Raw genomic sequence first — 57,671 nt, forward strand, 5'->3', positions numbered from 1 at the left:
ATTCGGGGCCGCCTATAATGGCCAACTCGCCGACAATCCGGATAACAAGGCATTGAGAGTCGGCGCCGATCTGCAGTTATCCGAGGCCGGACATCAAATATTGATGCACACGGCATTCACCCGCATGACTCAGGATCAGGCGCTGTTACCGGCCACCATCAATGGTCCTTCACCTCAGTTGCCCGCAATCGATGGCGACATGCAGGTCGATGTGCTGGAACTCAAACTCAAGTATGCCGCTCGCCTCAGCAGAGGCTTGTCTGTTCGCGGTGGTTATGACTATCGCGACCGGGAAAACAAGACACAACTTAAAGAGTGGCCGCAGGTGAGCAGTGACAGCTGGCACCAGGGCAGCGCCACGCCCGCGGCCTATGACCACACCCGCCAAAGAGCCGATATCGCCTTCAACTACCGTTTTACCCGCGCCCTGTCTCTTGACGCAGGTTACGGGTATGAGCACCACAGCTATAGCGATCTGGCGCGCGAATCCCTGTTCCAATCCAGCGTGTTTGCCAAGCTGAACCTGCGTGCCAGCCGCGATTGGCAGTTGTGGTTCAAAGGTGAACTCAGTGAGCGCAGTGGCGGCAGTTATCAGACATCCGAGCTGAGCCAAAGCCCCAATAATCCTTGGATGCGTCAGTATTGGCTGGCGGATAGAAAACAAACCCTGTTGCGACTGCAAAACGATTACCGCTTCAGCGATGCCCTGTCGTTCAGCCTGGCGCTGAATCATAAGCAGCAGGACTACGATGAGACGCTTATCGGCCTGGATGAAGTCAGCAGTTGGGGCTACGGCCTCAGTGGCAACTATCAATTCTCAGCCCAGTTTGGCCTCAATGCCTGGCTCAATCAGGACTGGCAGGATACAGATCAAACCGGCTCAGCCTCTTTTGGCCCCAGCGGTTGGTACAGCCGTGCCAGCGACAGCAGCACAGTCGCCGGGTTCGGCATCTACTATAACGAATTGCTGGATAAACAACTGGATCTGGGCTTCGACTGGCAATATTCAAAAGGCGAAAGCGAGACGGATGTCAGCCAGGGGCTCACTCTGGATTACGGCGATTACTATTCACGTCGCCATACCTTCAACGCCTTTGCCAAGTATCACTTCAGCGACAAGATGGCATTGAGGCTGGATTGGTTGTTTGAACACTATCAGGACAGTGACTGGCTCAATCAGGGATTAACCCCGGATAGCATCCCCAACGTACTCAGCTTTGGAGATCTTGGCCAGGACTATAACGCCCACTATCTGGGGCTGACACTGAGTTACTCCCTATAAGAGCAAGAGGCGAAGAGCGATGTCAAAGGAATACACCCCAAAAACTCCCCTGTTTTACCTAGGCGCGCCCCTGCTGACCGCCATGTTGGCTCTCTCAGGTTGCGGTGGTGATGATGGCAACCCGGGAACCCCCGGCGAACCGGGCGGCGAACCGGCAATGAATATCAGTAAGCTCAATATTGAGGTCAAGGAAACGGCCCTCGAAGAGGGCATTACCCGGGTAGATTACCGGGTCACCAATCAGGATGATGAGCCGGTAGTAGGTATCCCCTCAGGACGCTTCATTGCCGCGCAGTTGTTGCCGGAAGGCAGCAGTGGGGCCGGCAACAGCAGTGAGTGGCAGTATTTCACTTCAGAGACCTGCTCCAGCAGCTGTCCGGGCACCTATGTTGACCATAAAAATGGCAACTACTCCTACAGTTTCAGTGCCCCTTTCGACGGTATGAATGAGATAGCTGAAATCACCGGCGCCACTCACAGAGTAGTGATCAAACTCGGTGGTGATACGCTGGCAGATGGCACCGCATTGCCGGTAACCAATGACCATTACGACTGGCAGCCACCTGCGGGTGCTCCGGCCTACAGCCGCAACATTGTCTCCATCGACACCTGTAACAGCTGTCACAATGACCTGGCGTTTCACGGCGGTAACTATAACCAGGTGGAAACCTGTGTCACCTGCCACAATGCCACTCGGGTTAGCAATCCGGAAAACATCTTCCCGCAAATGATCCATGCCAAGCACCTGGCAGGATTCCCCAAACCCTTGTCTGACTGTCAGACCTGTCATAAAGAGGACGAAACCCTCAGCGAACAACACAACTGGTTCCGGGTGCCAACTATGGAGTCCTGTGGCAGCTGTCATAACGATATCGACTTCGTCAAAGGCGAAGGTCACCCGGCGCAAGCGGATAACAGCAATTGTGTCGCCTGCCACAATCCGGATTGGACCCGTGAAGTCCACGCCAATCAGGAGAACCTGGCGGCCCTTGGGCAATTCAAGGCCGAGGTCACCAACGCCAGTGTCAGCGGCACCAGTTTGAGCTTCTCGCTCAAGCTGAGTAACCCGCAGACAGGTGCAGCCTATAACGACAGCGCCGACAAACAGATGTTTGTCAGCGATCTCAGGGTCTACGCCAACTGGGGCACCAGCTTTGATTACGCCACCCGCTCTGCCCGTTCAATTAGGGTACATGAAGTGGCGCCGCTGTCCGGCAGTAATGGTGTCTATCAGTATCAGTTGGATGGACTGACCATTCCCGCTGGCAGTGAAGCCGATGCAGGTACCCTGGCGATTCAGGGTCGCGTCTGTGCCAGCCAAGGCATGCTGGTCGACTGCAGTGACAACGCCGCCAGTGTGCTGGTTATCAAGTCGAGCCACCAGTCATTCAACATGGCCGGGCTCACCACGGCCGGGAGACGCCAGGTGGTCAGCAACGAAACCTGTGGCAGCTGTCATGGCGATCAGCAATTGAACTTCCACGGTGCTCGCAACGACTTGGCCGGTCAGTGTCAGCTGTGCCACAACCCCAATATGCAAGCCGATGCCACTGCTGCCAATCCATCAGCGAGCAGCGCCGACTTCAAACAGCTGATCCATGCGTTGCACTCGGCACGCTACGAAGGATTCGAGACGCTGCAGTTCCCGGGGAACATAGGCAACTGTGCTCACTGCCACAGCAAAGATGAAAATGGCGTGTTGAGTATGGCGCTGCCGCTCAACTCGGCGGTGCAACCCTTGAGCCTGAATGACGGCAGCTTCACCAGCCCCACGGCGGCAATCTGCAGTAACTGCCACCAGAGCGATGGTGCCCGCAACCATATGACACAACAAGGGGCCGTGTTCCAAGGCGCTGAAGCCGATGCCAAGGCAGGAACGGAAAGCTGCGCCACCTGTCATGGGCAGGGTGGCCTGGCCGATGTCACCAAGGTGCATCCTATCGCTCAGTAACAACAATAAGCCGCCCTTTAAGGGCGGCAATAACAGGAAAGAGCCGGTATTTAAACACTGGCTCAGTCGTGCAATCAAAGCAATGCAGGGAAATAATGATGAAAAGCTCAAGACTGGTTAAAGGGCATACCCGCCTGGCATTGGCCACTCTGATGTCGCTGACGCTCATGGCATGTGGCAGTGACGGCAAGGATGGCGAAGACGGTAAGGACGGCGTGATCGGAGTGAATATCGATGCCACTCCGACACTCAAGGTCAAGTTTACCGACGCCAAAGTGGAAGCAGGTAAGGTCACGGTCGACTTTATGTTGACCAACGCCAATGGTGTGGCAGTGCTGGGTCTGAACAAAGACTATGACCTCAGATTTGGTATCGCTCAGCTGACACATGTGACCGAAACCATAGGTGAAGGCGAAGAAGCCAGAGAAGCCGACTGGGGATTCCAATGGCAAGCCTATATCAATAGCCTCAAACAACCATCATCGGTTCCCGATGGGGTGGACAACCTCAGTCCATCGCCTCAGTATCAGGCTGGAGTCGAAGCCGCCAGCGCCTGCGAGACCTGCCTGGTCGACAATGGTGACGGCAGTTATAGCTATAGTTATCAGGTCAATATTGCCGAAGTCACAGAGCCGCTGGCCATAGCTTATGATGCCGATGCCACTCAAAGGGCCACGCTGGAACTGAAACTGCCTCAAATTACCGCCAATGCCCATTATGATTGGCAACCGTCCAGCGGCAAGACAGAAGGCATTCAGACCCGCAATGTGGTCGCCATAGATGCCTGTTACACCTGTCACCAACCGGACAGCCTGGAGCTGCACGGCGGACGGCGCATAGCGCTGGAAAACTGCGCCTCCTGCCATACTGCGACCTCAGGAGATCCTGAGTCGGGTAACAGCGTGGAGTTCACCTATTTGATCCACGCCATTCACCGCGGCGCAGAGCGTCACACCTATGATGCCGACGGCAACGAAGTGCCGGCGCCATACAAGATTGTCGGTTATGGCGGCAGCGTCCACGACTATGGTGTGGTCGGCTTCCCCCGTAAACCGGCTTCAGACTGTAGCGTCTGTCACCAGGAAGGCAGTGGCGCTCCGGCCAATGCCGACCTATTCAAGGCCGAGAAAAGCAATACTGCCTGTGTCGCCTGTCACACAGAAAAACCTTCATCCCACCACTCCAGCACTGATTGTATGGCTTGCCACAACACTGACAATACCTATCACGGTACCGGCAGCGCAGCCAAACGCCACGGTGATGTGATGCAAGCTTACACTCTGGCGGCAGAGCTGAGCGTCAAGGTGTTGGAGGTCAGCAGCAACGCCGGCAAGATGACCTTTAAAGTGCAGGTGTTGGATAAAGACGGCAACGCCATGGATCAAAGCTTTATCGATCAGAGCAGCCGTATGATAGTCGGCTGGGATATAGACAAGGACTACCCTGCCTATAACGAAGCCTCCTACAGCCAGCGCCGTATTCGTCTCAGTGAAGGCAGCTTTGACGCCACCAGCAAGAGCTATACTCTGACTCCGGCGTTTGATATGCCGGCAAGCCCGGATGGCAAGAGCTTTGAAATCTGGTCGGCACTGGAAGCCTGCTTCAATAACGGCGGTTATGGTGTTGCCGATATTCAACTGACGGACTGCGCAACCGATGGAGTTCGCTCTGTGGCTATCCAGCAGGAGCCCTACCGCTTTGTCTGGGGTAACAATGGTGTCGACAGCAGTATGGATGCCATGGCCCGCCGCGCCATCATAGATCCGACCAAGTGTCAGAGTTGTCATGGCAAGGAGATCCATCACTATGACAATGGCGTCAACTGCCAGACCTGTCATACACCGGATAAGACACTGCGTAATGACGCCGATTATCCCGGCGGAAAAATCCCTTCAAGCTTCGCCTGGAAGGCACACGAGCGTGAGGGCCACTTCCTCAAGTATGCAGGGCTTAAGTCCGGCACTGTGCTGAAAACCGATTGTGCCACCTGTCATGCCGAGTCTTCCGGCAGCGTCACAGGTATCACTCTGGGGCGGTCACCGGATCGCGTCTGGCGTTATGGTGACATCAGCAATGGCGGCGCGGATATCTGGGTTTCCTCAGATGCCGGCTCCTGTTTGAGCTGCCACCAACAGTACCTGAGTGATGCCGCCAAATCGCATATTCAGGCCAACGGCGGTATTCTGGATGGCATGGATGAAGCCGATGTCCGTAACCGTGCCAAAGAGGCCTGTGCCACCTGTCACACCCCGGCTCAGCTGATGAACGCACACGGCAATTAAACTCAACATTGCTACCAAAGGGAGGCTTTTGCCTCCCTTTTTTATGCAGCAAAATTCGTTAAAAACTCTTTCAAAAAACACGTTTTTTTGATCAGGATTAACTTTTTTTGATCTAGCGGTATACCCCTAAAGAAATAGTCGGATCTTAATCACATAACCCATCTAAAGTGACTGATTAATCCCCACCACTTGGGTAGCCTTGGCCTTGGAAAAATAATTCCACACACTTTCCATGGTTGATGAGATTTATTCTTATTTAACCTCTGGTTAGTGATGATTAAAATCACTTGCAGGGAAATATCATGATGAAACGGTTTAATTTCAATGCCGCGACGAAAGCGATGTTGGGTGCCGGTTTGCTGTCTCTGATGCTGGCCGGTTGTGGCAGCGACGGGTCAGATGGCGAACCAGGTAAGCCAGGTCCTGTCGGCACACCTATAAGCAAAGTCAACACGCTGAAATCCAAGATTAATTCCGCGTCTGTAGACACTAACGGCTTCCTGACAATCAACTTCAGCTTGTCTGATGCCAACGGCGCCGCCGTCTTTGGTCTGAAAAACACTGACATAGGTGCAGTCTCCTTCGGCCGTGTCGGCAGCGAAGATGAGATTGAAGGTCTGACCGATAAAGAAGGCCAAGCGAGAGAAATCTGGCTGAGCTACTTTAACAAAGACAAAGGTGATGGCTTCTACACTGGCTCTTCCTACTTCCAGGGTAAAAACTGTGAAGATTGTCTGACCGACAATCAGGACGGCACCTACACACTGAAACTGAACAAAGCCATAGATACTCTGGGTAAATACGACTACAAGGCCGACATGGTCAACGGTATTTATCTTGGCATCAAGACAGCCAATGCAGCCAACGTTAACCTGGTTAACAACAGTTTCTTCTACTGGCAACCCTCTTCCGATACTACTCAGGCCAAACCCAAGCCGATTATCGCCGATGAAACCTGCCAAAGCTGTCACAGACCCGGTCATGATGGCGCACTGGCTATGCACGGCGGCAAACACGTCACTCTGGAAAGCTGTACCTTCTGTCACACCGACTACAACAGCTACATGAAGGATGACAAGGACGAAAATGGCCAAGTGATCGGCAGCCACAAACTCGATGGCTCCATCAAGGGCATGGCACACGAAGTGCACAGTCATGCCTTCTACAACGGTATTTTCCCGCAATCAGCCAGCAACTGTCAGACCTGCCACCAACCAGATGAAAACCTGGCGATGGCCGATGCCTGGAAAGCCGACAAGGATTCCGCAACCTGTCTGAACTGTCACAACAGCCCATATGCCGTACCTTCCTGGCACTGGGATGCGGAAAATAGCCAGATTAAAGAAGACAAACTGAACTGTGTCTCCTGCCACAATGATCCTGATGGTGCCCGTGGTGCCGAGCGCGCTCACTACAGCAACAACGACAGTGCCCAAGCTGCCAAGACCCGCGTCATTTTCAATAGCATGACCTATGATGAGGCCAGCAAAACAGTCACGGCCAATATGACGGTCAAACACGGCGACACCAATGTAACGCTGGCGCAGATAGACTCCAGCCCATATAAATATGGTGGTGACACCAGCGCCATCGTCTTCAACGGCGTGGTCAAAGACGACTTCCTGGTTAATTACCAAAAAGTTGGCTATCGCTATTTCAGTGCAGGCGCCGACGGCAGCATAGATGTCACCTTCAGCGATGGCGACTTTAAAGTAGCCGAAGTCATGGGTACACCTGAGGTCAAAGTGGCCTTGAGCAGCCAGCTGCATGTCTGCTTCGATGGCAAAGGCGCTGTAGCCGACTGCGAGCCAATCGCAGACGGTGTTATCCCTAACTCCGGCCCTTACGTGCCATCTGACACGGTTTACTTCAATCTGGATGGCAGCAAAGTCAACGATACCCCAAGGGTGCAACATGCCGAAATGACAGCTTGTCAGCAGTGTCACACTACTGCCATCAAGCACCGTTTCTCCAACGACATCGACGGTTGTGCCTCCTGCCATAACGGAACCCGCGACAAGAAGGGTGACGGCTCATCCAACCTGGCGTACATAGTGCACTCCAAGCACTACCTGTATGACAGCTCAGACAACGGCTTCTTCAAGAAGACAGACTGTCAGACCTGTCACGGTAAAGACGGCTTCTCACTGAAGAAAATTGCCGCCGATGCCGCTCCGGTTGCCTTCGGCAAGACTGACGATGGCACAGAACAGACTCTGGTATCACCACAGACTGCCGCCTGCGCCAGCTGTCACCAGCCGCCATACGGCCTGAGTGAAACCACTATCAACCACATAGTGACCAATGGTGGTGTGATAGGTACAGGCCACGGTGTAGCTGCAAGTGATTATGACGCCCAGAAAGGCCAAGAAGCCTGTTCTACCTGTCATACAGACTCCCAGCTGTTGGAAGCTCACTCCAACTGGGGCTTCAGCCACTAAAACTTAACCCTAAAGAGAGGCTGCGGCCTCTCTTTTTTTATCTGCCAAATTGTTAAAATCGAATTAAAAAACAGCGTTTTTTTGATCGAGATTAAGTTTTTCCTACCAGCTCAAATACCTCTTTATAAATAGAAAGATCCAAGTCACACATTAACACCAGTTATGCAGCTTTTCGGCCCTGCTTGAGTTAGCCTTTTCAAGGGGAAATCCTATTTCCGGTATCGGGTTAAGGGCCAATTACATAATCAATTTGGTTGACTCAAATCAACCACTCCCTAAACCAGATACTTCCACTATTGCAGGGAACAAGATGATGAACGCACAAAAAACCAGAATCGCACTGCTGCTGGCAGCCAGTGCAGCTACTCTGGCCTTAGGTGGCTGTGGTGGCGATGATGGCAACGATGGTAATCCAGGTAACCCAGGCGGCGAGCCGGCTGGCGAAATCAAAGCACTGCATTTCAGCTTTGAGCAGGCCGTTGTCAAAGACGGTATCCCAACGGTTGAATTTACCGTGACCAACGAAGACGATATGCCGGTAGTTGGCCTGCAGAAGTTCCGCTTCGCCGCCGCTCAGTTGCTGCCGGAAGGCGCAACCGGTGCCGGTAACGCCTCTCAGTGGCAGTATTTCGGCAACGAAGACTGCACTGTAAGCAGCAGCTGCGCAGGTACTTTCGTTGACCACAAAAACGGTAGCTACAGCTACACCTTCAGCAAGACACTCAATGAACTGAGTAAAGATAGCATCAGCTTCAACCCTGAGCTGGCCCAGCGGGTACTGCTGCGCGCTTACAACACACCACTGCCTGACGGCACTCTGATCCCCAACAGCAACGCCTTCGTCGACTTCAGTGCCAACTCAGGTGCTGCCGCATACAGCCGCATGCTGGTGAGTACTGATAGCTGTAATACCTGTCACGGTGACTTGGCCGACGTCAAACATAACGGTGGCTATCCTGACGTCAACTATTGCGCCACTTGCCACACTCCTGGTCGGGTTGGTGAAGGAAAAGAGTTCAATGCCCTTATTCACGCCAAGCACAAGGACCTGGGGCTGGATGCGCTTAACAGCTGCCAATCCTGTCACAACGACACCAATGTCGAGCTGACGCCCGATTGGGGCAACTGGTCCAAAGTGCCTACTGCTGCAAGTTGCGGTAGCTGCCACAGCAACATAGATTTTGCTGCAGGCCAAGGCCACAGCCAACAAACCGACAACTCCAACTGTATCGCCTGTCACAACAGCAAGTGGACAGAAGAGCTGCATACAGGTGTAACCGCTGATAAGCGCGCCGTTATCGCTCAGCGCGGTCTGGCCGCCGAACTGACCGGCAGCGCCGACAACAGTGCCACTCTGACTGTGACCCTGTTGGACAAGGCCGGCAATGCGCTGGATGCCAACAAGGAACTTGCCAAGATCAAGCGTCTGGAAACCATCACCAACGTGGGCCCTAACTTCCCTGTCATGGGCTACAACAAAAGCCCTGGAAGCGGTACAGCCAAGGTCGCCAAAGATCTGGTTAAAGACGGCCAGCTGCAAGATGCCGTGACCCTGGTTGACGGCAAGCTGCAATTCACCGTTCAGGACCTGCCTTTCGGTGCCGGTGATGCCGATACCGCCTTCAGCTTTATCGGTCTGGAAATGTGCAGCCAAGGCAGCGAGCTCATCGCCTGCGCCGATGGTGTTACCACTACCAGCATGAAAGCTCAACTGGCCTTCGGTACCAAGTCAGGTGATGCACCTAGTCACCGTCATATCGACTCAGTGGACTTCGCTACCTGTGAAGGCTGTCACAGTGACACCTTCGAACTGCACAAAGGCCACCACTCAGGCTTTGTAATGACAGAACAGCTGGGCCGCGAAGTAAACGGTAAGCTCACCGTCGGTGTTGATGGCTGTGTGGCCTGTCATACTCCTGATGGTACATACGCCAGCGGTGCCAACAAAGGCGCATTGGAGATGAAACTGCACAAGACCCACATTGAAAAGGCTCACGGCCTGATCGGTGGCAACTGTTCAGCCTGTCACAACGACCTGAATCTTGACGCCTTCAAGAACAAAGGCGCTCTGGCAACCGCAAAAGAAATGTACACCACGCCTATCACGGCCACTTGTACCTCCTGCCACGTTGTGGGTAGTGACTACATGGTACATACCAAGGAGCAACTGGAAGCCTACGGCGCTGTGGTAGATGGTGATTACACCGCTGCCAACCAGGCTGCGCAGCTGGAAACCTGTTTCTACTGCCACAAGCCAACCGCCGCAGATCACACTCAGGTGAAGATGTAATTTGCCCAGGCCGGGGGAGTCCCCTCCCCCGTCTTTCAAGGGTTTGGACAAATTAAGGATGCCTAATATGAGAATCAGCAAAAATATACCAACACTGCTAAGCGCCCTCCTGGCGACGGCAGTGTTATCTTTTGGTATCACCCAGGTGGCTCACGCCTCCAAGTGGGACGCCAAAATGAGCCCGGAAGAAGTGGAAGCTACCTTGGATCAGAAGTTTGCCGAAGGCAGCTACTCTCCCAAGGGTGCCGACTCCTGTCTGATGTGCCACAAGAAGTCAGAGAAAGTCATGGACCTGTTCAAAGGGGTTCACGGCGCCATCGACTCCAGCAAGAGTCCTATGGCCGGACTTCAGTGCGAAGCCTGTCACGGCCCTATGGGCAAACACAACCGTGGCGGTAACGAACCCATGATTACCTTCGGTAAGGGTTCAACCCTGGCGGCCGACAAGCAGAACAGCGTCTGTCTTTCCTGTCACCAGGATGACAAGCGTATGTCCTGGAACGGCGGTCACCATGACAATGCCGATGTCGCCTGTGCTTCTTGCCACAGCGTGCATACCGCCAAAGATCCAGTGCTCTCCAAAAACACTGAGATGGAAGTCTGTACCAGCTGTCACACCAAGCAAAAGGCTGATATGAACAAGCGTTCCAGCCATCCGCTGAAGTGGGCACAGATGGTGTGCAGCGACTGTCACAATCCTCACGGTAGCACCACAGACGCCGATCTGAACAAGGCATCAGTCAATGACACTTGTTACAGTTGCCATGCGGAGAAGCGCGGCCCAAAACTCTGGGAGCATGCACCCGTCACTGAGAATTGTGTCACTTGCCACAACCCACACGGCAGTGTTAACGATGGCATGCTGAAGACCCGTGCGCCGCAACTGTGTCAACAGTGTCACGCCAGCGATGGTCACGCCAGCCGTGCCTATCTGGGTAACACAGGCATGGGTTCTCAGGTCAACGACAACGCCTTTACCGGTGGTCGCAGTTGCCTGAACTGTCACAGCCAGATCCATGGTTCCAACCATCCATCCGGCAAGTTGTTCCAACGCTAAGGAGGCGGGAAGATGAAATTCAAACTTAATTTGATCACCCTGGCTCTGCTGGCTCCTGCCAGCCTGGCGATGGCCGCCGACGGTTATGACCTGGCCAATGCCAATACCGAGAAGGTTAAATTCTCGGCCTGGAGCTGTAAGGGTTGCGTCAGTGAAACCGGTGTATCCGGCACTATTGGCGCCGGAGTTGGCTATAACGACTCTGACGATATCCGTTCTGCCAACGCCTTTGCCGCCGAAGATGACTTTGCCGGCAAGGTGGACGCTGACCTGAGCTATCGCGGTGAAAACGGCTATCGAGCCAGTATCGAAGCCGATAACCTGGGGATGGAAAACGGCCGGGTCGATATCAATGCCGGTAAACTCGGGCAGTACAACATCAACCTGAACTACCGTCAGATCCACACCTATAAAACAGACTCAGCCATGAGCCCTTATCTGGGAGCAGGCAGCGGCAACCTAACACTGCCGGCTAACTGGCAGACAGCCGGTGGCAGCAGCGAAATGCCCATGCTGTATGACAGCCTGAGCCCACTGGAGCTGTCGCTCAAGCGCAAGCGCGCAGGCCTGGGTCTTGAATATCAGGGTGAGGAGCTGTGGAGCACCTATGTCACCTATATGCGCGAAGAAAAAACCGGCCTGAAAACTGCGTCCGGCAGCTTCTTCAACCAGTCAATGATGCTGGCCGAGCCTGTGGATTACACCACAGATACCGTCGAGGCCGGGATCAAACTCAAGGGTGACAACTGGTTTACCGCACTCAACTACAATGGTTCATTCTTCAAGAATGATATCCAGACCTTGAGATTCGACAACGCCTTCAACCCAACCTTTGGTGCCCAAAGGGCGGGCTATATGAGCCTGGATCCGGATAACGAGTCCCACACTGTGACCTTGAGCGGCCAATTTTCCCAGAAAGGCGCCGTGGTCAGCGGCCGTTTGTTTGCCGGACAGATGACCCAGGATGAAGCCTTTATCACCTCGGGTTACGGCTATCAATTGCCGCAGGAATCCCTGGACGGCAAGGTCGATATCCTGGGGATGAACCTCAAGGCGGTCAAACGCGCCACCCGCAATCTGCGGATCAGCGGCAGTTATGATTACTATGACAGGGACAACCAGACCCAGATCCAGGAATGGACCCAGATCAGTATCAATAACGTCAGTGGTCGTGTGGCCTACAACACCCCTTATGACAACACCAGTCACAAGGCCAAGTTGGCCATGGATTACCGGATTGCCAACGGCATGAAGTTGGACGCAGGTTATGACTACCGTCGTGATGAACGCAGCTATCAGGACAGGGAAATCACCGACGAGAACAGCGTTTGGGCCCGTTTCAGTCTCAACAGCTTTGAACACTGGAATATGTGGATCAAGGGCAGCTATGGCAAGCGCGATGGCTCAGAGTACGAAGCATCTGAGTGGACCTCTTCCGAGTCCAACAAGTTGCTGCGCAAGTACAATCTGGCCGACCGCAAGCGCACTCAGGTTGAAGCCAGGGTAACTCACAGCCCTACCGACACCCTGACCCTGGATTTCGGTGCCCGCTATGCGCTGGATGACTACAACAACACGGTTATCGGTCTGACTGAATCCAAAGACCTCAGCTATGACGCCAGTATCAGCTATTTGCTGACAGACGATCTCAGCCTGAGCGCCTTCTACAACCATCAGACCATAGACTCAGATCAGGCCGGCAGCAGCAACTTCAGCACTGTCACCTGGACAGGAACCGTGGAAGACAAGGTAGATGTCATAGGGGCCGGTTTGGCCTACGACAACCTGCTGGAGAAGAAACTGCGTCTGGGGCTGGATTACACCTACTCTGACTCGGATTCCAGCACTCAGGTACGCCAAGGCATCACAGGCGACTATGGCGATTACTATGCCAAAGTGCACAACGTCAACCTCTATGCCCAGTATCAGGCTACTGAGAAAATGGCGCTGCGTCTTGACTACAAGATGGAGAAATACGAGGACAACGACGCAGGTAACGATATCGCCCCGGATGGTATCTGGAACCTGGTCAGCTTTGGTGACAACAGCCATGACTACACGGCTCACCTGATCATGTTGAGCGTCAACTACCGTCTGTAATTCTCACTCTTAACGTTCAAAAGCCCGCTTTCGCGGGCTTTTTTATCTCTTCCCGCCTTCACCTCAAACCAACAAGCATTCGGTAAAATTCCTCTTGCCAGCGGCCCTTTTTGCAGCTTACACTGCAAGCGTTACATTTTTGTAACAAATATAACAATTAAGATTATATGACCTGAGGACAATGGCATGAGAATCACTCATACACTACAAGGAATAGCCTTGCTCGCGGCCCTTTCCAGTACCAGCGTGCTGGCCGATGGCATTCGTGCCAGCCTGGAGATGAGCCAACAGAGCTATAAGGCCAGTGATAACGTGTTGGTCACTGTGACCCTGACCAATGACGCCAACCAGCCGGTAAAACTGCTCAAGTGGTACACAGCCGCTGATGGAGTGGAAGAATCCCTGTTCAAAGTCAATGCCGATGGCCTTGACCGTCACTATCTGGGCGCCCATTTCAAACGCCCGGCGCCCGGCAAGCAGGACTATATCAAGCTCAAATCCGGTGAGAGTGTGTCCTATCAGGTAGAGTTGTCCTCACTTTACGACATGAGCAGCAGTGGCAACTACGAGATAAGCTATGATGTCAGTTCGTTGCAACTCTTCTCCCCCAACCCGGGCCAACAAAAGAAGCTGGCCCGCTTAGGGATAGAAGGGATACATTCAGATCCGGTCAGCTTCTATGTGGAAGGCCGTGAATTCAAGTCCGGCGCCAACAAGGGTAAACCCGGCAGTGGCGATGGCAATGCGGCGCCTGACGGTATCAGCTTTACCGGCCGTTGCAGCAATTCCCAACAGAGCGATATTCTGGCGGGACTGGACGCCGCCCGTACCATGGCGGCCGACAGCAAGCAATACCTCGCGAGCAACAACAACCCTTCAAGCTCTGTGCGTTATGCCACCTGGTTTGGCAGCTACAACAGCAGCCGCTGGAATAGCGTCAGCAGTAACTTCAGTGCCATAGACTCGGCCTTGAACAATCAGCCACTCACCTTCGATTGCAGCTGTAAGAAGAGTTATTACGCCTACGTTTACCCGACTCAACCCTACAAGATCTACATGTGTAACGCCTTCTGGAGCGCACCGTTATCGGGCACCGACTCCAAGGGCGGCACCATAGTCCATGAAATGAGTCACTTCAATGTGGTGGCGGGAACCGATGACATTGTCTACGGCCAAAGTGGCGCCAAATCGCTGGCCCTGAGTAACCCGGCCCAGGCGATTCAAAACGCCGACAGTCACGAATACTTTGCTGAAAATACTCCCTTTCAAAATTAAGGAAGCTACAGCAGATTAGTTTACCTTTCGTGGGCCGGTTCCCCCGGCCCACCTCCCTGTTACCTTGTGAGCTTGGGCGGACGGAACTGCCCCTTTTTTCCTCATAGTCTCAGAGCCATCCCATAACGGCCATCAAGCACTTGCAAGCCTTTCGCCTTTAAGCCAATGTAAGGCGCAGCCTTTATGATGAGAATCTATTGATGAAGTTGAAATATCCTTGTGCCTTGGTCGCCCTTTTTCCGCTATCGGCCATGGCCGCACAACCCGAGGGTTTAATGGCCGGGGTGTTTACCATACTGGTGCTGGGTGGTTTTACTCTGGTTAACCTGCTACTGCAGCTGGTTTTTTACTTCAACGGCCAATATAGCCGCCCAGGGTTTGTCCGCAGCCATATCTATTGGGCCTTGCCCATTCCGCTCATTACCCTGTTACTTGTCCTCTGGGATCATGCCTCTGTTGCCGATCTCAGTATGAACTTCGGTCTGGTGTTGATAGCCGTGGCACTGGCGTTATTGCCACTGCAACTGAAAAACTCGGCCAAAGTCGCCGGGCCTCAGGCCGGTTGGCGCTTGCTGGCAACCTCTGCCTTATTGTTGCTGCTGGCCAATTTCATCTGGCCACTGACTATCCCGGCGATGCTTATCGCCTGGAGTGCTAGCGATTGGCAACAGCGTAAAGAAAACGGCTTTAAGTTCAGCCGGATAGTGTTAATACTAGCGGCGCTGGGGCTGACATTGTATGAAGGCTTTCAGGCCTGGCAACACTTTTTCGGTGCTTGATTTTCGGAGCCTGATTTTCGGAGCCAAGTTTTCGAAGCCTAAGTAGGGTCTGATATCCATCAAAAACCAGGAAATATAATGAAAACTGCCGCTCTGCCCAGTGATTTTCCGCTACTCGATGAGGTGCGAGCCTGCACCCTGTGCCGGGATAAACTGCCATTGCTGCCCAAGCCGATACTGCAGGCCCACCCTGACGCCAGGATTTTAATCGCGGGGCAAGCGCCCGGCAGGATAACCCATGAGCGTGGCCTGCCCTTTGACGATGCCAGCGGCGACCGACTAAGGCAGTGGCTGGGGGTGAGCCGCGAGCAGTTTTATGACCCCAGGCTGTTTGCCGTCATTCCCATGGGATTTTGCTATCCGGGAACGGTTGAAAAACAGGGGCGCAAACAGGGTGATATGCCGCCGCGGCCAGAATGCTCAGCCACCTGGCACCCAAGGCTTTTTGCCGCCCTGCCCAATATCGAGCTGACACTGATCCTCGGCAAATACGCCATGGCCTGGCACCTCAAGGGCAGTCCACTGGCCAAGGCGCCTGTCAGTACCGCCGTGGCAGAAGCTGACTCGCTGTGGCCGACAAAACTGGTGCTGCCTCACCCGAGTCCGCGTAATCGCCTCTGGTTTAAACAGCACCCGGAATTTGAGCAAAACCTGTTACCCAGGCTCAGGCAGAGAGTCGCCGAGTTATTAGCACATTAGGGTCTGTTGACCCTTGAAGATGGTTTTTGCAGCTTTTGTCGTTTTTTATACCAAACAACGACAAATGCTACCCAAAGGGCTCGGCTAGACGCGCTTTACTCTTTGTTGCAAGGTATTTACCTAGGCCCCTAGGCTGCATACCTTGCGTCGCGATTAAAACGCGTCTAGTACGAGCAAAATTCAACCATGAAAGGTCAACAGACCCTAGAGGCTCGCATGTATTTTCTCGACGCCGCGACCGCGCAGCAGATAGTGGATCGCACCATGAATATCATCGACCACAATATCAATGTGATGAACAGTCAAGGGGTGATCCTCGGCTCCGGCGACAAGCAGCGACTCAACAGTGTCCATGAAGGCGCCCTTCTGGCCATAGCCCAAAACCGCACTGTGGTGATAGATGAAGGCAGTCGCCACAGCCTGCACGGCGTCAAACCCGGGATCAACCTGCCGCTGCACTACCACGGCAAGATAATCGGCGTTGTCGGCATTACCGGTAATCCGGCAGAGCTGCTGCACTATGGTGAGCTGTTGAAAATGACCGCCGAAATGATGGTCGAGCAAGCCAACTCCCTCGAGCTGGATCTCTGGCATAAACGCCAGCGGGAAGAGTTTATTCTGCAACTGCTGAAACGTGACAGTTATAGCGAAAGCGATTTTTGTGCCTGGGCCGCCCAGCTGCAGATAGATCTGCAAAAACCCAGAGTTGCCGCCGTGATAGAACTCGCCAAAGGCGAAAGCAAGGCCACTGATCTCAAGGAAATCCAGCGTTTACTCGAGTATCCGCAAAGGGACAACCTGGTGGCCATGACCGCCATGGATCAGTTGGTGATCCTCAAACCCGCCTTTCTCGATGGTCGTAGCTGGGATCCGGCGCTTGAGGATCTGCGAATCGAGAAACTGCTTGCCCGTTTGCCGGCCGACACCCAAGGCCGACTCAAAATCGCGCTGGGGCATTTTTTTCCCGGTGAAGGCGGTATTCGGCGTTCATATCAAACTGCGCTGGAAACCCTGAAATTAGGGAAAAAGCGCGCGCCGGAAAAGACCAAGTACCTCTATCAGGATCACGCGCTGGCAGTATTGTTGTCCGGGCTGGTTAATAGCTGGCGCGGTCAGGAGCTGGCAGCGCCCTTTCGCAAACTGCAGCAGCATGACAAAAAGGGGCTGTTGCTGCGTACACTGAGCGCCTATCTGCAACACTTCGGTGACCAGCAACAATGTGCCAAGGCATTGTTTATTCACCGTAATACCCTGAGGTATCGTCTGGAACGTATCAGTGAGATCACCGGCATAGAGCTGCAAAGCCTGGATGGATTACTGCAACTCTACCTGGGAGAGGTCCTCAGTCGCCTGGAACACAAATAATTGTGCATACGCACAAAAAACTAACCACTTTCAGGGGGGAATTCCGTATTTTCCCCTAAAGCCATCACGGCGCGGCAACTGGGATAATAATCGCCAGCCCGCCTTCGCGCCGGCGCCCCAACCCCTACATAAATAACGACCCAATAAGGGACACTTATGAGCCTGGTACTAGTACTATTGGCGGTGATCATCTTTATTGTCATCGCCACCTCAACATTTAAACTACACCCCTTTTTGACGCTGCTGCTGGCGTCATTTATCGCCGCCTTCGGATTCGGCCTGCCCGCCGGGGAAATCGCCAAAACCATCAGTGGTGGTTTTGGAGGTATTCTTGGTTATATAGGACTGGTGATAGTCCTGGGAACTATCATAGGCACAGTGCTGGAAAAGAGCGGCGCGGCCATCACCATGGCCGATGTGGTCATTAAGGTGCTCGGGCAGCGCTTCCCGACTCTGACCATGTCCATCATAGGTTATATCGTTTCCATCCCAGTGTTTTGTGACTCAGGCTTTGTGATCCTCAACAGCCTGAAACAGTCTCTGGCCAATAGAATGCAGGTTTCCAGCGTTGCCATGAGCGTCGCCCTGGCCACCGGCCTCTATGCTACCCACACCTTTGTGCCGCCTACTCCCGGCCCGATTGCCGCCGCCGGTAACCTGCAACTGGAAGCCAGCCTGGGGCTGGTGATTGCAGTAGGCATTCTGGTTTCTGCCGTTGCCGCCTTCGCAGGTTTGCTCTGGGCCAACCGCTTTATGAACACTGAGCCGGATGGCGAAGGCGCCGAAGAGCTCAAGGCTTCTGCCGAAGAATTTGAAACACTCAAGGCTGCTTATGGCAAGCTGCCAAGCCCCTTGGCGGCGTTCTCACCTATTTTTGTTCCTATTTTGCTGATCTGCCTTGGTTCTATCGCCGCCTTCCCTTCCAAGCCCATGGGTGAAGGCATGCTGTTCAGCCTGTTCCATTTCCTCGGCCAACCACTCAATGCCTTGATGATAGGCTTGGGGCTGTCACTCTTGCTGCTCAAGGGCGACAACAAGGTCAAAGAGTTTTCCGAGCGTATCTCACAGGGCCTGGCCGTTGCCGCCCCCATACTGCTGATTACCGGTGCCGGCGGCGCTTTTGGCGCTGTAATCAAAGCCACGCCTATCGGTGACTTTATCGGTACTTCACTGTCGGCTCTGGGTATAGGTATCTTTATGCCCTTCCTGGTGGCGGCGGCACTGAAGTCGGCTCAAGGCTCCTCCACAGTGGCGCTGGTAGCCACTTCGGCTCTGGTGGCTCCCATGTTGGGTGATATCGGCCTTGGCAGCGAAATGGGCCGGGTGCTGACCGTCATGGCCATAGGCGCCGGAGCCATGACAGTGTCCCACGCCAACGACAGCTTCTTCTGGGTAGTCACTCAGTTTAGCCGTATGAGCGTAGCCCAGGCCTACCGGGCTCAGACTATGGCGACCCTAATTCAGGGGATCACCGCCATCATCTTCGTCTGGCTGCTTAGCCTGGTTCTGCTCTAAACTCTTCCCTTGCTGCTGCCGGTTTCACCGGCAGCCCGTTGTACAGGAAATCAGATGAAAATAGTGATAGCACCGGATTCCTTCAAGGAAAGCCTGAGCGCCCTCGAAGTAGCCAATGAAATTGAAGCAGGCTTTAAACTCAGGCTGCCGGATGCCGAGTACCTCAAAGTGCCGGTGGCCGACGGCGGCGAAGGCACAGTGCAATCTATGGTCGATGCGACCAACGGTCACCTGGTCGAGCTTGAAGTCTGTGGCCCACTCGGACAAGCTGTGAAGGCCCATTACGGTATTCTGGGTACAGAAGGCACTCATGGCGCCAGAACTGCAGTTATCGAAATGGCGGCCGCCTCCGGGCTGCATCATGTCAGCCCGGCGCTTCGCAATCCAAGGCTGACCACAAGTTACGGCACCGGCGAGCTGATTATCGATGCCATAGAGCGTGGCATTCGCCACTTCATCATCGGCCTTGGCGGCAGTGCCACCAATGATGGCGGCGCCGGTATGGCCAAGGCGCTGGGCGCTAAACTATTGGATAGTGCCGGGCTGGAGATAGGCCCGGGGGGGGCGGCACTCGCGGCCTTGGCAACACTGGACTGCAGCCAACTGCATCCGGCGCTCACTGACTGCCATTTTGAAGTGGCCTGTGATGTGGACAACCCTTTATGTGGCGAGCGCGGCGCTTCGGCGGTATTCGGGCCGCAAAAGGGAGCCACTGAGGAAATGGTCGCCGAGCTTGACGCTGCCCTTGGCCACTTTGCCGATATTCTGGTTCAGAGCGGCTTTGAAGATAAGCGCCTGCAAAGTGGTGCCGGCGCCGCCGGTGGCATGGGACTTGGGGTGATGGCATTTCTGGACGCAGAGCTGCGCCCCGGTATCGACATAGTCATGCAGGCTGTCAGACTTGATGCCAAACTTGAAGGCGCCGCACTGGTTATCACCGGCGAGGGACGCATTGATGGACAAACCATCTATGGCAAGACACCCATGGGAGTTTTGCGCCTGGCAAAGGCGCGCAACATTCCCGTGATTGGTATTGCCGGCTGTCTGGGCGCGGGTTCAGAGCTGGTGCTGGAGCAGGGAATGAGCGCCATTTTTGATATCATTCCCTCGGCCTGCAACTTGCCCAAGGCGCTGGCCGAAGCCAGAGCCAATCTGCAGCGCACCTCAAGCAATATCGCCGCTCTGCTGGCTCTGCAACTGAATAACGCCAATTGATTTTTCGCGGGTCAACCTCCTTGGCCCGCTGCTTTTTCGCTTCAGTTTCAACTTGTCTGACCGCAATCCTTGCAGTAAAGTGAGCTGCCATTTCAAGACCTGTGCAGACACAGGCAGATACAGTGTGAGACCAAAGCCCAATGACCGCCAGCAAACAACGCCAGGCCACCGCCTCAGAAAACTCTCTGATGCGTATCTTTACCGTGCCCGAAGCACCGGAATCGACCCTGAGCCGCATAGAGCAGGCATTGTCTGAAGATCTCGCCGGTTTCCTGACCCAAAATATTGCCGCGCTGGAAAAGCCCCTGAGTGAAATCGAAAAGGATTTCCAGGCCTTTGAAATCCCGCGTCAACCCAGATTTGTTTCTGACTACACTGAAGAGATGATGCAGAATTTGGTGGCGCATTCAGTACACACCGCCGCCCCCAGCTTTATCGGCCATATGACATCGGCGCTGCCCTACTTCGTATTGCCCTTGTCGAAAATGATGGTGGGCCTGAATCAGAATCTGGTCAAAATCGAAACCTCCAAGGCCTTCACTCCCCTGGAGCGGCAGGTACTGGGGATGATGCATCACCTCATTTATGGCCAAACCACCGACTTCTACCACCAGTGGATGCACAGCGCCAATCATGCTCTGGGAGCCTTCTGCTCCGGCGGCACTGTGGCCAATATCACCGCCCTGTGGATTGCCCGTAACCAACTGCTCAAGGCTGACGGTGAATTTCGCGGTATCAATCGCGAAGGCTTAGGCGCAGCGCTCTGCCACTACGGTTGGAAGAGCCTGGCGATACTGGTGTCCGAGCGCGGCCATTACTCCCTGGGCAAAGCTGCCGATCTGTTGGGCATTGGCCGGGATAACATAGTTTCAATCGCGACCGATGCCAACAATAAGGTCGATGTCGACGCCATGCGCGAGGCGGCCACCAAGCTGGCCCAACAGGGCATCCGAGTCATGGCGATTGTCGGCGTCGCCGGCACCACAGAAACCGGTAATATAGACCCTCTGCCTGAGCTGGCCGAGTTGGCAACCGAGCTCAATTGCCACTTTCATGTTGATGCCGCCTGGGGCGGAGCCAGCTTGTTATCCAGCAAATATCGCCATCTGCTCAAAGGGATAGAACTGGCCGACTCAGTGACCATAGATGCCCATAAACAGATGTATGTTCCTATGGGTGCCGGTATGGTGCTATTCAAACAGCCTGAACTGGCGCGGGCAATTGTGCATCATGCCGAATATATTTTGCGTAAAGGTTCCAAGGATTTGGGCAGCCAGACTCTGGAAGGTTCCCGTCCCGGAATGGCCATGCTGGTGCATGCCTGCATGCAGATAATCGGCAAGGAAGGCTATGAAATACTGATCAATAATTCGCTGGAAAAGGCCCGCTTCTTTGCCGGCTTGATTGAGCAACACAGCGAATTTGAACTGGTGAGTGCGCCCGAGTTATGTCTGCTCACCTACCGTTGGTGCCCCTCTTGGGCACAAACTGCTCTGAGCCGGCAATTGGCCCAGGGCAATCTTGAAAAGGTCAAAGAGATCAATGGTATTCTTGATGACCTCACTCGTGCCATCCAGAAGAAACAACGTGAACAAGGCAAGTCTTTTGTGTCCCGCACCCGGATCCAACCCGCCCGTTATCACAGAGAAACCGTGACTGTATTCCGGGTGGTGCTGGCCAACCCGCTGACCACAGACACCATACTGGCAGATGTATTAAACGAACAAACTGAGCTGGCAGCTTCTGAAACCGGGCTACTGCAGGTGTTAAAGCAAGCCTGCAACTAAACATTTATTGAGGGCGATGCCGAGTCACGCCCTGCATGCCGTTTTCCCGCGCCCGTACACTTTTAAGCAGCCCCACTATCATATCGGTGGCATTCAAGGGCGCATCTACGGAAAGTCCTTGATCTCTATCTTGCCGCTCTGGGTTGACTTGAAAACTGCCGCTTAAATGAACACAGGCAATAAACTCTTTACTCTTCTAAAAATAAACATGTTTACTGCAAGTGCACTCATCTAAGGAAGGTGTGAACAAGTCCCATGTGTGCTGTGGGTCGGCTTACGGGCCTGGATGCAAGGCGTGGTTCGCAGCAAATGGCCCTAGTCCTTTGCAAGAAACTCAACATAGCAGACAGGTCTGTAAGCCACACCTGGATTGCCCACTGCTTATATTTCACCTTCTCATACCACGGGCTTTCTCAGGCTCCACTCAATCAACTTTGCTCTGATCAACCGTTGCGAAAACTGCTGCGGATCAAGCACCCAATTGGTGGCAATTTCCCGAACGTTCGCGTCATCCGGATAACATCCCCCTGTAGACAAACCATTAATATAACAACGTTTAGCGGCTTGTACCTCTGCCTCCGTGGGTTCACCCGCCGAGATGTAGCTTTGGTCATATTCATAAAGCCCGTCATGATACACGGCATATTTTCTTGTTACCTGACCGTCTTCCGCCATAAACCAAAAATTGTATATACCTCCCTGATGGTCACCGAAGCCATAAGTTTTTCCAAATCTCTGGCTTAACCTAGCGGCGAATTCTGAAAGGTTGCGTAGGCATTCATCCAGCATTTCCATACTGTCCCTGAGGCCATACTGGCGAAACGGCAAGCCCCAACCACCAAGGTAGATAAGCCCATCAAGATCCGCGACAACCAGATGTGAAGTTTTCCAGATAAGCTTCAGATCGCCTGCAGAACCAAAATCGCTGATGGACCTGATATCCGCCTCCCCCTTCAGCTGGTCAACGATTCCATCCAGATCTGTGCTTTCTACGACCAACCAAATCATATTGCGATACATCGAAACACTCATTTTTATTCCCTTAAATATCTGAAGGTTTGAAAATTCAGTAGTCCACGAACTTTAGTGGCTCAACAATGGGCCGGAACAGTAACAAAACCAAGAGACAAAACAAAGAGATTAAAACCGAGATATTAAAATTGATCCCCCATAATTCTTGGTAGATTGCAGGCCGGAGTTCCACGATGAATTCAAAAAAAGTGCCTGATTTTTCCATCAGGCACTTGGGTCGCTTATCAGAGAGTTATCTGTTCCCTTAATGAATAACCACGGGAATACTGGGCAGGATGGTAGAGACTCCATTAGGGGTGGTGATTTCAATCAGCAGACTTCCGGCATCGGCTTGGTCGGCACCTTTCACCATCACACTATACTCCAATGCGCTATTTTGATTGGTTGAGAGTACAGTAAAGTTACCCTTACTCGCCAAACTACCTGCTGAGGTGCTGAAAGTGATACTCGTCCCGGATGGCAAGGGTTGATTATGAAGATCCCCGACAATGATTGATACCGCACCAACGGATTTACCTATGATATCCAAGGTCTGGTTGTCATTGAGGCCGTCACAAACATCCACTTGGTTCTTATCATCAGTACAGCTATCCGTAATTTCAGGAGTTGAAGCAACCGGGTCACTACCCGACATCACCAATACAATAGAAGCCCTGACATTGAGCGACTTGTCGGTTGCTGAGCACCCTTCGTGAGGATTATTACTGTCATCAAGCCGGCAAAGACTACCGTTATAGACGCCATCCGCCCCATCAAAGCTACCGCTATTATTAAAGTCCACAAAAGTCTCTAACTCTCCACCGGTTAGCGCTCTGTCATACATATCATCTTCATTATGGTCGACGAAGGCTTCCGATAAATCAAAGGGACGGCCGGAAACATCTGGTTTACTCTTGAAGTCGTTCCATTCATCAAGGTCGAATCGTCCATTACCATTGAGATCCGGGAACGACTCTTCTCCAATTGCCGTGGCCAAAATAGTTACCCGTCCGCCATAGGGTTGACCAAGGTTATCCAGGGAGGGTTGTTCTCCCCCCCAAGGGTGTTGCCTGTAGGGCGAGGGTTTTGACTGGTCCAGGTCACGGTACAAGCACCGGCTGCTGTTGTGCATGAAGACTCAATGACGCCACCTTCTGTGGTAAAGCTAACTGCAGTGCCATCCGGAACCGGGTTGTTGAAAGCATCTGCCAACCTGGCAGTCACTTTGACTTCAACGCCATCATAATTCCAACCTTCCGGGTTATAGTTATCAGCAGAAAGAGAGAAGGAATCCTGATCCGGAAGGCCGGTCGAAATCACCAATTGGCTGGACTGGGACGAAATCAATGGCAAACTGCCATCCACTTCAGCGGTTACCCTGACTGAAGTCGATACGGTTCCTGAATTAATCACAGTTTGGGCTATCCCTTGTGCATTAGTCGTCGCGAAAACAGGATCTATCTCTATACCACCGACGTCTGTATTGAGGGAAAAATTAACTCTTTGATTACTTACAGGATTGTTGTTCTTATCCAGCACTTTAAATCTAACAGTTGACGATTCCGCACCACCCGTGCCTTTTAAGCGGATAGTTTGCGGAGTCGCATCCATGAAAAAGATACTGCCCACACTCGCCGGTAACACATTGACCACAGCTTTGGCCGTCAGTGATTTGCCTCCGACATTAGCACTGATATTGATAGTATCATCACCGACACAGCCTTTGGCGAGATAAGTGCTGGTAGCGACACCATTAACTGCAATAACAGGTGAACTGATTTCCGCTTCCAAAGGCGTTTTACCGGCACAGACTGAAGTAAACATAACTTCGGCAGGCTCGACAAAAGGATTACCGTTATCATCCTGCAATGTCACGCTGACACTCGCTGTACCACCAGCAGAGACAACGGCTGGTGCCACAGCTGCCACCCCATCCTGAAATGGCGAGCCGCTGCCCATAAACACATTGGTTGCACCGACTTTAAATACCAGGGATGTCTCTTCACCGGACAGTAAAGTCGCGGTTGCAATCCCGGCTCCAGGCTGAGTACCGGCCAAGATCTGAACATAGGCCTTACCATTATCTGTGGCCGCCGTATCTATGGGGATTTCGCCCCTGTCACTGGTAAACTTGACAATGGTCTGTTTGGAAATCCCGGTGACATTGGCCACCAAATAACCCGGCGTTAATGAGGTGATCGCTTCCAAAGGGGTTGTACTGTCAGGATTAGCAACAAGCACCAAGGATATCTGAGCTCCCCCGGTATCGGCGCCACCATCACCTTTGGTATTGAATGAGACTTGAGCTTCAGCACCATCACCACTGCCAGGAGTATACCGGGCTGTTACAGTCCCCGAACCCAACTTATCGCCGGGCAAGAGATCTATTCGCACCACACCTTGTGCATCCGAAACCCCACTGTCAGAAGCCAATACACCTTGACCTTCAACGGAGAAGACAATTCTTCCGCCCTGGAATGGCACAGCGTTTTTGCTCAACGTAGCAACCAATTTCCCCGGTACGGCATTGGAGACTTCCGATAAAGGCTCACCATTGGCATCGGTTAACTTGAGACTGATGGTATAAGTATCTGTAGGCAGAGTCGGCGTTGTGCCATCTCCACCGTCGGAAATACTGCCACCCCCACCACAGGCAAATAAAAGAAAACTACATATTAGAGTGAAGCAAAACTTAAACGCTGACTTCATTGTCAGACTCCCCATTACTCAATAATCACAAATTACATTCATCTGTATTACTTATAGAGCAACATTGTATAATTTTCAGTAAACATTTCCACAACATGTGAGCACAACTGGCAATTATCAATATCAACATTTAACCTGCATGCCATTTCCTCAAGAGAGCTTTCTTGCTAGGCTTTAGTGCGCCAAATTACAAAAGTACAAGAATTAAACAGGAAAATTTATGGCATTCACTCCAACCAAGAAAATGGGCCTGACAGGTAAGATCCTTATTGGCATGGCAGCCGGTATCATTGTCGGTCTTCTTCTGAGAGCTTTTTTCCCCGCTGGTGAGCTGGATTCACCTCAAGTCCAGCAAGATCCCTATTTCATCTTTGTGCGGGATTACATCACCGAAGGCTTTCTTAATGTCGTCGGTACTATCTTCATTTCCAGCTTGAAAATGCTGGTAGTGCCCTTGGTCTTTATTTCTCTGGTTTGCGGTACCAGCTCACTCAGTGATCCCTCAAAACTGGGGCGTTTGGGTGGCAAAACCATCGCTTTCTACCTTTTTACCACCGCTATAGCTCTAACACTGTCAATTATGGCGGCAGTGATGATCCATCCCGGCCACAGCAGCATGTCTACCGCAGGCAACAGTTTTGAAGCCAAAGATGCTCCCAGCCTGGCGGAAGTATTGATTAACATAGTACCCACCAACCCGATGCAGGCGATGAGCGAAGGCAATATGCTGCAGATCATTATCTTTGCGGTGATCTTTGGTTTTGCCATCTCTCATGTGGGCGACAAAGGCAAGCGGGTTGCGGCGCTGTTTGAAGACCTCAATGAAGTCATCATGAAAGTGGTGACCCTAATCATGCATCTAGCGCCTTACGGGGTATTTGCCCTTATGGGTAAACTGGCACTGACACTCGGCGTAGAAACTTTCGGTAGTGTGGTCGCTTACTTCTTTGTGGTACTGGGTGTACTGCTGGTCCATGCTTTTGTCACTTATCCTATTCTGCTCAATCTACTGTCAGGACTGAATCCGTTCACCTTTATCCGTAAGATGCGCGACGTGCAGCTGTTTGCCTTCAGTACTGCCAGTTCCAACGCCACTCTGCCGGTCACTATCGAGACGGCCGAGCATCGCCTGGGCGTCGATAACAAGATAGCCTCGTTCACCTTACCCTTGGGCGCTACCATCAATATGGATGGCACAGCCATCATGCAGGGAGTGGCAACGGTATTTATCGCTCAGGTTTACGGTATCGACCTAACGATTACCGACTATATTACCGTGGTTGTCACGGCCACCCTGGCCTCTATCGGCACAGCCGGGGTACCGGGAGTGGGTCTGGTGATGCTGGCCATGGTGCTCAATCAAGTAGGCTTGCCGGTAGATGGTATAGCACTGATTATCGGGGTCGATAGATTGCTGGATATGGTCCGCACCGCGGTGAACGTCACAGGTGATACTGTCGCAACCGTGGTGATCGCCAAGTCGGAAAATGAGTTCAATGAAGAAACCTTCAACGACCCAAAAGCCGGTAAAACCAATGTCAGCTTCCATAAGGAACACCATACTCCCATGTAAGGAGTAAGCTGAATTCGCTGAAAGCAAAATTCAAAGAGGGCGTCCATTCGGACGCCCTCTTCTATATTAACGGATTTGATTTAACCCATCGAGATAAGCGGAGCCAAACTTAACGCTCCCAGTAGGCTTCTTCCAGGCTATCTTCCCGCTCGGGTAACCCCCTTGATAGGCGCGGACTATGCTGAGCCAACACTTCATAAGCGACCCGGTTGGCATACTTACAGATCTGTGAAAATGAGGAATAACACAAGCCATCGCGCTTATGCTTACTGGAGCCCGGTACATTGGTCTTGTGGAAAGTATTGGCTGCCAAGTCATGCAGGAGTGCAGACAGAGCACCATCACCGGCGCCGTTGGTATTGTGAATTTTCTCCGGCCCGCCCATGTAAGGCGAAATATGGGCATATACCTTGATGGGTTTATCACAATCATTTTTCAATTTCGGACGGGAGAACTCATAACGATTGAATTCAGGAATAGCGCCGGGCAGCAGAGTATGGGCCGTCTCGCGTTTCTCAGCGTCATCGGTATAACCTGCGGTGTAAAGTCCCGAAGCACCCGCAGTCGTCAACACCATGTCACACCATTCAAGTGCCGCTTCACTGGCCAGTAAAGGATCGGCAAATCCGGTCAACGCCTCACCTTCATCTTCATTCATTGCCAGCACAGTCACATGTTGGCGAATAAAATCCTGCCACCATTTGGGATCTTCGGCAATCAGGAAACGGGTTCCCAAGGTCAGTACCACAGGTACTTCGGCTTCCTGGGCGTAGCGAATGGCTGTCAGCGCCGCTTCACCTATCTGATCGCCATCACTGGCCCGCATCAGATAAGCGGTCAACACCAAAGCAGAACTGCCCTGGATCACTTCTTTATCGATAAACTCCGGGCTTAACTTGTCCATTGAGCCCTTGCTGATGGCAAAAGTACGCTCACCGTCATCGGAGATCAGGGTAAAGCAGCGACCTATCGGACCTTCAACCGGCTGTAAGTAGTTAAGATCCACCTTGGACGAAGTGTTGCACAAATAGCGGTAGGCATAACTACCTACTTCAATATGCTTGCTCATCACACCAAAGAGCACAGATCTGTCATCGGCCAGAATTGAGTAGTTGTGAATGGTATTACCGATAGTGCCGCCGGCAAACTCATCGCTGACCAACTCACGGCTTTTGAGCTCATGATACAGCTGGTGGGCACTGGCATCATCAATCAGAGTCGAGTTGCCTTTGGGTAAGTTGTAACGCTGCAGCAGTTCATCTTCGACCTTGGCTTCGATATCCACCAAAGTTTGATCTATACCTGAAATCCAGGTACTGAAAGGTTGTGGCTGCTGAGTCAACTGCGCCAGCAAAGGATCACGGGTTTTGACCGGAAAATAGTGTTTGGATTTACGCTGACCGGGAAATTTCATATTGGGCTCTCATTTTCATCGTCCCTGAGTAGTGTACCGTTTGGGTACACTTTCCTGATAATGATCTTAAGTCAGGCTGACGGAGCTGCCAGCGACCACTTTAAATGGCGGCAGATTCTATCACAAATCCACCGCCACACCAGTGTACGCTAACGGGCTTGATACCAATTTTCAGTGTGAAACTTCACCAACTCGGCCAAAAAACACATATGAGCCGATTGCGCATTGAGACAAGGGATAAATTGATATTGTTTCCCACCGGCTTCAAGAAAGCTTTCGCGGCCTCCTTGAGCTATCTCTTCCAGTGTTTCCAGGCAGTCGGCTGCAAAGGCGGGACTCATAATATCGACCGAATGAACCCCCTGTCCCGGCAAAGATTCGAGCAGCTCATCGGTATAGGGCGTTAGCCAAGGCTCCTTGCCAAAACGGGATTGGAAGCACAGCTGCCATTCACCTTCCCCCAGGCCAAGCTCGGTGGCCAACAACTTAGCCGTGGTTTCACATTGACTGCGATAAGGATCCCCCTCCTTAATGTAACGCTCGGGCACCCCATGAAACGACATCAGCAGCCTTTGTCCCCGCCCTTCTCGCTGCCAATGGGTACGAACACTATCGGCCAGGGCCTGAATATAACCTGGCTTGTCGTGGTAATCGCGCACAAACCTCAGCTCAGGCAGATTACGCTCCATTTTCAACGCCGCGGCAACACCATCAAACACACTGGCCACAGTGGAGCAGGAATATTGAGGATAAAGAGGCAACACCAGCACCCTGTCAACTCCGGCATTTTTCAGCGCCGTCAGGCCATCACTCAAGGACGGACTGCCATAGCTCATCCCCAGCTCAACAGGAATATGACAGCCAACTTGCTCCCGAAGCAAATCTGCCAGAGCTTGTCTCTGCTGTTTACTGACCACCATTAAAGGTGATCCTTCCGCCTGCCAAATAGATTGATACAACTTGGCGACTTTCGCCGGACGGGTATTGAGAATAATACCTTGTAACAGGGGTTGCCACAGCCAGGGGGACAGATCCACCACACGTTGATCGCTGAGGAACTGTTTCAAAAAAGTACGTACTGCCGCTTTGGTTGGCGCAGCGGGAGTACCCAAGTTAACCAAAAGCACACCGAATGGAGGACGGGTATCCTGCACTGTATTATTCCTGTTCCGAGAGAGATGGCGCCAAGTTAACACCGCTAAAACCATAAAAAAAGCCCGCAATTGCGGGCTTTTTTCGATTATGAGAACCGGTTCTGATAATTAATCAGCCCAGCGCCTTCACAATGGCTTCGCTGACGGAAGCAACGCTTTGGGTACCGTCGAATTTACTGTACTTGGTATCACCCTTGGCCGCCATGGCACCATAGTAATCCACCAGCGGCATGGTCTGTTCGTGATAGATGCCCAGGCGCTTGCGTACTGTGCTCTCTTCATCATCCGGGCGGGTAACCAGTTCTTCACCTGTTACATCATCCTTGCCGTCTTCTTTTGGCGGATTGAAGACCACATGGTAAACCCGGCCAGAACCAGGATGCACCCGGCGACCGCTCATACGTTTAACGATTTCTTCGTCCGGTACATCAATCTCAATCACATGATCAACATGGATACCGTTAGCCACCATGGCATCAGCTTGTGGAATAGTGCGTGGGAAACCATCCAGCAGGAATCCCTTGGCGCAGTCGTCCTGAGTAATGCGCTCTTTAACCAGACCTATGATCAGCTCATCTGAAACCAATTGTCCGGCGTCCATCACCTTCTTGGCTTCCAGTCCCAAAGGCGTACCGGCCTTTACGGCTGCACGCAGCATATCGCCGGTTGAGATCTGTGGAATGCCATACTTTTCCATGATGAACTGAGCCTGGGTACCTTTACCGGCACCAGGGGCGCCCAATAGGATAATGCGCATATCAAGAGTCCTCTTTTCGCATTGATATTCTTGTTAGGGCGGCGATCTTCGCACATCTGGCCGCCCATGAGAAGGCCTTTGGCTTCGACTTTAGCCACAGAAACGCCAAAAAAACCTGACAGCTCTGACCTGTTAAAAACGGTCAAAACCGCAAAGGCAGAGGCTTGGCCTGCCAAGCTTAACTCTATCAGTAGAGTAAACTATAAAGCTTGCGACGATAGCTGCTCGCCAGTGTATTCCCCTGACCAAGGGCTGAAAGTATCGTCAGAAACTGCTGTTTCAATTCACCATTACCGGCGTTGAGATCTTGCTGCAGTTGGGCAAAAAGCAACTCAAGGGCCTCTTCATCCCTGTGCGCCTGATGCAGTGCCGTTGCCAGCTTGCCAAGTAAACCCAGGTCTCCCGGAGCTGCTTCGAGCGCTTGTTGCAAAGAACGGATTTCCGGCGTATCAGCCGCCTCTTCCGCCAACTTGAGTTTGGCCTGCAAACTGGCGTAATAAGCATCTTGATCTTCAAGCTTGATGCCGGCAAGCAGGCTTTTGGCAGCGGCAATATCACCGCTTAACAGGCATGCATCAGCATAAGGCAAAGCCACCTCGGCGCCATTGTGCTCGCCATAGGCCTCCTTCAGCAACACCAGGGCTGCGGCGGCATCGCCTCCGGCGAGTAATTCTCTGGCGTCAGCAAGTTTCAGCTCCCAGGCGGCAGGCAGATGTTTATCCAGCATGGCCTGAATTTGCGACTCGTCCTGCACCCCGGCAAAGCCATCAACCGGCTGGCCCTGACTGAGCAACAAAGTGGTCGGCAAGCTCTGAATCTGGAAATAGGAGGCGATTTCCATTTCAGTTTCGCAATTGACGGCCGCCAGCAGCAGTTGCCCCTGATAACGGTTTGCCAATGTTTCCATGGTGCCGAGTAGCCCCAGACTCTCCGGGCTTTGCTGCGCCCAGAAGACCAACGCGACCAACTGTTGTTTCGAGGCTTCCACCACCTGTTGAATGTTGTCGCGGGTCAGTTCGATACGTGTTTCCATAGCAATCCTTGTTGGATGGTCGGGCTATACCCGAGTAAAAAAGGGCCATAAAGGCCCTTTTTTGATTGGCTTACTTAAGGTTGGCAAGCAACATCTGGTTCATCAAGCGGATAAACTCAGATGGGTCAGCCAGGCTGCCCTTTTCTGACAGCATTGCCTGTTGCAACAACAGGTTACTCCAGTCAGTAAAGCGGCTTTCATCTGTCTCGTCATTGAGTCTGGCCACCAGCGGGTGCGTCGGGTTCAGCTCAAATGTTGGTTTGACTTCCGGCACCTGTTGGCCGGCGGCCTGCATCAGCTTGATCATCTGGCTCGACATCTCGCCTTCACCGGCCACCACACAGGCTGGAGTGTCGGTCAAACGCGTGGTCACCCGTACATCCTTGACCTTATCACCCAGCGCCTCTTTGATACGCTTGAGCAAAGACTCGGATTCGGCCGCCAGTTTTTCCTGTTCGGCCTTTTCATTCTCATCTTCCAGCTCACCGAGATCCAGCTCGCCGCGAGTCACAGAGTGCAGCGCCTTTTCCTTGTACTCTGTCAGGTGGTTGATGAGCCACTCGTCGATGCGGTCAGACATCAACAGCACTTCGATGCCCTTCTTACGCAGCAGCTCCAGATGCGGACTGTGGGCCGCCGCCTCATAGCTGTCGGCAACAATATAGTAAATCTTGCTCTGACCTTCCTTCATGCGGCCGATGTAATCATCCAGCGATACAGTTTGCGCCGCAGTGTCATTGTGGGTCGAGGCAAAACGCAGCAAGCCGGCCACACGCTCGCGGTTGCTCCAATCCTCTGCCGGGCCCTCTTTCAGTACCTGGCCGAACTCAGCCCAGAACTGCTGGTACTTGTCGCTGTCGTCTTTAGCCAGTTTCTCCAACATGCCCAGCACCCGCTTGGTAATGGCCGTGCGCATGGCTTGGGTCACCTTGTTGTCCTGCAGTATCTCCCGGGAGACGTTCAGCGGCAGATCGTTGGAGTCGATAAGACCTTTGACGAAACGCAGGTAAGAAGGCATAAACTGCTCGGCGTCATCCATGATAAATACGCGCTGAACAAAGAGTTGCAGACCCTGCTTGCGATCCCGGTTCCAAAGGTCCCAAGGCGCCTTGGAAGGAATGTACAGCAAGCTGGTGTATTCCTGCTTACCTTCAACCCGGTTGTGACTCCACAGCAGAGGATCGCTGAAGTCATGGGAGATATGCTTGTAAAACTCCCGATATTCTTCATCGGAAATCTCAGACTTGTTGCGGGTCCAAAGCGCGGTGGCCTTGTTCATCACTTGCCATTGACCTTCAGTCGCCGGAATTTTTTCACCATCCGGGCCTTCGGACTCGGGCGAACCTTCCTGCCACATCTCTACCGGAATGGAGATATGATCTGAGTACTTGGTGATGATAGAGCGCAAACGCCAGTCATCGGCAAACTCTTTTTCCTCTTCGCGCAGATGCAAAGTAATCTCGGTACCGCGGCTCTCTTTAACTATGTTTTCAACGGTAAAGTCGCCTTCACCGGCAGACTGCCATTGCACGCCCTCATCGGCCTTGTGACCGGCAGCGCGAGTTCTTACCGTTACCTTGTCGGCCACAATAAAGGCCGAGTAGAAACCCACACCGAACTGGCCAATCAACTGCGAGTCTTTGGCGGCATCGCCGGAGAGGTTTTTGAAGAATTCTGACGTGCCTGACTTGGCAATGGTACCCAAATGCTCGATAACGCCGTCACGGGTCATACCTATACCATTGTCTTCAATGGTAATAGTGCCCTTTTCCTTATCGGTACTGATACGTACCCTGAGCTCGCCATCACCTTCATAAAGCGCGTCGTTGGTAAGCGCCAGATAACGCAGTTTGTCGGCGGCATCGGCGGCATTGGATACCAATTCACGCAAGAAAATCTCCTTGTTGGAGTACAAAGAGTGGATCATCAAATGCAAAAGTTGTTTGACTTCAGTTTGAAAACCATGAGTTTCTTGATGTGACATGAATAGCTTCCCTTGTTTATCGCAATAGGTTAAACCAACTTGAGTTGTTTAATTAAATGGGGATGCGATTTTCAAATTCAAGGGCGGGATGACACAGACCGATAACAGCCGCAGAAAAAATAGCCCGAAGTGAACTCTGAAAATAGTCCAGCACCAATTGCCGTTTTCCATCTGTGTCGAAAATATGCAATCTTTGTCCGCTTTGTCCGGTTATCGTCTGGAAACCCCTCTCAGGAGATATCATGATGAAACGACTCAACTATGCTAATGCTGCGCCACAAGCCTTGGAACTTCTATACCAACAGGAACGCTACTTCCACCACCAATTCAGTTCATCGAAGACCATGTCTATAACCATCTGGGAACTGGTCAAACTCAGAGTCTCACAGATTAATCAATGCGCCTTTTGTATTGACATGCACAGTAAAGACGCGCTGAAGTATGGTGAAAAAGCCGAACGAATTTTTGGTCTCAATGCCTGGCGGGACATGCCTATTTACAGCACTGCGGAAGGTATTGCCCTCGGTTGGGCCGAGCAACTGACCGCAGGTTTGGGTGTCAGCGATGAAGAGTACCAACAGGTGCTGGATTGTTTCGGCCCTCAGGCGATGACAGATTTGACCATAGCCATCAATGCCATCAATAGTTGGAACCGTATCGTTAAAGTATTTAAACCCGAGGTCGGCAATTACCAGCCCAAGTGATTCAGGTTGCGTATGGACTTAAAACTATTTTCCCCCAAAGGCAATATCGCAGCAGATATTCAAGCTATATGGTCTGTTGGCGTATCGACAAGGCATAGGGAGCCGATTGTTCGATTACTGCTGGGCGACGCCGGCAGCGGTATCCTGTTCAATTTTGGCCCAGAGGTGTTTTTTGATGGGATATGGCATCCTCCGGGGATTATTTTGTTGCCTACTAGCCAGACTTCCCAAAACATCATCATGCCGCCGGGGACCCAAATGGCAGGCATCCGCTTTCATCCAGCTATGGGCTATCAATGCCTGGGAAAACGCTTCGACAACCCTGTCCGTAGTGAGCGGGAAACTGATATCCATACTCTGCTTAGCCCACTATATTTGCAGCTCTGTGCCTGCAGTGGCCACTATCCCCGCATCCGCACCATGTATCAGTTTACTCGGCAACATATCGTCAGCCGTAGTGAAAGCCATCAAAGGGTCCAGGAAGTCCTCCGGCATACACACCACAAGCATGCCAAAGAAACCACTTTGGGATTACGTCAAATAGAACGCCACTTCCAGAGCTGGATGGGGATGACCCCTAAATATTATCAACGCGTTATTCGGGTCAAGCAGGCAATGGAACAACTCCGGCTGGCACCATCAACATCACTGGCCGAACTGGCAGCCGACTTTGGCTTCGCCGATCAGGCACATATGACCCGTGAATTTCGTACCTTGGCCAATATCACGCCGAAACATTACGCCCGCCGCTACTTATTCAACGCTCTGCAGGCAAAAAATAGCCCCGCATAGGCGGGGCCGGTATATTCACAGAAGGCTCATTAAAGCAAACTTCAGAGCGGCAATCGCCCATTGAACGACAATGCCAGAGTGGTGCTGTCGACATATTCCAGCTCACCGCCTACCGGGACTCCATGAGCGATACGGCTCACCTTGACCTGGTAGCGATGGGCGATATCGGCAATAAAATGCGCGGTAGCATCACCTTCCACTGTCGGGTTAGTGGCCAGAATAAGTTCGGCAATCTCACCTTTGGCAAGATGCTCTTCCAGTAGCGCCAGTCCCAACTCTTCGGGTCCGACACCATCGAGCGGTGATAGATGCCCCAGCAATACAAAATAGCGGCCACTGAAATGCCCACCGGCTTCAATAGCCAATACATCGGCCGGCGTTTCAACCACGCAGATGGTATCGGCATTGCCGCGCCGCGGACTGGCGCAGATGGGACAAAGCGTTTCCTCGGTGAAGGTGCGGCACGACTGACAATGCCCCACCTCTTTCATGGCCCGCTCCAATGCTTCAGCCAACTTAAGTCCGGCTTTACGCTCGCGCTCAAGCAGTTGAAACGCCATCCGCTGTGCCGATTTAGGGCCGACACCGGGCAGACAGCGCAGCGACTGGATCAATTCATCAACCAATGGGCTGAATTTCATCTGTTCTTCCGACTCAGAATGGCATCTTCATGCCAGGAGGCAGCTGCATGCCACCTGTCACTTCAGCCATCTTGGACTTTTGGTTTTCTTCAACACGACGGGCTGCATCGTTGCAGGCCGCGGCGATCAGATCTTCCAGCATCTCTTTGTCGTCTTCCAGCAGGCTGGGATCTATCTCGACTTTGCGAACATTGTGGCTGCCGGTCATGGTGACTTTCACCAAGCCTGCGCCTGACTCACCTGTGACTTCCATGCGGGCGATCTCTTCCTGCATTTTGGCCATTTTTTCTTGCATCATCTGGGCTTGCTTCATCAGGTTGCCCATACCGCCTTTTCCAAACATAGCTTTATCTCTTCAATTCAAGTTGTGAGTAACAGGTCAAAGTTGGCTAATCTTACTGAAATAAACCCGCTTGGCAATCCAAGAGTCGCATTGAACGGCAATCTTATGAAGCGGGTAACATCCACCGGCCCTAGGGCGCCTTGTCTGCAATCAAATTAGCCCTTTGACTGAGCAGCTCAGGGGGGTAGCCGAGAGTATCCTGATCCAGTTCGGCCCCCATATGACTAACAAGCCATTGAATATTTTCATCATTCATCAATGAAGCATGAGCTCCGCTCAGGAGTTCCTGATGAAAACGATGACGAATTTCCAACGGCGTTTCCCTTTGGTCATCTACTCCTACGACAATCTCGGTGCGGCAAGGTTTCCCAAACAGTTTGGAAAGCGCCTCTTCGAGCTGTTTGATGGCCGAATCTGCCGCCAAGTGTTTCTGATCCGGCTTGAGTAACAAAGGTAGCGGTTCAGCTATCCTCTCACAGACTGAGTTCACCGCCAGTTGCCGTACCCGGCCGCCTATATCCAGCGCGGACATCAATTTATACCAATAGAGATCCTGTGGATGACCGCTGGGCAGAGCATGGGCAAAGACATCCGCGGCCCCTGGGTCTAGTGCTAAGCCCGGTTCGGATGCGGGCTTAGCCTCGGCATTTGCCACTATATTTAGACTTGGCTGCTGCCCAATCGCTTTGGCAGGCTCTTGTACCGGCTCATCTATCGTAGCGTCCTGTACTGTCTGCGGCGCAGTATTCTGTGGCTCAGGTTCGGCTTGTGGGAAAGCCGCATTTTGAACCGTTTCACTGCCTTCCATCATCTCGCGACCCGCTGCAACCGCACCCTCTGGAGCATCTTCCCATGGTGGCCTGTCTTCCTTGAGCGCCGCAACATGACTTGGGCCAGATCCGAAAGGCATTTCCCCGGCGACAGGAGTTTGCGGTTCTGCTTGGGAGGGCTCCGGGCTGTTTTCTGGCTCAAGGCTGTTTTCTGGCTCAAGGCTGTTTTTCGGCTCAGGGCTATTGCTCAGCTCAAGACCATTATGCCGCTCAGGGTTGTTTTCTGATTCTGCTGCCGCTTCAGGCTGAGTGGCCGCTACAGCATCGGACTCAGGAGCTGCGGCCGCGCTGCGGCGCTCCGGCAAAGGCTTTTTTTCTTCACCGTCCTTGGGGCTGGCCGCCTCTATATCGCTGAGCAGCAAATCCCGGGTGGCAAGCACCTGATCGAGCAGATCATCACCCAAGATGTCATCGCTGGCAGATTCTATGTTGGCATCGGCAGGCACTGACTCGCTTGATGGCTTACTTGGCAGCGATACTTCGGAGGCACTCTTGTCGGCAGCGGATGGCATCTGACCGTCCATCGACATCTGCTGCTGATAAAAATCCAGGCTGCTATCCTGCGCTTCACCTTGTTGTGAATAGCTCATGGCAGCGTAGAAGTCATCCTGGGACTGCTGCTCATCGTTAATAGCCGAGGTTTCAGCTTGTGAAACAGGCTGGTGAGGCTGAACTGCAGTCGTTTGCTCTGCCGGCAGAGACTCGATCACTTTAACTGACTCAACTACCGCATTTGCTTCAACCACAGCTGTTTCAGACGAATTCATCTGTGAAGGGGAAGCTTGCAAAGGCACGGGGACCTCACTCCGAAACCCCATGCTACCGGCCTGGGATAACAGCAGCGCTTGTTCGGCCAATAACGCCTGCTCACCCGCATCTTCGCCCTTATCGGCAGCCGTCTGCGAGTCAACGCCACTCTGCTGCGTCTCAGCCACCGAGCTTACCTGTGTTGGCATCTTGGCAGCTTGCGGCTTCTCGACTTGCGCTTCGACAGCATGGCTGGTAACAGATTGAGCAGAGGCGGCTTGAGGCTTTATCTCATCGGCGTTACTGCTTGCCACAGTTTGATTCGGCGCCCTTGCAACTGCAGCTGCACTATTGCTGTTATCCAAGGCAGATAGATCGGCGACTTCCCCCCTTTGCCAGCGTTTGGGCGGCGTTTCCGGCACAAAGGCAACGGCTCTGAGTAACGCCATCTCCAGCCCTGACTTAGGGTCCGGCGCATAAGGCAGCTCCTTGCGACCACTGAGCAGCAACTGGTAATAGAGCTGCACCTGCTCGGGGGCGAGGTTTTCAGCATAATGGGTAATTTGAGGACCAAACAGCGACAGATTAGCCGCCGCCGGCGCAAACTGGCTCAGGGTTATCTGATGCAAGAGCTCCAGCAGGCTACGTAGCACTTCGGCGGCATCGGCGCCAAATGCCAGCACCTTGGCCACCTCCTGCATCATTTTGGCGATATCACCTGTAAGGAGCGCATCAAACAGCGCCAGCACCTGGCGCTCATCTATGGCGCCGAGCATGGTTTGAACCTGCTCCAGCATCACTTGCCCGGCCCCAAAGGCGATGGCCTGATCGGTCAGACTCAGGGCGTCACGCATACTGCCGTTGGCGGCTCGCGCCAAAAGCGTCAGCGCAGAGGTTTCAAACTTGAGGCCTTCGCTTTGCAAAATATGCTGCAACTGGCCGGCCATCTCAGTCTGATCCAGGCTCTTCAGGTTGAATTGCAGGCAGCGGGACAGCACTGTCACCGGCAGCTTTTGCGGATCTGTGGTGGCCAGCAGGAATTTGACGTGCTCTGGGGGCTCTTCCAGTGTTTTGAGCAGTGCATTAAAACTGCTGCGGGACAGCATGTGCACTTCGTCTATCAGGTAAACCTTGAACCGCCCCCGGGTCGGGCGATACTGAACATTGTCAAGCAGTTCGCGAGTATCATCTACCTTGGTACGGGAAGCGGCATCGACTTCAATAAGGTCGACAAAACGCCCCTGGGCAATTTCCTGACAGGCACTGCATTGGCCACATGGCTTGGCGGTGATCCCGGTTTCACAGTTGAGCCCTTTAGCGAACAGGCGCGCCAAACTGGTCTTGCCGACGCCGCGGGTACCGGTAAACAGATAAGCATGGTGCAGTCGTTGCTGACCCAGGGCATTGGTCAATGCATGCAATACATGTGATTGGCCGACTACCTGATCAAAACTGGCAGGCCGCCATTTCCTGGCTAGTACCTGATAGGACATGAAACTCCCCAAAATCCATAAAAATATCTTTGCGGGAGCAAGCTCCGCGGATCGTAAAACAATAACATGAGGTATAACTTCATGCTACCGAGATGACCCGCAAAGCGGCAGGGATGAGCTTTTATTCGCCTTCAAACTCGCACAGTTTGACTAACTCAAGCCCATGTTCGGTCAGGCGTTGTTCACCACCCAGATCAGGCAGAGAAATGATAAACGCTGCATGTTTGGCCTCGCCTCCCAAACGACGGATAAGCTTAACCGTGGCTTCAATGGTGCCGCCGGTTGCCAGCAGGTCGTCAATAACCAATACCTTGTCACCCGGCACTATGGCATCAACATGCATTTCCAAGGTGTCGTGACCATATTCCAACTCATAGCTCTCGGCTATGGTTTCTCTTGGCAATTTGCCAGGCTTACGCACAGGAACAAAGCCCAATCCCAGTTCCAGCGCCAGCGGAGCCCCAAAGAGAAAACCTCGGGCTTCGGTACCGACAACCTTGGTAAAACCATGATCTTTATAATGATCCACTAGTAAGCGAATACTTAACTGATAGGCGACCGGGTCTTCGAGCAAACTGGTCACATCACGGAATAGGATCCCGGCTTTTGGATAATCCGGAATGGTTTTAATGCTTTGCTTAATCAGGCTTAAGCTGTCGGAGTTCATTGCCATAGTCTCAATACTTCGTTTCCAGACACTGGGCCCGGCTCTTTACAACAAAAAAGTCCACACTGAGGTGGACTGCATTTCAAAAATCCGGCTAAAGCTTAAGCCGCTTTAATCCGCCATGCAACAATCTCTGTCGATAAGTGATCCAGGAGTTGTTGCTTTGTGTCACAGTTCAATGGTTTTCTCCAAAAGCCATTAACCTGGGACATATCCATACTGGCAGCGACTTCCTCTCGAGTGTGAGTACTGAGCACTACTATGGGCAAACTGCCATAGCCTTCCAGTTGTCTGAGCAGCGGGATGAAATGCGGCCCGTCAAGCAAAGGCATGAAAAATCCGCTGATCACTGCATCGAAACTTTGCCGTTCGGCACAAGCTAACCCCTGCATACCGTTGGCCGCCAGCGTACAGCGCCAACCTTGGCTCCGGAACAATTCCGCCAAAGCCTGTTGGCTGATGTTATTATCATCAACAAGCAAAATATTGAAACTCATTAAATTTCCCTGGTGGTTTCAAGGCGCGCCAAGGCTACCCCAACTGAGTGACAAAAGCACGACGAGCCGACATTTTTGTCTACAGGATCACTCACTGTCTTCCAGTTCAGGAATTTGCCACAGGAACAACAACAGACTAATACAACATACCGCCAGCAAGAGTTTCACCCACCAAAGCGGTACCAAGGCAATACTAAGGGCAAAACTGGCACCACTGATCAAAAAGGCTTTTCGCTTTAATCCCTTACGCATCGCTTTGCGGGAATGCCAATCGGCAAGAGGCTGGGCGAACCAAGGATGGCTGTGCAACCAATCATGTAGCCGTTCACTGGAACGAGCGAAACAGAAGGCGGCCAATAAAATAAAGGGAACTGTCGGCAACACAGGTAAGACGATGCCAAGCAACCCCATGCCCAGACTCAGGATCCCGAAAATTAAAAAGAAGCCTCTTTTGATAACCATCCGCTTTCCTTTGGAAAATCGGTCGCTCCTAAACAATAGCCACCGCTGAGGGTGGCTATTGTAGCAAAAATGGTATTTTGCTGCTTCAGATCAATCCCGCGTGTTTCAGCCAAGACAGGCTGGCCGGCAATGTAGGTAACAGCATTACCAGAATAAAACCAAGAAAATACAAAATATTGAATGGGTCTTTAAACGGCTGACTCATGACAGCTCCTCTACTTCCAGGGCTAGCGTGGGAGTGACCTCAGTCACAAAACCCGGCTATTCTAGCCCTTTATCACGCCGATAAAAACCATGTTTTTTCAATGGGATTAGCCAATCCCTTGTATTAATGTCGCTTTCAGGCATCAATGTCAGCAAAAGGCAGGTACAACTAAAATAAACTCATGCCTTACAAAAAGTTGTGGTAGGGATCGCGGCTGCAGGCTGTTTGCGAACAATACCCAGCGCCGCCAACTCAGCCAAAGTTGTGGCCGCGCCCTGACAAAGCTGCTGCTCTGAAAATGAGGGAAATGTCTCTGTAAGCCAAGCAAGTAACCGGGTAAAGCTCAATGGCGTTTGTTGCAATTTTGCCAGCAGCTGCGCCGTCATCGGATTGAGCCTTAAAAAGCATACTTCCTCTTCCAGGTCACGATAAACGCAGAAAAATACCGGCAGGGGCGATACTGTATTTGGGCGAAAATCTGGACTAATTCTGTCAACTTCGAACTGATATTGCGCCACTTTGGCGGTGGCGGCCAATTGCAGTTTTGCAGCCAGTTGCTCCAACGCCTGAATGTCAGCCTGTTTGAGCCAAGGCGCTGAATCATCTTCGGCCACGGATACCTGCAGTTCCAAGAGTTCATAGTGTGCCAATTCCAGCATAAAAGGCATTGCATCCAACGCACTTGCCTGTTCCCGACACAGATAGTCGAGAAACTCGGCGGCAATATCGATAAATAGCGGGCTTTGACATTCATGACGGGCAAAAAAATCCTTTACCAACGCCAACCACTGCGCTTCAGTGTGCAGCGACTTGAGAACCGGATAAGCATTGGAGACAAAGCCGTTGACATTATTGAACAAAAGCTCGCGATATACCTGCATGTGTCGTTCGTCGGTGCCGGCCGGCAAAGGCATATCTTCCTGCCGCAAATAGGCCACAAAAGCCCGTTGTAATTGAGCCAGGGCCATTAAGCTCTCCTCTCTTGTGCAAAAGCATCCAAGGCCTGCCCTTGTAGCGAGCCTATCTGCTTCAACTCCTGACACAAGACTCGGGTTTCAGGGATATTAAAGTCCCGCTCCAGCAAGGTAGGATGTACCCCGTGCAATCGATAACACTCTGCCAGTAGTTGCCAGACAGGATTGATAATATCGGCGCCATGGGTATCGATAATCAGATCCTCATCCTGCTGATAATGACCTGCGATATGCAGGTAAGCGATGCGCTCACTGGGCATAGCTGCCAGAAAAGCCTTGGGATCATAACCATGATTAACCGAGTTGACATAGATGTTATTGACATCAAGTAGCAGACGACAATCAGCCTCTTCCAGCACGGCGCAGACAAACTCTTGCTCGGTCATCTCGGCGCCAGGCGCAGCATAAAAGGACACGTTCTCCAGAATAAGTGGCCGCTCCAGAATCGCTTCAACCTGTTTAACCCTGGCACTGACATGCCGCACTGCTTCGTAGGTAAAAGGGATTGGCATAAGATCGTACATATGCCCATCGGCGGAGCAATAACTTAAGTGCTCTGAATAAACATCTATCTGATGCAAATCGAGGAAACGCTTAATCTCCTTGATAAACACCAGGTCCAGCGGATCCGGGCTACCGATGGAAAGACTGAGCCCATGGCAATAAAATGAATGCCTTTCGGTCAATTGTCGAAACTGCTTGCCAAACTTACCGCCAAGACGCATCCAGTTTTCCGGTGCCACTTCAAAGAAGTCGGCCTCTTTAGGAGCTGCCTGACAAAACTCAGCCAACATCTCCCGCCTAAGCCCCAAACCGACACTGTTATTCATAAATAATTACCGCCTTGTGGTTTCAGACAGGGCGCAAAGCGCCCTGCACTATTCAACTTCAGTGGTTACTACCACACTTGCCTTCCTTGACTTTGTTAGCTTCTGCCTTGGCTTTATTCTCTTCGGCTTTGGCTTTGCCTTCGGCTGAGTGCATCATGCCTTCACCGCACTTGCCTTCGCCACACTTACCCTCTGCGGCCTTATTCACTCCCTCTCCACACTTGCCCTCGGCAGCCTTATTCATCCCTTCACCACATTTACCTTCGCCGCATTTGCCCTCACGGCTTTTTTGCTCGGTTTCTTTGACTTTCTTATCACCACATTTACCTTCGCCGCACTTGCCTTCATTACCAACCAATTGATAACCGGCTTCCATAGTCTGAAACCCGAATGGGTTGGCATTAGCTTCTGCGGCGACGGCGCTGCCGGCGATAACCATGCCCAAAGCGGCTGCTACTGTAGTTGTCTTGACTGTCTTCATTGTCTTTCCTGCCTTTGCTCATAGAGTTGTTACGAGTGACCGACCTCAATTGCCGGCTTGCAATATCAGACCCGGGGACAGCAGAATCTATTTCACATTTTCAACCGCGGATCACAGTTTTTATCCAAAACCCCATGTAGGGAACCATGAGTAAAATAGCAAATGCAGATAAGATCAAGCTGTTAACAGTTACATATCTAAAATAAGCCTGTGCCTTTTAAGCTGTCGATTGGTGCCGGATGGGATTTAAGGTAGAATGCGCCACTTTCTATTTCAGCCAGGCCTTAAACACGTGCGTATTATTCTCGCCCCTATGGAGGGGGTTGTTGACAATCTGATGCGGGAACTGCTCTCTGCAATAAACCCTTATGATCTGATGGTCACCGAGTTTGTACGTGTGGTGGATCAACTATTACCCGAAAAAGTCTTCTATCGTCTCTGCCCCGAGCTGCTGCAAGGCGGCATGACCCTCAGCGGTACGCCGGTCAGAGTACAACTTTTAGGGCAGGAACCCGGTTGGATGGCCGAAAACGCCTTGCGGGCTATAGAACTCGGCTCCCAAGGGGTAGACGCCAACTTTGGTTGCCCGGCCAAGATGGTTAACCGCAGCAAGGGCGGCGCCGTATTGCTGCAGTATCCGGAGCAAATCCACAAGATAGTCAAAGCCATGCGTCAAGCAGTTCCTGAACCGCATGCGGTGACCGCCAAAATTCGCCTGGGGTTTGAAGACAAGAGCCTGTTTATGGAAAACGCGCAGGCGATTTATGAAGCCGGCGCCACTGAGTTGGCCGTCCATGCCCGCAGTAAAAAAGACGGTTATCGTCCACCGGCCTATTGGGAATATATCACTGAGATCCGTAAAAAATTGGCCATTCCCGTGATCGCCAACGGCGAGATTTGGGACCGGGAAGACGCCCTTCGCTGCATGGAAGTAACGGGTTGCGACAGTATCATGGTGGGCCGCGGCGCCATCTCTCTACCCAATTTGGCGGATCACATCAAGAACAATGCCGAGCAATATAGCTGGCAGCAAACCCTGGCGCTTTTGATGAGTTACAGCCAGAAAGAACTCAACGGCCGCAAGAGTTGCTATTACCCGGCGCGAATAAAACAGTGGTTCAGCTACCTCAATCGCCAATACCCTCAGGCCGATGCCCTGTTCAGAGAACTCAGAGTACACAAGCAAACCGATGACATAGTGGCCACGCTCAGTCAGGCTTATCGCGAAATAAATGACAAGATCTGAGCAATTCTGACAAATTAACGCCTTAACGACAGAAAATGTCACCCAGATTTGATCTTCATCATAGTGACATTGACCCGGCTGTTTAGACTAAATGACCGTAGACTCAATCTTTACAGGCTATTATCAGTGAGCAGCTCCCATATCAGACAAGCATTGTCGGCGTTAGAAATCGATCTCAGGAAAGAGATAATGGTGCTCGGACCCCACTGGGATCCCCAGATGTCACTCAGTGATCTGATTGAAACCATGACTCAAGCCGATCTTTGCAAACATCCCCTCTACCACAGACTGTTGCGACTGGATGCCGCGTTGTGCCAACTGGATTTAGGACTTTATGGTCTTTGCGCAGACTGTGAAGCAGAAATCGAGCCACATCGACTCGTTAAAGATCCGACCGAGCAGCGCTGTGAACGTTGCCATGAGCAATATAAACATGAACACCGACAAGAGTTGCGCTTGAATCACTAGTCAGTTAAGCAGTAAAGGCAACCCCAGAGGTTGCTTTTTTGTTTGAGGTTATGTTTTGGCGTTTAAAAGCTAATAAAAAAGCCCCGCCAAAATGACGGGGCTAAGCCGTAAGGGAGAATCGGCGTTTTATCAGAACTTCTGATTAATGGTCACAAACCAAGTGCGGCCCAGTACGTCGTACAGCCCTGTGTTGACATCACGATAATCAGCGTAGTTGTACCAGGTTGGTGCTTCTTCATCGAAGGCGTTGTTCACACCCAGGGTGATGGAACCATTCCAGTCGTGGGCGTAAGTTAGCTGAACGTTGTGCTTGAAGTAGCTTGATACGTCGACCAGGTACTTGTTGTTATATTCAACAGCCCCTGAATCCTGGCCACCTATATAATAGGTCGTCCAGGCAGCACTCCAGTTATCACGGGTCCAGTTAACCGATGCACTGCCACGCCATTCGGGCTTATCCTGTAGACCGGCTTCATCGAAGAAGTCAGACTCGGCGTCGGCCTTGGTCTTGTAATCCAACACATGAGTCATTTCCAGCTTCAGACGGAAATCACCGAAGTCAGTTTCCTGGTTGTAGCTGGTGACAAAGTCAATCCCGGAGGTTTCCAGGGCACTCAGGTTACGATACTGGCTGTGAATGGTCTCAATCTTGCCATCACTGCCACGAACTATGTACTGAGAACCACCATTGGCCTCTTCTTCACGGATCAGATCCGCAACATCGACCACTTCAATCTTGCTGTCGTAGCTGATGTCATAATATGAAGTCTCAATACTCCAATCATCGGTCACGTTCCAGACAAAGCCCAGAGTCAGGGATTCACCCTCTTCCGCTTGCAGATCTGGGTTACCGCCGTAGAAGGTCTTATATTGGTTACTTGGGCTACAGTAGTTCTCATCAGCACCAGGGTTGGCACTACACCAGACAGTATCCAGGGTACGTTCAAAACTCAGCGCTTCACCGGAGAACATCTCACCCATATTCGGGGCACGGAAAGATTCACCCCAGCTGGCGCGCAGCAACAGGGAATCAACCGGACGCCAGCTGGCAGAGAACTTGGGCACAACAGAGTCGAAGGTTGAAGAAGCAAATCCGGAAGCTATGTTACCCTCCTGCTCGTAACGCTCATAACGCAGCGCGGCAGACAAGTCCACATTGTATGGTAGCGAAGATTGCAATTCCAGATAGCCAGAACTACGATCCCGGGTTGCATCAACATCATCACCACCCGAACCACCTGAGATAATACCGGCGGCTGATTGCGGATCACTCAGCTGTACGAACTCAATCATTTCATACTCGGCACCGACAACCGCGGCCAAAGTAACGCCATTGCCTTCATACAGCATGCCGGACAACAAACCATCAAATTGGGTGCTGTTGAATTGCGCCTGATACACACCTGTGTGGGCCGCTTGACCATAGAGATCGGCCATTTGCGCATCCCAGTCTTCATAACTCATGCCTGTAGTGTTGAAGACATCATAGTTGCCTGTGTTGATCAGGTCCTGAACGATATTGTCGTTGATCAGGTTGTAGTTGAATGAGTCAGTGGTTGAGCGGGTATGCTGGGCATTGATTTCCCAGTCGATGCCACTGCCCACATCCCAATAACCCACCAAACCGGCCAGGAAGTCGATTGAGTTGGTTTCAGTGGTAGTGTCACGCTCACCAATCTGTACTGAACGCATGCGGATCTCAGATATATCCGTGCCCAATGGGTTCATTGGGTTGTCCGCAGCCATGGTTGGGACGTTGGTTGATACTGGGGTGCCCGCATAACGGGTATTAGTTTCACTCAAGCTGGCAGAAGCGCGGCCACGGAACTGAATATCATCGGTCAGCTGATAATTGAAGTTAGACAGAATACTGTTGCGGTTCACATTACCAAACAGCTTGGTCACCTTACCAAAGTCATAGTAACAGGTTCCGGCATTGGCACCGTCGGTGCCATCAATAACATTCGGCGCCTGGGCACAAAGCTCGCTATTAGTATAATTGGCTGATTTACCATCTGCGCCAATATAGGTAGCTCTTGGGATCACGCTGTAGGAGCTGATACCATTCCAGGTTGGGTCATCAAAACGCCAAACATCTTTGTCGTATACAGAGCCTGTATCGTAATGCTCAAACGTCAGGGTGATATTGCCCTTATCTGTGCTAAAACCGGCGGCCACGGAAAAGCGTGAAGAATCACCGCCTTCCACATCCGGAGATTCGCCTGTGTAGTTCAGCTCAATACCTTCAAAATCTTTCTTGGTAATAATGTTAATTACCCCGGCAACCGCATCTGAGCCGTAAACCGCCGAGGCACCATCACGCAAAATTTCGATTCGCTCAACAATCGCCATGGGGATGCTGGAAGTATCGGCAACGGTTCCTGAGCTTGAGCTGGTACCCGGCATGCGACGACCATCGAGCAGAATAAGCGTTGCCTGAGACCCCAGACCACGTAAATCCACATCACTGGTGGCACTGGCTCCGGCACCATAACCGGACATACCCCGCCAGGAACCAAAACTGTTAATGCTGGAGTTATTCAATACATCGGCAACCGAAGTTTCCCCGGTAACCTTAAGATCGGCTGCTGTAATAACAGTCACAGGTGAAGCCGTTTCCATATCCACTTGCTTGATACGTGAACCTGTTACCTCGATCCGCTCAACTTTGCCTTCTTTTGCTTCCTCAGCAGTGGCATATCCGCTGAATGCAATTCCCGTAACTGCCGCAGCAAGTAAACCGCGACGAACTGCCTTTGCAGTTAAACTGATGGAACTCATACTTATCTCCCTGATGTTTCTTTTGTGAGAAATATCTGATTATTTTTGTTTTAAAATTTGCAAGCATATTGCAATGCTTACAATGATATTCCACAAATAAAACAATTTGGTCAACATTAAAAACCACCAAAACAACTAGGCAACAACAAATTGATACAAATAATTACACAGGCATTCACCCGCATTATATTTAATCAATAAAAATCAGCAAGATAGGTACAAAAAGGCCAAGCTGAAACATATTGATACCTAAGTATTTAAATAGTTAAAAATATTTCGCCAATGAAATAATTTGGCAGAACAAACAAAAATAACAAATTAATCGCCAAGAGAAAAACATAACAATAAAACAACATATGAGTTAAAATGTATCAAATATAGTCCTTATTTACTAAAAACAGGCATAAAAAAACCGGCTTAAACTAAGCCGGTTTTTAAATTTAAATATGATTAGAAGGTAAACTCTACCCCTGCATAATATTCACGTCCGATAACGTTATAATAGGCTCTTGGGTAATGAGGCCAGCTGGACTGGGTGTAATCGATCTCTGGGCCTGAATCAAACAGGTTGTTGATACCTGCCGAAACCTTGAGATTGTCATAGATAAAGTAACTGGCAGCCAGGTTGACTTCCACATGACTGTCAACTTTCACTGAGTACTCGCTATCTAAGCCATTTTCCACAAAGTAGTCCATCCGCTCACCGTTCATGCTGTCAATATACTTGAACAGAATGTTGGTGGAGAAGTCGTTATAAGACCATCCCAGGTTCAGGTTGGCACGCAGCTGAGGCGCAGAGCCTTCACCATCGATAAGATCCAGCTCTTCGGAATCCGGAGTCAGCTTTTCCTTCCAACGAGTCAGGTAAGTCCCTTCCAGGCGGCTGCTGAATTCACCATAGATCTCGGTTTCATAGCGATAGCCCAGAGAGAAGTCGATACCGGCAGTCTCACGGGAAGACATATTCATCGCCTGTGTGTTCACTTTCAGCAACTTACCATTGCTGTCGCGTTCAATCTTGTCGGCAAAGGCATCGGCGTGATCCAAAATGTATTGTGCACTTGGGTCATTCACCAGATTATCGATTTCAACCATCCAGTAATCTACCGTCAGATTGATACCTTCGTAGTCCCAAACCAGACCCAGGTTGTAGTTTTTACCCTCTTCGGCTTCCAATTCTGGGTTGGCACCGATGGCAATAGGTAAAGACTCAATCTTGTCACATTCCTTATAGGCTTCACAGCGCGGAGTATCGATAACTGTGCTGTAGCCAGTGGTGGGATCGCCAAACAAACGCTGCATATCCGGGGCACGGAAAGTCTCGGCATACAAAGCACGCAGCATCAGGCTGTCGATAGGACGGTACTCCAGTGACACTTGCGGAGTAAACTGGCCACCAACATCAGACTCATCATCATAGTAGTCATAACGTCCGGCCAATGTCATGGTCAACTGATCCAAGAGTGGCAAAGCCAGCTCGGCATAGGCAGCATACTGCTCACGTTCACCTTCGGCGCTGCTGCCCCCCTTGCCTATAACGCCACCGTTGGAGGTGAAGCTGTCAGACTTATCGTAGAACCACTCCTTGCTGTACTCAAGGCCCACAGCGTAAGCGGCTGTACCACCGGCCAGTTCGAACGCATCGCCATTAATGCCGGCACTAAAGCTGGACAGAGTAGATTGTCCCTTCTTGTTACCTTCGTAGTTCAGCAGCGCCGCATCTTCAGGAGAGATCACATCCATCAAAGACTTGCCGTTTTCACCTGAGGTCAGATAGTCAAACATAGCCTGATGAGTCGGCGAGCCTGAGCTGCGGGATTCCACAGTCTGACGCGCAATAGACCAGGAAGTATCATACTCGATACTGTCGGTCAAAAAGCCTTTGGCACCTATGATGAAAGAGAAATTATTGGTTTCAAAGTCAGAGGTACGTGGCCCCAGCTCACTCATGCGGCGAGTGTAGAAGTAGTCGCCATCTGCAGCATTGGCAAAGTCACCGCCGAATGCGGTGTCCTTGTTGAAGGTCTGGGACATACCCTTGTCTTTATTGGCAATGGTTACACTGTCGCCGGCCACATTGAACATGAAGTCATTGCCCACTGTCGCAGACTCAATCTCGGTAAAGGTCGAGGAATGAGTGTAATCGATGCGGGAATACAGCTGATGATCCGCATTCAGCTCCTTGGTGAGGTTGATCATGGTGGAGTAACGCTTCTGCTCCGGCAGGAAATCCCGCTGCTTGGAGCGGTCGAAACCACAGCGACCATTTTCCATCACCACATAACCACGGGCCTCACACTCGGCCGGTGACAAGGTCTTTTCCAGTGCAGTTTTGTTGTTGCCAAGATCCTGCACCAGGTTGGCGCCGTAGGAGCTGTAACCCGAGTATGGCTGACCTTCGACAATATCTGTGCCCCACTCTGGGCGATCTGTTCCTTTCAGCGCGGTTCTGTCTTCATATTCGGCAAAGAAAGTCAGGTTAGCCGTATCACTGCTGACACCTGTCATAAAGGAGAACTGGTTGTTACGCAGGCCACCTTCATCCGTATCGGAGAAACGATACTTGAAGGTGGTCTGTTCAACATCTTTCTTAAGAATGATGTTGATAACCCCACCCATGGCATCTGAGCCATAAATCGCCGAAGCACCCGTAGTCAGGATTTCGATACGCTCAATCGCGCCCAGTGGGATATTGGCAGTATCCACGAAGCTGTCGGTACCACCGGCACCAAACGGATACTTGGGCACCCGCTTACCGTTGATCAGGGTCAATACCCGACCGGCCCCCACGCCACGCAGGTTGACCGATGATGCGGCAGGGGTAAAACCATGGACTTCCTGCTGGGTCATGGAACCGCCGGAGTTTTGTGACAGGTTACCCAGCACATCCTGAACCGAGTTGAAGCCACCTTTTTCAATATCAGCAGCGCTCATTACTACTATAGGGGATGCATTCTCCATATCGGTGCGTTTAATACGGGAACCCGTGACTTCGATACGTTCAACTTGTTCAGTGGCCTGAGCCTCATCGGCGGCGTAAGCCATTGTAGGGATTGATGTGGAAACAAAAGCAAACAGACTAAAGCGGATAGCCTTAGCGACAGCAGTCTGCGTTGACATATTCTCATTCCTTTTACAAAGCACGGTGGCAGGGAGGGAACACCGTGTTCTTATTCTATGTAATACTCAGCCCCCCAAACGAGAAACATACCAATAACAGCAACATTATCAATCACTTAAATGATAACAATTTGTTTATACTTGGTTTAATTTGTAAAACACGAGCATCTTATCAATTAAGATCTAATGATATTTTTACCGAATCCATGCCGGGTCCCGGGAATTTGCATCATTTTGTATCGATACAAACCTGTTACAAAGATTATTTTTTAACCTGTTGTTAGAGCGACGCTTTTAATAAAAAATGCGATATAGATCGCATTTTCAATTCATACAAAAATCAAACAAAAAGGGAGCCAATTGGCTCCCTTTTGTCTATTTGCTGTTAATTAACGCGTGCGAGGACACAGCTCATCGGCAGCAAAGAAGTAAGCGATTTCACGCTCGGCTGAAGCCAGCGCGTCAGAACCGTGAACAGCGTTCTCATCGATGCTGTCAGCGAAGTCAGCGCGCAGGGTACCACGGGCGGCTTCAGCTGGGTTGGTCGCACCCATGATTTCGCGGTTGGCCAGAACGGCGTTTTCACCTTCCAGAACCTGAACCATGATAGGACCAGAAGTCATGAAAGAAACCAGAGCACCAAAGAAAGGACGCTCGCTGTGCTCAGCGTAGAAACCTTCGGCTTGTTCTTTGGTCAGGTGAACCATTTTGGCGGCAACAATTTTCAGGCCGGCAGTTTCAAAACGGTTGTAGATAGCACCGATGTGGTTCTTGGCTACCGCATCAGGCTTAATGATAGAAAAAGTACGTTCGATCGCCATGACTAGATTCCTTAATCAGCGAGTTTAAAAATTCGCGCGGATTATACGAAATAATCGCGTCAAATCCTAATCTTATCTGGTCAGCCCTTCAGTAAAAGCTGTGATACAAGCCAGGCGATTCTCGGCTCAGTGCCTATGCTTGAGCCACAAATAGCCGGCGCCGAGACCAATAAGCAACAGCAACAAAGGCATAAACGGCGGGAAATGATGAAAAAAACCTATGCCACCGTGCCCCGAATGTGCCAGCACGGCCGGGGCAAATAATCCAAAACTACAGGCGAAAATACGTGTCATGACTCATCTCCGGAAAAACAGGGATCAACAATTTATTAACCAAATAACTATAGATGACTCGTGATGGTGATAATTTGACCGAGATCTGTTTTCCGCCAGAGAGTGTTACTTTTCCTCTATCCAGCATTGCTGCACGGCTTCGAGAATTTTCTCACTGCAGCGTTTGGGATCATCATCGAAGGCTTCCAACGCCAATATCCACTCGTAAAGTTCAGGAAAATGCAGTTGCTGTGGATCCACATCAGGATGCGCTTCCAGCAGCTCCAAAGCCAAGTCCAATGAATCTATCCACTTGAGCCCCATGGTTACTCCTGCTTCTGGTAAGTACTGACTTTGAGTATAGCGCCGCAGAAGAAGGCTTTATAGCTTTGATTAATACTTTCCATCGGTGAAATCAGGCTTCACTGGGCGCCTTACTCTTACGCTTCTGCTTGGCAATAAACTCTATGATGGCGCCGGCAACATCTTTGCCGGTAGCGGCTTCAATCCCTTCGAGTCCAGGGGATGAATTGACCTCCATCACCACGGGGCCGTGGTTGGAACGCAAAATATCCACGCCTGCGACATTCAGCCCCATGGTTTTGGCGGCGCGCACCGCGATTGAACGCTCCTCAGGGGATAACTTCACCAAGGTTGCCGTGCCGCCCCTGTGCAGGTTGGAGCGAAACTCTCCCGGCAGAGCCTGGCGTTTCATGGCAGCAATTACCTTGTCGCCGAGTACAAAACAGCGGATATCGGCTCCTTGAGCCTCTTTGATATATTCCTGCACCATGATGTTGGCCTTAAGGCCCATAAAGGCCTCAATCACGCTCTCGGCGGCCTTGCGGGTTTCGGCCAGTACCACCCCTATACCTTGAGTACCTTCCAAGAGTTTAATCACCAAGGGTGCGCCACCGACCATATCAATAAGGTCCGGAATATCGCTGGGCTTATTGGCAAAACCTGTCACCGGCAGCCCTATGCCTTTGCGGGACAGTAACTGCATGGAGCGCAGCTTATCCCTCGAGCGAGAGATCCCCATGGAACTATTGAGTGTATAGGTCGACATCATTTCGAACTGACGCACTACAGCCGTACCGTAGAAGGTAATGCCGGCGCCTATCCTCGGGATCACCGCATCGAAGGACGGCAATTCAACGCCCCCGATATGGATACTGGACTGCTGCATGCTGATATTCATGTAGCATTCCAGCGGATTGATCACCTGCACCTGATAACCCCGTTCTTGGGCAGCCTCCACCAAACGGCGCGTGGAATATAAGGTTTTGTTCTGTGACAAAATTGCAATCTGCATCCCGGTCAGTATCCCGAAGAGTGAAAAAGACAGCGCATCATACGCCTGCCGTATTGGAAATCAATCTCTGCATGCCAAGCATAGCAATAAAAAACCGGCCACTTGGGGCCGGTTCTCAAAAGATGTCAGCACTTAGGGAAGATGCCTTGAACGCCAATTGCTGTGCAAGCCACTCTCTACAAAAGAGAAGGCCACAAGGACTTGTTCGGACCTTCCTTAGCCCTCACTGACCATGTTGACTGTGTATTTAGGGATTTCGACCACCATATCGGTTTCAACCACCTTGGCCTGACAAGACAGACGGCTTTCGGGCTCCAGGCCCCAGGCCTTGTCCAGCATGTCGTCTTCCAGATCATCGCTGGGTTCGAGATCATCGAAACCTTCACGCACTATCACATGGCAGGTGGTACAGGCACAGGATTTCTCACAGGCATGCTCTATGTTGATGCCGTTTTTCAGCGCGACATCCAAAATGGATTCACCCACCTCTGCCTCAACCACTGCGCCCTCTGGACACAGTTCTTCATGGGGCAAAAATACTATCTGTGGCATAGTCTCACCTATATGTTATCGACCGACTGACCCTTCAGTGCGGTCCGAATCGAATTGTCCATGCGTCTGGCGGCAAACTCCTGGGTCTGCGCATCCACCGCTTCTATCGCCGCCTTGATGGCATCAACATCACCATTGGCGGCAGTTTCATTCAAGTCAGCCATAGCGCTGTCAACCAGAGCACGTTCCTCTTGGCTGAGAAGTTCGCCATCTTTAGCCAGCGCCGAGTGCAGCGATTCCAGCACTCTGGCCGCTTCCACTCGCTGCTCTGTGAGCATTCTCAGCTCAATATCCTCTTTGGCATTCTGCATCGAGTCTTTAAGCATTCCGGCAATTTCAGTATCACTCAGGCCGAAGGAAGGCTTAACCTGGATGCTGGACTGCACCCCGGTAGACTTCTCCATGGCAGTGACGCTGAGTAAACCATCGGCATCGACCTGGAAGGTCACCCGAATATGCGCCGCGCCGGCGGCCAATGGTGGAATGCCCTTGAGAGTAAAGCGTGCCAGAGAGCGGCAATCGGCCACCAGCTCACGTTCACCTTGCACCACATGAAACGCCATGGCGCTCTGACCGTCTTTAAAGGTGGTAAATTCCTGGGCTCTGGCCACCGGAATGGTGGTGTTACGCGGGATCACTTTCTCCACCAAACCGCCCATGGTTTCAATGCCGAGCGACAGCGGGATCACATCCAGCAGCAAGAGATCCGAGTCAGGCTTGTTACCCACCAGAATATCGGCCTGTACCGCAGCGCCTATGGCGACCACGCGATCCGGGTCAATAGACGTCAGCGGCGTCTTACCAAAGAAGTCACCGACCATTTCCCGCACCAGCGGCACCCGGGTAGAGCCACCAACCATCACGGTTTCCAGCACCTCGTCGGCATCCACTCCGGCGTCACGCAAAGCCTTGCGGCAACCTTGAATGGTTTTCTTCACCAGCGTGTTTATCAACTGGTCAAACTCACTGCGACTCACTTCGGCTTCACGCTCACTACCGTCTTGCAGTGTCAGCTTAGCAATAGTGCTGTCGCTATCGGTCAGCGCTTCTTTTACCCGCCGGGCTTCCATCAGCAACTGCCGTGCTTCCTGGCTGGAAAGCGACTCCAGCGCCATGCGTTCACGCAGTAAGCCTTGCAGCAGTTCATCAAAGTCATCACCACCCAGACGCGAGTCGCCGCCGGTCGCCAAGACTTCAAATACGCCGCGGTTGAGACGCAAAATAGAAATATCAAAGGTGCCGCCGCCCAAGTCATAGACAGCAATAACGCCTTCCTGACCCGAGTCCAGACCATAGGCGATGGCGGCCGCCGTCGGCTCATTGAGCAGGCGTAACACCTTAATGCCAAGCAAGGCTGCCGCATCTTTGGTTCCCTGACGCTGGGCATCATCAAAATAAGCAGGCACTGTGATAACCACGCCTTCCAATGGTCCACCCAGAGTGGACTCGGCGCGGGCAATCAAGGGGCGCAATACCTCGGCAGACACCTGAACCGGATTTATTTTACCTGTGCGGGTGACAAACAATGGCAGGCCGTTTTCACTGGCCTCAAAATGATAGGGGAAAGCTTGCTCACCGCTTTGTACATCGGCCAAAGAACGGCCCATGAAGCGCTTCACCGACACTATGGTGTTTTCAGGATCCTTGGCCGAATCGGCCAGGGCATCGTGACCTACTCGGACGCCCTGCTCGCCATAGTGCACCACAGATGGCAATGAATGCCGACCTTGCTCGTCGGCCAGTGTACTGGTCTCGCCGCTGCGAACCGCAGCAACCAGGGAGTTGGTGGTACCCAAGTCTATCCCGGCGGCTAATCTGTGTTGATGAGGAGCGGCCATTTGGCCGGGTTCAGCAATCTGCAAAAGTGCCATAGTCTTCCATCTTGTGTTTAAAAAGTTGGCTCAATCAGAAATTGAGCCAACCGTAGGAATATGCTTTAAGGCCGAAAGCGAATTCAGTCGAACAGCGCATCCTGGGCCCGCTGCAGTTCATCCTGCAATTTTGCCATAAACTTCAACTTACGGACTTGATCTGCCGCGGCAATTGCGTCGGCCTCTGTGGAACTGTGAAGTTGGTTGCGCAGCAGCTCAGTCACCTGCTTACGATAAGCCGCGAATGAAGCATCGAGTTCATCAATATCACTCTGGGCATCAGCGCCCTGACCAATTTCCTCCAGCGCTTCACGCCATTCCATCTGCTGCATCAAAAAGGCGGTGTCTTTAACCGTAGTGGTTTCGTGACTGATATCTACACCTTTGAGCGCCAACATATGTTCGGCTCGACGGATAGGATCTTTCAGGGTCTGAAAGGCGTCGTTGATCTGGGCAGTGCGGGAAATGGCCAACAGCTTTTGCTGTTCACTGGCGTTGGCAAACTTGTCGGGATGCACCGCCCGCTGCAAATCGCGATAGCGACTGGCCAGCTCGGCGGTGTCCACATCAAAGGAGGGAGTTAAATCAAACAGCTCGAAATAATTCATATACTCTCAGGCGGCGGTGGAACTCAAACCGTGAAGCTCTCACCGCAACCACACTCACCTTTGGCGTTAGGGTTATTGAATTTAAAGCCTTCGTTGAGTCCTTCCTTGACAAAGTCCAGCTCGATCCCCTGAAGATAGATGAAGCTCTTGGCATCTATGATGATGTTAACACCATCTATGTTGTATACCTCATCATCTTCATTGAGTTCGTCGACAAATTCCAGAACGTAAGCCATCCCGCTGCAGCCTGAAGTTTTGAGCCCCAAACGCAAACCTATACCTTTTCCTCTGTTGCTGAGGAAGGCACGGACACGCTCGGCGGCGGCAGGCGTCATAGTAATAGCCATCTTAACTCCTGGCGTTATTTAGCTTGCTTGGACTTGTACTCTTCCAGAGCCGCCTTGATGGCGTCTTCGGCCAGAATCGAACAGTGGATTTTCACAGGTGGCAGAGCCAACTCTTCTGCAATATCCGTGTTCTTGATGGCGGCCGCTTCCTCAATGGACTTGCCTTTAACCCATTCAGTCACCAAGGAGCTTGATGCGATGGCGCTGCCACAGCCATAAGTCTTGAAGCGAGCATCTTCAATAATGCCCTGTTCATCAATCTTGAGCTGCAGCTTCATCACGTCACCACAGGCGGGCGCACCCACCATACCTGTTACTACGGATGGGTCGTTCTTGTCGAAAGAACCTACGTTACGCGGGTTCTCGTAATGATCTATCACTTTTTCACTGTAAGCCATGATACTGCTCCAAATTCATCTATCCGCGGGGATCAGTGGTGTGCCCACTGCACCTGGTTGAGGTCCACACCATCTTTGAACATTTCCCAAAGTGGTGACATTTCTCTCAGTTTGCCAATAGAGTTTCTAATGGTTTCGATTGCGTAGTCGATCTCTTCCTCGGAAGTGAAACGACCGATGGAGAAACGGATTGAGCTGTGCGCCATCTCGTCATTCAGTCCCAGGGCACGCAGCACATAGCTGGGTTCAAGACTGGCAGAAGTACAGGCCGAGCCGGAAGATACGGCCAAGTCCTTGAGCGCCATCATCAGCGACTCGCCTTCCACATAGTTAAAGCTGACGTTCAAGCTGCCACAGGCACGCTGCTCCATATCACCATTGAGATAGGTTTCTTCAATATCTTTGATACCGTTCCACAGCTTGTCGCGCAGATAGCGAATACGTTCGTTATCTTTTTCCATATCGGCTTTGGCAATGGCTGCTGCTTCGCCCATACCCACAATTTGGTGAGTCGCCAGGGTGCCGCTGCGCA

Annotated in this window: 48 protein-coding genes (2 of these 48 cut by a window edge); 19 read left to right on the top strand and 29 right to left on the bottom strand. The window is 51.9% G+C overall.

Going from position 1 to position 57,671, the window contains the following annotated elements; all coding sequences use genetic code 11:
- The 14 genes from SIL79_RS19150 to panP form a co-directional block, all read left to right on the top strand.
- Positions 1 to 1,282, top strand: the 3' portion of a protein-coding gene (locus SIL79_RS19150; RefSeq protein WP_319619890.1) for an MtrB/PioB family decaheme-associated outer membrane protein. It extends 830 nt beyond the left edge of the window; only the last 1,282 of its 2,112 coding nucleotides appear in the window; its start codon lies beyond the left edge, outside the window; its stop codon occupies positions 1,280 to 1,282.
- A 19-nt stretch (positions 1,283 to 1,301) separates the two neighbouring features.
- Positions 1,302 to 3,233, top strand: a complete 1,932-nt coding sequence (locus SIL79_RS19155) for an OmcA/MtrC family decaheme c-type cytochrome (RefSeq protein ID WP_405130422.1) — start codon at positions 1,302 to 1,304, stop codon at positions 3,231 to 3,233.
- 95 nt (positions 3,234 to 3,328) lie between these two features.
- Positions 3,329 to 5,515 carry an OmcA/MtrC family decaheme c-type cytochrome gene (locus tag SIL79_RS19160; protein WP_319619891.1) on the top strand — a complete coding sequence of 729 codons (2,187 nt, stop codon included), beginning with the start codon at positions 3,329 to 3,331 and terminating at the stop codon, positions 5,513 to 5,515.
- Between the two features lie 302 nt (positions 5,516 to 5,817).
- Positions 5,818 to 7,956, top strand: coding sequence for an OmcA/MtrC family decaheme c-type cytochrome (locus SIL79_RS19165; protein WP_071476463.1), 2,139 nt, complete (start codon positions 5,818 to 5,820; stop codon positions 7,954 to 7,956).
- A 310-nt stretch (positions 7,957 to 8,266) separates the two neighbouring features.
- Positions 8,267 to 10,246, top strand: coding sequence for an OmcA/MtrC family decaheme c-type cytochrome (locus SIL79_RS19170; RefSeq protein ID WP_319619892.1), 1,980 nt, complete (start codon positions 8,267 to 8,269; stop codon positions 10,244 to 10,246).
- Between the two features lie 58 nt (positions 10,247 to 10,304).
- Positions 10,305 to 11,303: a DmsE family decaheme c-type cytochrome gene (locus SIL79_RS19175; protein ID WP_039033873.1), complete on the top strand. Its 999-nt coding sequence runs from the start codon at positions 10,305 to 10,307 to the stop codon at positions 11,301 to 11,303.
- A gap of 12 nt (positions 11,304 to 11,315) precedes the next feature.
- Positions 11,316 to 13,403: an MtrB/PioB family decaheme-associated outer membrane protein gene (locus tag SIL79_RS19180; protein ID WP_039033872.1), complete on the top strand. Its 2,088-nt coding sequence runs from the start codon at positions 11,316 to 11,318 to the stop codon at positions 13,401 to 13,403.
- A 186-nt stretch (positions 13,404 to 13,589) separates the two neighbouring features.
- Complete coding sequence (locus SIL79_RS19185) at positions 13,590 to 14,678, top strand: M35 family metallo-endopeptidase (RefSeq protein ID WP_319619893.1); 1,089 nt, start codon at positions 13,590 to 13,592, stop codon at positions 14,676 to 14,678.
- Between the two features lie 200 nt (positions 14,679 to 14,878).
- Complete coding sequence (locus tag SIL79_RS19190; RefSeq protein ID WP_226683865.1) at positions 14,879 to 15,457, top strand: hypothetical protein; 579 nt, start codon at positions 14,879 to 14,881, stop codon at positions 15,455 to 15,457.
- A 78-nt stretch (positions 15,458 to 15,535) separates the two neighbouring features.
- Complete coding sequence (locus tag SIL79_RS19195) at positions 15,536 to 16,156, top strand: uracil-DNA glycosylase family protein (protein ID WP_144361129.1); 621 nt, start codon at positions 15,536 to 15,538, stop codon at positions 16,154 to 16,156.
- Between the two features lie 216 nt (positions 16,157 to 16,372).
- Positions 16,373 to 17,521: a sugar diacid recognition domain-containing protein gene (locus SIL79_RS19200; RefSeq protein WP_071476467.1), complete on the top strand. Its 1,149-nt coding sequence runs from the start codon at positions 16,373 to 16,375 to the stop codon at positions 17,519 to 17,521.
- 156 nt (positions 17,522 to 17,677) lie between these two features.
- Positions 17,678 to 19,036 carry a GntP family permease gene (locus SIL79_RS19205; protein WP_039033868.1) on the top strand — a complete coding sequence of 453 codons (1,359 nt, stop codon included), beginning with the start codon at positions 17,678 to 17,680 and terminating at the stop codon, positions 19,034 to 19,036.
- Positions 19,037 to 19,090: 54 nt separating this feature from the next.
- Positions 19,091 to 20,251, top strand: a complete 1,161-nt coding sequence (locus SIL79_RS19210) for a glycerate kinase (protein WP_319619894.1) — start codon at positions 19,091 to 19,093, stop codon at positions 20,249 to 20,251.
- A gap of 140 nt (positions 20,252 to 20,391) precedes the next feature.
- Positions 20,392 to 22,038, top strand: a complete 1,647-nt coding sequence (panP, locus tag SIL79_RS19215; RefSeq protein ID WP_319619895.1) for a pyridoxal-dependent aspartate 1-decarboxylase PanP — start codon at positions 20,392 to 20,394, stop codon at positions 22,036 to 22,038.
- A gap of 396 nt (positions 22,039 to 22,434) precedes the next feature.
- Here the strand turns inward: panP and SIL79_RS19220 are convergent, their stop codons facing one another.
- The 3 genes from SIL79_RS19220 to SIL79_RS19230 all read right to left on the bottom strand — a co-directional run bounded on the left by SIL79_RS19220 (position 22,435) and on the right by SIL79_RS19230 (position 25,758).
- Positions 22,435 to 23,070, bottom strand: coding sequence for a hypothetical protein (locus tag SIL79_RS19220; protein WP_039033865.1), 636 nt, complete (start codon positions 23,068 to 23,070; stop codon positions 22,435 to 22,437).
- Positions 23,071 to 23,314: 244 nt separating this feature from the next.
- Entirely contained in the window at positions 23,315 to 24,046 is a 732-nt protein-coding gene (locus SIL79_RS19225) for a hypothetical protein (protein WP_319619896.1), read from the bottom strand.
- Positions 24,047 to 24,051: 5 nt separating this feature from the next.
- The gene (locus tag SIL79_RS19230) at positions 24,052 to 25,758 is read right to left on the bottom strand and encodes an Ig-like domain-containing protein (protein ID WP_319619897.1); all 1,707 of its coding nucleotides are present in this window, start codon (positions 25,756 to 25,758) and stop codon (positions 24,052 to 24,054) included.
- Positions 25,759 to 25,978: 220 nt separating this feature from the next.
- On the opposite strand from SIL79_RS19230, the gene SIL79_RS19235 reads away from it, so the two are divergent.
- The gene (locus tag SIL79_RS19235; RefSeq protein WP_039033863.1) at positions 25,979 to 27,331 is read left to right on the top strand and encodes a dicarboxylate/amino acid:cation symporter; all 1,353 of its coding nucleotides are present in this window, start codon (positions 25,979 to 25,981) and stop codon (positions 27,329 to 27,331) included.
- Positions 27,332 to 27,440: 109 nt separating this feature from the next.
- Here the strand turns inward: SIL79_RS19235 and SIL79_RS19240 are convergent, their stop codons facing one another.
- The 5 genes from SIL79_RS19240 to htpG form a co-directional block, all read right to left on the bottom strand.
- Complete coding sequence (locus SIL79_RS19240; RefSeq protein ID WP_039033862.1) at positions 27,441 to 28,745, bottom strand: inosine/guanosine kinase; 1,305 nt, start codon at positions 28,743 to 28,745, stop codon at positions 27,441 to 27,443.
- 149 nt (positions 28,746 to 28,894) lie between these two features.
- The gene (gene hemH / locus SIL79_RS19245) at positions 28,895 to 29,899 is read right to left on the bottom strand and encodes a ferrochelatase (RefSeq protein ID WP_233962770.1); all 1,005 of its coding nucleotides are present in this window, start codon (positions 29,897 to 29,899) and stop codon (positions 28,895 to 28,897) included.
- Positions 29,900 to 30,011: 112 nt separating this feature from the next.
- Positions 30,012 to 30,656, bottom strand: a complete 645-nt coding sequence (gene adk / locus SIL79_RS19250; protein WP_319619898.1) for an adenylate kinase — start codon at positions 30,654 to 30,656, stop codon at positions 30,012 to 30,014.
- 187 nt (positions 30,657 to 30,843) lie between these two features.
- Positions 30,844 to 31,689 carry a tetratricopeptide repeat protein gene (locus SIL79_RS19255; RefSeq protein WP_071476472.1) on the bottom strand — a complete coding sequence of 282 codons (846 nt, stop codon included), beginning with the start codon at positions 31,687 to 31,689 and terminating at the stop codon, positions 30,844 to 30,846.
- A gap of 70 nt (positions 31,690 to 31,759) precedes the next feature.
- Positions 31,760 to 33,673 (bottom strand): molecular chaperone HtpG, encoded by a 1,914-nt coding sequence (gene htpG, locus SIL79_RS19260; RefSeq protein ID WP_226683873.1) that lies wholly within the window; start codon positions 33,671 to 33,673, stop codon positions 31,760 to 31,762.
- A gap of 242 nt (positions 33,674 to 33,915) precedes the next feature.
- Here htpG and SIL79_RS19265 point away from each other — a divergent pair, with 242 nt between their 5' ends.
- Together SIL79_RS19265 and SIL79_RS19270 are read left to right on the top strand one after the other, a co-directional pair.
- Positions 33,916 to 34,377, top strand: a complete 462-nt coding sequence (locus SIL79_RS19265) for a carboxymuconolactone decarboxylase family protein (protein ID WP_144361134.1) — start codon at positions 33,916 to 33,918, stop codon at positions 34,375 to 34,377.
- A 12-nt stretch (positions 34,378 to 34,389) separates the two neighbouring features.
- Positions 34,390 to 35,169, top strand: a complete 780-nt coding sequence (locus SIL79_RS19270; RefSeq protein ID WP_319619899.1) for an AraC family transcriptional regulator — start codon at positions 34,390 to 34,392, stop codon at positions 35,167 to 35,169.
- 41 nt (positions 35,170 to 35,210) lie between these two features.
- On the opposite strand, the gene recR is transcribed toward SIL79_RS19270, so the two are convergent.
- The 9 genes from recR to SIL79_RS19315 all read right to left on the bottom strand — a co-directional run bounded on the left by recR (position 35,211) and on the right by SIL79_RS19315 (position 43,339).
- Positions 35,211 to 35,810, bottom strand: coding sequence for a recombination mediator RecR (gene recR / locus SIL79_RS19275; protein WP_039033855.1), 600 nt, complete (start codon positions 35,808 to 35,810; stop codon positions 35,211 to 35,213).
- Between the two features lie 13 nt (positions 35,811 to 35,823).
- The gene (locus SIL79_RS19280; protein WP_025011505.1) at positions 35,824 to 36,153 is read right to left on the bottom strand and encodes a YbaB/EbfC family nucleoid-associated protein; all 330 of its coding nucleotides are present in this window, start codon (positions 36,151 to 36,153) and stop codon (positions 35,824 to 35,826) included.
- Positions 36,154 to 36,283: 130 nt separating this feature from the next.
- On the bottom strand, positions 36,284 to 39,223 hold the full coding sequence (gene dnaX, locus SIL79_RS19285; protein ID WP_319619900.1) for a DNA polymerase III subunit gamma/tau: 2,940 nt from the start codon (positions 39,221 to 39,223) through the stop codon (positions 36,284 to 36,286).
- Positions 39,224 to 39,344: 121 nt separating this feature from the next.
- A complete protein-coding gene (gene apt / locus SIL79_RS19290; protein WP_039033853.1) occupies positions 39,345 to 39,896 on the bottom strand; it encodes an adenine phosphoribosyltransferase in 552 nt (183 codons plus the stop codon).
- Between the two features lie 95 nt (positions 39,897 to 39,991).
- Positions 39,992 to 40,387 (bottom strand): response regulator, encoded by a 396-nt coding sequence (locus SIL79_RS19295; RefSeq protein ID WP_052248030.1) that lies wholly within the window; start codon positions 40,385 to 40,387, stop codon positions 39,992 to 39,994.
- 87 nt (positions 40,388 to 40,474) lie between these two features.
- On the bottom strand, positions 40,475 to 40,849 hold the full coding sequence (locus tag SIL79_RS19300; protein ID WP_039033852.1) for a YbaN family protein: 375 nt from the start codon (positions 40,847 to 40,849) through the stop codon (positions 40,475 to 40,477).
- Between the two features lie 384 nt (positions 40,850 to 41,233).
- Entirely contained in the window at positions 41,234 to 42,022 is a 789-nt protein-coding gene (locus tag SIL79_RS19305) for an HvfC family RiPP maturation protein (protein WP_052248029.1), read from the bottom strand.
- A complete protein-coding gene (locus tag SIL79_RS19310; RefSeq protein WP_039033851.1) occupies positions 42,022 to 42,858 on the bottom strand; it encodes an HvfB family MNIO-type RiPP peptide maturase in 837 nt (278 codons plus the stop codon). Before SIL79_RS19310 ends, SIL79_RS19305 begins: the two co-directional genes overlap by 1 nt.
- 58 nt (positions 42,859 to 42,916) lie before the next feature.
- Entirely contained in the window at positions 42,917 to 43,339 is a 423-nt protein-coding gene (locus SIL79_RS19315) for an HvfA family oxazolone/thioamide-modified RiPP metallophore (protein WP_039033850.1), read from the bottom strand.
- A 292-nt stretch (positions 43,340 to 43,631) separates the two neighbouring features.
- Here SIL79_RS19315 and dusC point away from each other — a divergent pair, with 292 nt between their 5' ends.
- The gene (dusC, locus tag SIL79_RS19320) at positions 43,632 to 44,585 is read left to right on the top strand and encodes a tRNA dihydrouridine(16) synthase DusC (protein WP_039033905.1); all 954 of its coding nucleotides are present in this window, start codon (positions 43,632 to 43,634) and stop codon (positions 44,583 to 44,585) included.
- A gap of 126 nt (positions 44,586 to 44,711) precedes the next feature.
- Positions 44,712 to 45,053, top strand: coding sequence for a TraR/DksA family transcriptional regulator (locus SIL79_RS19325; protein WP_039033849.1), 342 nt, complete (start codon positions 44,712 to 44,714; stop codon positions 45,051 to 45,053).
- Between the two features lie 129 nt (positions 45,054 to 45,182).
- Here the strand turns inward: SIL79_RS19325 and SIL79_RS19330 are convergent, their stop codons facing one another.
- The 12 genes from SIL79_RS19330 to SIL79_RS19385 all read right to left on the bottom strand — a co-directional run.
- Complete coding sequence (locus SIL79_RS19330) at positions 45,183 to 47,834, bottom strand: TonB-dependent receptor (RefSeq protein ID WP_071476475.1); 2,652 nt, start codon at positions 47,832 to 47,834, stop codon at positions 45,183 to 45,185.
- 450 nt (positions 47,835 to 48,284) lie between these two features.
- Positions 48,285 to 50,954: a TonB-dependent receptor gene (locus SIL79_RS19335; protein ID WP_162206711.1), complete on the bottom strand. Its 2,670-nt coding sequence runs from the start codon at positions 50,952 to 50,954 to the stop codon at positions 48,285 to 48,287.
- 389 nt (positions 50,955 to 51,343) lie between these two features.
- Entirely contained in the window at positions 51,344 to 51,775 is a 432-nt protein-coding gene (ndk, locus tag SIL79_RS19340; protein ID WP_025011497.1) for a nucleoside-diphosphate kinase, read from the bottom strand.
- Positions 51,776 to 51,901: 126 nt separating this feature from the next.
- Positions 51,902 to 52,069, bottom strand: a complete 168-nt coding sequence (locus SIL79_RS19345) for a hypothetical protein (RefSeq protein ID WP_162835833.1) — start codon at positions 52,067 to 52,069, stop codon at positions 51,902 to 51,904.
- A gap of 105 nt (positions 52,070 to 52,174) precedes the next feature.
- Complete coding sequence (iscX, locus tag SIL79_RS19350; protein ID WP_039033846.1) at positions 52,175 to 52,372, bottom strand: Fe-S cluster assembly protein IscX; 198 nt, start codon at positions 52,370 to 52,372, stop codon at positions 52,175 to 52,177.
- A gap of 91 nt (positions 52,373 to 52,463) precedes the next feature.
- Positions 52,464 to 53,363, bottom strand: a complete 900-nt coding sequence (gene rimK, locus SIL79_RS19355; protein ID WP_071476477.1) for a 30S ribosomal protein S6--L-glutamate ligase — start codon at positions 53,361 to 53,363, stop codon at positions 52,464 to 52,466.
- A gap of 216 nt (positions 53,364 to 53,579) precedes the next feature.
- Complete coding sequence (gene fdx, locus SIL79_RS19360) at positions 53,580 to 53,915, bottom strand: ISC system 2Fe-2S type ferredoxin (protein WP_039033844.1); 336 nt, start codon at positions 53,913 to 53,915, stop codon at positions 53,580 to 53,582.
- 8 nt (positions 53,916 to 53,923) lie between these two features.
- Positions 53,924 to 55,786 carry a Fe-S protein assembly chaperone HscA gene (gene hscA, locus SIL79_RS19365; RefSeq protein WP_039033843.1) on the bottom strand — a complete coding sequence of 621 codons (1,863 nt, stop codon included), beginning with the start codon at positions 55,784 to 55,786 and terminating at the stop codon, positions 53,924 to 53,926.
- Between the two features lie 83 nt (positions 55,787 to 55,869).
- Positions 55,870 to 56,394, bottom strand: coding sequence for a co-chaperone HscB (gene hscB / locus SIL79_RS19370; protein ID WP_039033842.1), 525 nt, complete (start codon positions 56,392 to 56,394; stop codon positions 55,870 to 55,872).
- Between the two features lie 23 nt (positions 56,395 to 56,417).
- On the bottom strand, positions 56,418 to 56,741 hold the full coding sequence (gene iscA, locus SIL79_RS19375; RefSeq protein ID WP_025011492.1) for an iron-sulfur cluster assembly protein IscA: 324 nt from the start codon (positions 56,739 to 56,741) through the stop codon (positions 56,418 to 56,420).
- Between the two features lie 14 nt (positions 56,742 to 56,755).
- Positions 56,756 to 57,139 carry a Fe-S cluster assembly scaffold IscU gene (iscU, locus tag SIL79_RS19380; protein ID WP_039033841.1) on the bottom strand — a complete coding sequence of 128 codons (384 nt, stop codon included), beginning with the start codon at positions 57,137 to 57,139 and terminating at the stop codon, positions 56,756 to 56,758.
- 32 nt (positions 57,140 to 57,171) lie between these two features.
- Positions 57,172 to 57,671: the 3' portion of an IscS subfamily cysteine desulfurase gene (locus SIL79_RS19385; RefSeq protein WP_039033840.1), read on the bottom strand. Its footprint extends 715 nt past the window's final position; 500 of the gene's 1,215 nt are visible here — the last part of the coding sequence; the start codon falls outside the window, past its right edge — the gene reads right to left on this strand; the stop codon is at positions 57,172 to 57,174.

Source organism: Shewanella indica (assembly GCF_033842865.1).
Lineage (GTDB): Bacteria > Pseudomonadota > Gammaproteobacteria > Enterobacterales > Shewanellaceae > Shewanella > Shewanella indica.

Bases quoted from the DNA above. Each gene is read 5' to 3' on its own strand.
- SIL79_RS19335 (WP_162206711.1), bottom strand. From the start codon at position 50,954: ATGTCAACGCAGACTGCTGTCGCTAAGGCTATCCGCTTTAGTCTGTTT.
- dnaX (WP_319619900.1), bottom strand. From the start codon at position 39,223: ATGTCCTATCAGGTACTAGCCAGGAAATGGCGGCCTGCCAGTTTTGAT.
- SIL79_RS19165 (WP_071476463.1), top strand. From the start codon at position 5,818: ATGATGAAACGGTTTAATTTCAATGCCGCGACGAAAGCGATGTTGGGT.
- SIL79_RS19240 (WP_039033862.1), bottom strand. From the start codon at position 28,745: ATGAAATTTCCCGGTCAGCGTAAATCCAAACACTATTTTCCGGTCAAA.
- SIL79_RS19255 (WP_071476472.1), bottom strand. From the start codon at position 31,689: ATGGAAACACGTATCGAACTGACCCGCGACAACATTCAACAGGTGGTG.
- apt (WP_039033853.1), bottom strand. From the start codon at position 39,896: ATGGCAATGAACTCCGACAGCTTAAGCCTGATTAAGCAAAGCATTAAA.
- hscA (WP_039033843.1), bottom strand. From the start codon at position 55,786: ATGGCACTTTTGCAGATTGCTGAACCCGGCCAAATGGCCGCTCCTCAT.
- SIL79_RS19315 (WP_039033850.1), bottom strand. From the start codon at position 43,339: ATGAAGACAGTCAAGACAACTACAGTAGCAGCCGCTTTGGGCATGGTT.
- SIL79_RS19265 (WP_144361134.1), top strand. From the start codon at position 33,916: ATGATGAAACGACTCAACTATGCTAATGCTGCGCCACAAGCCTTGGAA.
- fdx (WP_039033844.1), bottom strand. From the start codon at position 53,915: ATGCCACAGATAGTATTTTTGCCCCATGAAGAACTGTGTCCAGAGGGC.
- SIL79_RS19230 (WP_319619897.1), bottom strand. From the start codon at position 25,758: ATGAAGTCAGCGTTTAAGTTTTGCTTCACTCTAATATGTAGTTTTCTT.
- SIL79_RS19220 (WP_039033865.1), bottom strand. From the start codon at position 23,070: ATGAGTGTTTCGATGTATCGCAATATGATTTGGTTGGTCGTAGAAAGC.
- SIL79_RS19330 (WP_071476475.1), bottom strand. From the start codon at position 47,834: ATGAGTTCCATCAGTTTAACTGCAAAGGCAGTTCGTCGCGGTTTACTT.
- SIL79_RS19190 (WP_226683865.1), top strand. From the start codon at position 14,879: ATGAAGTTGAAATATCCTTGTGCCTTGGTCGCCCTTTTTCCGCTATCG.
- panP (WP_319619895.1), top strand. From the start codon at position 20,392: ATGACCGCCAGCAAACAACGCCAGGCCACCGCCTCAGAAAACTCTCTG.
- SIL79_RS19305 (WP_052248029.1), bottom strand. From the start codon at position 42,022: ATGGCCCTGGCTCAATTACAACGGGCTTTTGTGGCCTATTTGCGGCAG.
- SIL79_RS19180 (WP_039033872.1), top strand. From the start codon at position 11,316: ATGAAATTCAAACTTAATTTGATCACCCTGGCTCTGCTGGCTCCTGCC.
- SIL79_RS19235 (WP_039033863.1), top strand. From the start codon at position 25,979: ATGGCATTCACTCCAACCAAGAAAATGGGCCTGACAGGTAAGATCCTT.
- SIL79_RS19210 (WP_319619894.1), top strand. From the start codon at position 19,091: ATGAAAATAGTGATAGCACCGGATTCCTTCAAGGAAAGCCTGAGCGCC.
- iscU (WP_039033841.1), bottom strand. From the start codon at position 57,139: ATGGCTTACAGTGAAAAAGTGATAGATCATTACGAGAACCCGCGTAAC.
- SIL79_RS19160 (WP_319619891.1), top strand. From the start codon at position 3,329: ATGATGAAAAGCTCAAGACTGGTTAAAGGGCATACCCGCCTGGCATTG.
- recR (WP_039033855.1), bottom strand. From the start codon at position 35,810: ATGAAATTCAGCCCATTGGTTGATGAATTGATCCAGTCGCTGCGCTGT.
- SIL79_RS19200 (WP_071476467.1), top strand. From the start codon at position 16,373: ATGTATTTTCTCGACGCCGCGACCGCGCAGCAGATAGTGGATCGCACC.
- SIL79_RS19295 (WP_052248030.1), bottom strand. From the start codon at position 40,387: ATGAGTTTCAATATTTTGCTTGTTGATGATAATAACATCAGCCAACAG.
- htpG (WP_226683873.1), bottom strand. From the start codon at position 33,673: ATGTCACATCAAGAAACTCATGGTTTTCAAACTGAAGTCAAACAACTT.
- SIL79_RS19345 (WP_162835833.1), bottom strand. From the start codon at position 52,069: ATGACACGTATTTTCGCCTGTAGTTTTGGATTATTTGCCCCGGCCGTG.
- hscB (WP_039033842.1), bottom strand. From the start codon at position 56,394: ATGAATTATTTCGAGCTGTTTGATTTAACTCCCTCCTTTGATGTGGAC.
- iscA (WP_025011492.1), bottom strand. From the start codon at position 56,741: ATGGCTATTACTATGACGCCTGCCGCCGCCGAGCGTGTCCGTGCCTTC.
- SIL79_RS19175 (WP_039033873.1), top strand. From the start codon at position 10,305: ATGCCTAATATGAGAATCAGCAAAAATATACCAACACTGCTAAGCGCC.
- SIL79_RS19205 (WP_039033868.1), top strand. From the start codon at position 17,678: ATGAGCCTGGTACTAGTACTATTGGCGGTGATCATCTTTATTGTCATC.
- ndk (WP_025011497.1), bottom strand. From the start codon at position 51,775: ATGGCGATCGAACGTACTTTTTCTATCATTAAGCCTGATGCGGTAGCC.
- SIL79_RS19155 (WP_405130422.1), top strand. From the start codon at position 1,302: ATGTCAAAGGAATACACCCCAAAAACTCCCCTGTTTTACCTAGGCGCG.
- rimK (WP_071476477.1), bottom strand. From the start codon at position 53,363: ATGCAGATTGCAATTTTGTCACAGAACAAAACCTTATATTCCACGCGC.
- SIL79_RS19185 (WP_319619893.1), top strand. From the start codon at position 13,590: ATGAGAATCACTCATACACTACAAGGAATAGCCTTGCTCGCGGCCCTT.
- iscX (WP_039033846.1), bottom strand. From the start codon at position 52,372: ATGGGGCTCAAGTGGATAGATTCATTGGACTTGGCTTTGGAGCTGCTG.
- SIL79_RS19280 (WP_025011505.1), bottom strand. From the start codon at position 36,153: ATGTTTGGAAAAGGCGGTATGGGCAACCTGATGAAGCAAGCCCAGATG.
- SIL79_RS19310 (WP_039033851.1), bottom strand. From the start codon at position 42,858: ATGAATAACAGTGTCGGTTTGGGGCTTAGGCGGGAGATGTTGGCTGAG.
- SIL79_RS19270 (WP_319619899.1), top strand. From the start codon at position 34,390: ATGGACTTAAAACTATTTTCCCCCAAAGGCAATATCGCAGCAGATATT.
- SIL79_RS19300 (WP_039033852.1), bottom strand. From the start codon at position 40,849: ATGGTTATCAAAAGAGGCTTCTTTTTAATTTTCGGGATCCTGAGTCTG.
- adk (WP_319619898.1), bottom strand. From the start codon at position 30,656: ATGCGCATTATCCTATTGGGCGCCCCTGGTGCCGGTAAAGGTACCCAG.
- SIL79_RS19170 (WP_319619892.1), top strand. From the start codon at position 8,267: ATGATGAACGCACAAAAAACCAGAATCGCACTGCTGCTGGCAGCCAGT.
- SIL79_RS19195 (WP_144361129.1), top strand. From the start codon at position 15,536: ATGAAAACTGCCGCTCTGCCCAGTGATTTTCCGCTACTCGATGAGGTG.